The 57,671-nt window shown below is 64.9% G+C and carries 46 protein-coding genes (1 of these 46 running past the window's edge); 24 read left to right on the top strand and 22 right to left on the bottom strand.

From position 1 onward, the window contains the following. Positions 1–1,705 carry the 5' portion of a TonB-dependent receptor domain-containing protein gene (locus VA599_RS17630; protein ID WP_346789880.1) on the bottom strand. 452 nt of this gene lie to the left of the window's left edge, so the window shows 1,705 of its 2,157 coding nt (coding positions 1–1,705); it begins with the start codon at positions 1,703–1,705; the stop codon falls past the left edge of the window. Positions 1,706–2,165: 460 nt separating this feature from the next. On the opposite strand from VA599_RS17630, the gene VA599_RS17625 reads away from it, so the two are divergent. The 4 genes from VA599_RS17625 (at position 2,166) to VA599_RS17610 (ending at position 7,093) form a co-directional block, all read left to right on the top strand. After that, positions 2,166–4,802: a family 20 glycosylhydrolase gene (locus tag VA599_RS17625; protein WP_346789801.1), complete on the top strand. Its 2,637-nt coding sequence runs from the start codon at positions 2,166–2,168 to the stop codon at positions 4,800–4,802. A gap of 330 nt (positions 4,803–5,132) precedes the next feature. Continuing rightward, positions 5,133–5,510: a cytochrome c gene (locus tag VA599_RS17620; protein ID WP_104948081.1), complete on the top strand. Its 378-nt coding sequence runs from the start codon at positions 5,133–5,135 to the stop codon at positions 5,508–5,510. 131 nt (positions 5,511–5,641) lie between these two features. Beyond that, a complete protein-coding gene (locus VA599_RS17615) occupies positions 5,642–6,067 on the top strand; it encodes a lipocalin-like domain-containing protein (RefSeq protein WP_346789800.1) in 426 nt (141 codons plus the stop codon). A 228-nt stretch (positions 6,068–6,295) separates the two neighbouring features. Next, positions 6,296–7,093: a substrate-binding periplasmic protein gene (locus tag VA599_RS17610; RefSeq protein ID WP_346789799.1), complete on the top strand. Its 798-nt coding sequence runs from the start codon at positions 6,296–6,298 to the stop codon at positions 7,091–7,093. A gap of 457 nt (positions 7,094–7,550) precedes the next feature. Here the strand turns inward: VA599_RS17610 and VA599_RS17605 are convergent, their stop codons facing one another. The 6 genes from VA599_RS17605 to VA599_RS17580 are packed head-to-tail and all read right to left on the bottom strand — an operon-like array spanning position 7,551 to position 15,231. After that, positions 7,551–8,657 carry an ABC transporter ATP-binding protein gene (locus VA599_RS17605; RefSeq protein ID WP_346789798.1) on the bottom strand — a complete coding sequence of 369 codons (1,107 nt, stop codon included), beginning with the start codon at positions 8,655–8,657 and terminating at the stop codon, positions 7,551–7,553. After that, positions 8,645–10,264 (bottom strand): ABC transporter permease, encoded by a 1,620-nt coding sequence (locus VA599_RS17600; RefSeq protein ID WP_346789796.1) that lies wholly within the window; start codon positions 10,262–10,264, stop codon positions 8,645–8,647. The genes VA599_RS17605 and VA599_RS17600 overlap by 13 nt, the downstream gene beginning before the upstream one ends. Further along, the gene (locus VA599_RS17595) at positions 10,265–11,269 is read right to left on the bottom strand and encodes an iron ABC transporter substrate-binding protein (RefSeq protein ID WP_346789795.1); all 1,005 of its coding nucleotides are present in this window, start codon (positions 11,267–11,269) and stop codon (positions 10,265–10,267) included. Between the two features lie 24 nt (positions 11,270–11,293). After that, on the bottom strand, positions 11,294–12,592 hold the full coding sequence (gene efeB, locus VA599_RS17590) for an iron uptake transporter deferrochelatase/peroxidase subunit (RefSeq protein WP_346789794.1): 1,299 nt from the start codon (positions 12,590–12,592) through the stop codon (positions 11,294–11,296). Further along, positions 12,589–13,710 (bottom strand): NHL repeat-containing protein, encoded by a 1,122-nt coding sequence (locus VA599_RS17585; protein ID WP_346789793.1) that lies wholly within the window; start codon positions 13,708–13,710, stop codon positions 12,589–12,591. The genes efeB and VA599_RS17585 overlap by 4 nt, the downstream gene beginning before the upstream one ends. 33 nt (positions 13,711–13,743) lie before the next feature. Beyond that, positions 13,744–15,231, bottom strand: coding sequence for a carbohydrate porin (locus VA599_RS17580; RefSeq protein ID WP_346789792.1), 1,488 nt, complete (start codon positions 15,229–15,231; stop codon positions 13,744–13,746). Between the two features lie 408 nt (positions 15,232–15,639). Between VA599_RS17580 and VA599_RS17575 the strand changes: the two genes are divergently transcribed. The 9 genes from VA599_RS17575 to VA599_RS17535 all read left to right on the top strand — a co-directional run bounded on the left by VA599_RS17575 (position 15,640) and on the right by VA599_RS17535 (position 26,065). Then, a complete protein-coding gene (locus tag VA599_RS17575; protein ID WP_021475900.1) occupies positions 15,640–16,854 on the top strand; it encodes an aspartate aminotransferase family protein in 1,215 nt (404 codons plus the stop codon). Between the two features lie 140 nt (positions 16,855–16,994). Further along, entirely contained in the window at positions 16,995–18,014 is a 1,020-nt protein-coding gene (aruF, locus tag VA599_RS17570; protein ID WP_021475901.1) for an arginine/ornithine succinyltransferase subunit alpha, read from the top strand. A 12-nt stretch (positions 18,015–18,026) separates the two neighbouring features. Then, on the top strand, positions 18,027–19,073 hold the full coding sequence (gene astA / locus VA599_RS17565) for an arginine N-succinyltransferase (RefSeq protein WP_104946577.1): 1,047 nt from the start codon (positions 18,027–18,029) through the stop codon (positions 19,071–19,073). Beyond that, positions 19,070–20,530, top strand: a complete 1,461-nt coding sequence (gene astD / locus VA599_RS17560) for a succinylglutamate-semialdehyde dehydrogenase (protein WP_346789791.1) — start codon at positions 19,070–19,072, stop codon at positions 20,528–20,530. The genes astA and astD overlap by 4 nt, the downstream gene beginning before the upstream one ends. Positions 20,531–20,540: 10 nt before the next feature. Then, positions 20,541–21,887 (top strand): N-succinylarginine dihydrolase, encoded by a 1,347-nt coding sequence (gene astB / locus VA599_RS17555; RefSeq protein ID WP_346789790.1) that lies wholly within the window; start codon positions 20,541–20,543, stop codon positions 21,885–21,887. A 660-nt stretch (positions 21,888–22,547) separates the two neighbouring features. Further along, positions 22,548–23,477: a branched-chain amino acid ABC transporter permease gene (locus tag VA599_RS17550; protein WP_021478326.1), complete on the top strand. Its 930-nt coding sequence runs from the start codon at positions 22,548–22,550 to the stop codon at positions 23,475–23,477. Positions 23,478–23,493: 16 nt separating this feature from the next. Beyond that, the gene (locus VA599_RS17545; RefSeq protein WP_021478327.1) at positions 23,494–24,585 is read left to right on the top strand and encodes an ABC transporter permease subunit; all 1,092 of its coding nucleotides are present in this window, start codon (positions 23,494–23,496) and stop codon (positions 24,583–24,585) included. 2 nt (positions 24,586–24,587) lie between these two features. Continuing rightward, the gene (locus VA599_RS17540; RefSeq protein ID WP_021478328.1) at positions 24,588–25,358 is read left to right on the top strand and encodes an ABC transporter ATP-binding protein; all 771 of its coding nucleotides are present in this window, start codon (positions 24,588–24,590) and stop codon (positions 25,356–25,358) included. After that, positions 25,355–26,065 (top strand): ABC transporter ATP-binding protein, encoded by a 711-nt coding sequence (locus tag VA599_RS17535; RefSeq protein ID WP_011135058.1) that lies wholly within the window; start codon positions 25,355–25,357, stop codon positions 26,063–26,065. Before VA599_RS17540 ends, VA599_RS17535 begins: the two co-directional genes overlap by 4 nt. 182 nt (positions 26,066–26,247) lie before the next feature. On the opposite strand, the gene VA599_RS17530 is transcribed toward VA599_RS17535, so the two are convergent. Further along, positions 26,248–26,964 (bottom strand): substrate-binding periplasmic protein, encoded by a 717-nt coding sequence (locus VA599_RS17530; protein ID WP_346789789.1) that lies wholly within the window; start codon positions 26,962–26,964, stop codon positions 26,248–26,250. Positions 26,965–27,409: 445 nt separating this feature from the next. On the opposite strand from VA599_RS17530, the gene VA599_RS17525 reads away from it, so the two are divergent. Beyond that, on the top strand, positions 27,410–28,180 hold the full coding sequence (locus tag VA599_RS17525; RefSeq protein ID WP_346789788.1) for a substrate-binding periplasmic protein: 771 nt from the start codon (positions 27,410–27,412) through the stop codon (positions 28,178–28,180). 53 nt (positions 28,181–28,233) lie between these two features. Further along, positions 28,234–28,992, top strand: a complete 759-nt coding sequence (locus tag VA599_RS17520) for a YdcF family protein (protein ID WP_346789787.1) — start codon at positions 28,234–28,236, stop codon at positions 28,990–28,992. A 122-nt stretch (positions 28,993–29,114) separates the two neighbouring features. On the opposite strand, the gene VA599_RS17515 is transcribed toward VA599_RS17520, so the two are convergent. Together VA599_RS17515 and VA599_RS17510 are read right to left on the bottom strand one after the other, a co-directional pair. Beyond that, a complete protein-coding gene (locus VA599_RS17515) occupies positions 29,115–29,375 on the bottom strand; it encodes a hypothetical protein (protein WP_021478332.1) in 261 nt (86 codons plus the stop codon). 203 nt (positions 29,376–29,578) lie between these two features. Beyond that, positions 29,579–30,703 (bottom strand): multidrug effflux MFS transporter, encoded by a 1,125-nt coding sequence (locus tag VA599_RS17510; protein ID WP_346789786.1) that lies wholly within the window; start codon positions 30,701–30,703, stop codon positions 29,579–29,581. A 95-nt stretch (positions 30,704–30,798) separates the two neighbouring features. Between VA599_RS17510 and VA599_RS17505 the strand changes: the two genes are divergently transcribed. Next, a complete protein-coding gene (locus tag VA599_RS17505) occupies positions 30,799–31,563 on the top strand; it encodes an AraC family transcriptional regulator (protein ID WP_346789785.1) in 765 nt (254 codons plus the stop codon). Here the strand turns inward: VA599_RS17505 and VA599_RS17500 are convergent. From VA599_RS17500 to pdxR, 6 genes are all read right to left on the bottom strand, one after another. Further along, positions 31,560–32,201: a hypothetical protein gene (locus VA599_RS17500; protein WP_346789784.1), complete on the bottom strand. Its 642-nt coding sequence runs from the start codon at positions 32,199–32,201 to the stop codon at positions 31,560–31,562. The genes VA599_RS17505 and VA599_RS17500 overlap by 4 nt on opposite strands. A 51-nt stretch (positions 32,202–32,252) precedes the next feature. Further along, complete coding sequence (locus VA599_RS17495) at positions 32,253–33,611, bottom strand: alkaline phosphatase (protein ID WP_346789783.1); 1,359 nt, start codon at positions 33,609–33,611, stop codon at positions 32,253–32,255. Between the two features lie 14 nt (positions 33,612–33,625). Continuing rightward, complete coding sequence (locus VA599_RS17490; RefSeq protein ID WP_346789782.1) at positions 33,626–35,083, bottom strand: alkaline phosphatase; 1,458 nt, start codon at positions 35,081–35,083, stop codon at positions 33,626–33,628. 97 nt (positions 35,084–35,180) lie between these two features. After that, positions 35,181–36,320: an HD-GYP domain-containing protein gene (locus VA599_RS17485; protein ID WP_104946585.1), complete on the bottom strand. Its 1,140-nt coding sequence runs from the start codon at positions 36,318–36,320 to the stop codon at positions 35,181–35,183. Between the two features lie 74 nt (positions 36,321–36,394). Beyond that, positions 36,395–40,330 (bottom strand): ATP-dependent RNA helicase HrpA, encoded by a 3,936-nt coding sequence (gene hrpA / locus VA599_RS17480; protein WP_346789781.1) that lies wholly within the window; start codon positions 40,328–40,330, stop codon positions 36,395–36,397. Between the two features lie 66 nt (positions 40,331–40,396). Continuing rightward, positions 40,397–41,857, bottom strand: a complete 1,461-nt coding sequence (pdxR, locus tag VA599_RS17475) for a MocR-like pyridoxine biosynthesis transcription factor PdxR (RefSeq protein ID WP_346789780.1) — start codon at positions 41,855–41,857, stop codon at positions 40,397–40,399. Between the two features lie 62 nt (positions 41,858–41,919). On the opposite strand from pdxR, the gene VA599_RS17470 reads away from it, so the two are divergent. Beyond that, complete coding sequence (locus VA599_RS17470; RefSeq protein WP_346789779.1) at positions 41,920–42,768, top strand: isocitrate lyase/PEP mutase family protein; 849 nt, start codon at positions 41,920–41,922, stop codon at positions 42,766–42,768. A gap of 40 nt (positions 42,769–42,808) precedes the next feature. Continuing rightward, positions 42,809–43,273 carry a carboxymuconolactone decarboxylase family protein gene (locus VA599_RS17465; RefSeq protein WP_346789778.1) on the top strand — a complete coding sequence of 155 codons (465 nt, stop codon included), beginning with the start codon at positions 42,809–42,811 and terminating at the stop codon, positions 43,271–43,273. Between the two features lie 59 nt (positions 43,274–43,332). Here VA599_RS17465 and VA599_RS17460 read toward each other — a convergent pair whose 3' ends face one another. The 4 genes from VA599_RS17460 to VA599_RS17445 all read right to left on the bottom strand — a co-directional run bounded on the left by VA599_RS17460 (position 43,333) and on the right by VA599_RS17445 (position 47,044). Next, positions 43,333–43,455, bottom strand: coding sequence for a hypothetical protein (locus VA599_RS17460; RefSeq protein WP_346789777.1), 123 nt, complete (start codon positions 43,453–43,455; stop codon positions 43,333–43,335). A 107-nt stretch (positions 43,456–43,562) separates the two neighbouring features. Beyond that, positions 43,563–44,459: a hypothetical protein gene (locus tag VA599_RS17455; protein ID WP_346789776.1), complete on the bottom strand. Its 897-nt coding sequence runs from the start codon at positions 44,457–44,459 to the stop codon at positions 43,563–43,565. Positions 44,460–44,624: 165 nt separating this feature from the next. Continuing rightward, positions 44,625–46,130, bottom strand: a complete 1,506-nt coding sequence (locus VA599_RS17450; RefSeq protein ID WP_346789775.1) for a methyl-accepting chemotaxis protein — start codon at positions 46,128–46,130, stop codon at positions 44,625–44,627. A 131-nt stretch (positions 46,131–46,261) separates the two neighbouring features. After that, entirely contained in the window at positions 46,262–47,044 is a 783-nt protein-coding gene (locus tag VA599_RS17445) for a DeoR/GlpR family DNA-binding transcription regulator (protein WP_346789774.1), read from the bottom strand. 155 nt (positions 47,045–47,199) lie between these two features. On the opposite strand from VA599_RS17445, the gene VA599_RS17440 reads away from it, so the two are divergent. Beyond that, on the top strand, positions 47,200–47,997 hold the full coding sequence (locus VA599_RS17440) for a Cof-type HAD-IIB family hydrolase (RefSeq protein ID WP_346789773.1): 798 nt from the start codon (positions 47,200–47,202) through the stop codon (positions 47,995–47,997). Between the two features lie 60 nt (positions 47,998–48,057). On the opposite strand, the gene pta is transcribed toward VA599_RS17440, so the two are convergent. Together pta and VA599_RS17430 are read right to left on the bottom strand one after the other, a co-directional pair. After that, positions 48,058–50,139: a phosphate acetyltransferase gene (gene pta, locus VA599_RS17435; RefSeq protein ID WP_021478347.1), complete on the bottom strand. Its 2,082-nt coding sequence runs from the start codon at positions 50,137–50,139 to the stop codon at positions 48,058–48,060. Between the two features lie 15 nt (positions 50,140–50,154). After that, positions 50,155–51,348, bottom strand: a complete 1,194-nt coding sequence (locus VA599_RS17430) for an acetate kinase (RefSeq protein ID WP_346789772.1) — start codon at positions 51,346–51,348, stop codon at positions 50,155–50,157. 623 nt (positions 51,349–51,971) lie between these two features. On the opposite strand from VA599_RS17430, the gene VA599_RS17425 reads away from it, so the two are divergent. The 5 genes from VA599_RS17425 to VA599_RS17405 all read left to right on the top strand — a co-directional run bounded on the left by VA599_RS17425 (position 51,972) and on the right by VA599_RS17405 (position 57,370). Continuing rightward, positions 51,972–53,081 carry an aromatic ring-hydroxylating oxygenase subunit alpha gene (locus VA599_RS17425; protein WP_346789771.1) on the top strand — a complete coding sequence of 370 codons (1,110 nt, stop codon included), beginning with the start codon at positions 51,972–51,974 and terminating at the stop codon, positions 53,079–53,081. Positions 53,082–53,157: 76 nt separating this feature from the next. Further along, complete coding sequence (locus VA599_RS17420; protein ID WP_346789769.1) at positions 53,158–53,682, top strand: hypothetical protein; 525 nt, start codon at positions 53,158–53,160, stop codon at positions 53,680–53,682. A 96-nt stretch (positions 53,683–53,778) separates the two neighbouring features. Then, positions 53,779–54,591 carry a DMT family transporter gene (locus VA599_RS17415; RefSeq protein ID WP_429838878.1) on the top strand — a complete coding sequence of 271 codons (813 nt, stop codon included), beginning with the start codon at positions 53,779–53,781 and terminating at the stop codon, positions 54,589–54,591. Between the two features lie 47 nt (positions 54,592–54,638). Continuing rightward, complete coding sequence (locus VA599_RS17410; protein WP_021478352.1) at positions 54,639–54,995, top strand: SpoIIAA family protein; 357 nt, start codon at positions 54,639–54,641, stop codon at positions 54,993–54,995. A 59-nt stretch (positions 54,996–55,054) separates the two neighbouring features. Further along, positions 55,055–57,370 carry a Tex family protein gene (locus VA599_RS17405; protein ID WP_346789765.1) on the top strand — a complete coding sequence of 772 codons (2,316 nt, stop codon included), beginning with the start codon at positions 55,055–55,057 and terminating at the stop codon, positions 57,368–57,370. Positions 57,371–57,671 lie beyond the last annotated feature (301 nt).

The following is a 57,671-nucleotide window of genomic DNA, read 5'->3' as shown; positions in this document are numbered from 1 at the left end:
CCCAGCTGCCGGAAAACTCCAGCCCGCGGATGTCTACGTTGTCTACGTTGTCGTAAACGTAGATTCTTGCATCCTCATAGACTTTCGTTTTCCTGTTGCGCGACTGCAGGACATTAGTCATTTGATCGGTGCCGAAGCTCACAACCTTGTTCTTGAAGCGGTTGTAGAAAGCGGTGGCATTCGCACTCAACCCCTGGTTGTTATCGAAATGCAAGCTTGCCTCGTAAGAGGTGCTTTCTTCAGGCTTCAGATTCGAGTTGCCGCATAGAAGGCCTGTTTCGGCTCCACTGCCGGTACGCATGCAATAACCGTCGGTGCTCTGGCGGATGGTCGGCGCTTTGAAGCCTTTGCCGACGCCGCCTTTCAAGGTCCATTGCGAGTTCAGTTGCTCGACCAGATACAGACGCGGCGTGAAGTGGCTGCCAAATACGCTGTGATGATCGAGACGACCGCCGCCTGTTAGTTTCAGGCTATCCGTGAGGTCATAAGTATCTTCGGCAAAGAGTGCCCAAGTGTTAACGGTTATGCGATCGGGGTTGGGCTTGCCGGTAAATTTGTAATCAGGTGCCGGGAAGGCTTCTTGGGCTTGCATGTCGGAGCCGACCAATTGGCCGACCTGGGTACCGATTTTCAAGGTATGACGGTCGAACAGGAAGGATAGCTGGCCATCCAACGTAGTGTTGGTGATCTTCAAGCCCTTGCCGTTGTTGACGTTGTTGACGTCGGTACGCGATTTCTCAATTTCCTGATACAGCGCCAGATTGGACCGTACGATGCCGTACTTGCCATTGTGGCTCAGACTCCAATGGTCGCGGGTATCGATTTGGTCTTCTTTTGAATAAACCGGATTGATTGACTTGCCCGGAGTGGTGGTCTTGCGCAGCTCATTGTGTCCCGCTTCGAACGTGATCTCGTGATCTTTGTTCGGGGTAAAGCTCAGCTTGGCGTTGATGTCGGCCAGATGATTGGCGTCTTTACCGCCGTCGCCGCTCTTGGCGTAGAAAATATTGTCTTCGGCCTGATTGCTCAGCGCGCCGTACAGTTGCAGCGACAACAGATCCTTCACCAGCGGGCCGCCGACCCAGAAGCTGCTCTGGCCGGTGTTGCCTTCAGCGGAGTGCTCGGTGATGGTGCCGCCCAGCGTCATCGAGCCGTGCCATTCCTTGGGCGACTTGCGGGTGATGATGTTGACCACGCCGCCCATCGCGTCGGAGCCGTACAGGGACGACATCGGGCCGCGCACCACTTCGATGCGCTCGATCGCCTCCATCGGCGGAATCTGGAATTGCTGGAAGCCGCCGGTGCCGCGGCTGCGGGCTTCGCGAGTGTTCTGGCGTCGGCCATCCACCAGAATCAGCGTGTATTCGCCGGGCATGCCGCGGATCGAAATGTCCTTGTCCCCCGGACCGGAACCATTGATGTTGACGCCTTCCAGATCGCTGATCGCGTCGGCCAGGTTGGTGAACGGCTTCTTTTGCAGGTCTTCGCGGGTGATCACCGAAATGCTGGCCGGGGCTTCCTTGATTTTCTGCTCGTAGCCGGTGGCGGTCACAACCACCGAGGGCAGCACCGCTTCGGCGGCGTGCGCTGCGGGCAGATAGAGGGCGCCGACGGCGGCGGACAGCATGGCCAGGCGGAATGCCGGGCGCGCGAGGTGCGGGGAGCGCTTGTTTTTCATTGTATTGGTCGTACCCAGAGTGTTCATCACGGAACGCATATCCAATTGGCAAGCCGGCTGGCGCATCGCAAGCCGTTCCGATCAAGACGCCGGATTAGATTTGCGCAATGAATGTCAATTGAGCGGACCATTATCACATCGACTTATTTTTAACACAAATAGGAATCGTTTTTATTCTCATAAGGATCACGCATGATCCGGCCGGGAGGCGTGCCGCGCGCGCGCAAGGGTATGAATTTGTTGGGGATTGGCGTGAAATTCCATCGTGTTGCAAGAAGATGACATCGCAACGGTGTTTTTGCCGAATCCGCGCAAGCCCATTGCGCAAAGTTTGCATTGCACCAGTCCTAATTGGCAGTACCGCTTGCGCGCCATTCAGAATACCAATTAAATACCAATGCCGTTTGCATCGCGCATGGCCGGGCAGCGGCGAGAGCTCCGGACGCGCGCGCCCGGAACGCCATGGTGGATAGCGAGGGAGTGGACGATGAGCGTGAAGCGATTACTGGGCGCGGCCGTGCTGGCCGCCTTGTCGGCGTGGGCGTGGGCCGCGCCGGATGCGGCGGCGTTGGGGCAGAGCCTGTCGCTGAAGATTGCGGTGGACACCAATAAGGGCGCCGCGGCCGGCGCGCCGTGTTCTGACCTGGGAGCGGACTGGGCGTCCTGCCTGAAGGGGAGGCTGATCCTGGAAAACAAGGGCGGGCAGGCGGTGGCGCCCGGCGGCGGCTGGAATCTGTATCTGCACAGCATCCGCCGCATCCTGAAGCTGGACACGCCGCAGTTCTCCCTCCGCCACATCACCGGCGACCTGTACCAGATCACGCCCACCGCCGCCTTCCAGGGCCTGGCGCCGGGCCAGAAGCTGGAGCTGCCGCTGATAGACGAATACTGGATCCTGCAGGAAAGCGACGTGCTGCCCCGCCCCTATGTGACGGTGGACGGCCAGCAGCCGGCGCTGCTGCAGCACGACAGCAGCGACGAGGCCAGCTATCTGCTGCCGCTGACCGGCGACAACTGGAAAAATCCGGCCGGCGAGCTGCGGCCGCTGGCCACGCCGGAACAGCGCTATCGCGCCTTCAGCCAGCGCGGTCCGCAGCTGTCTGCCGCGCAGGCGGCCAACCGCGTCATCCCGGCAACATTGCGCCAGCAGCTGGGCGGCGGCGAGCTGTTGGTCCGCGGCCTTAACCTGAACCTGTCCGGCGTCAGCCCGGCGCAGCGGGACGCGCTGGCGCAGCGCGCGGCGCAGCTGGGGCTGCGCAACGAGGGCGTCAATGTCAGCGGCGGCGTGGTCGGCGCCCGCTTGCCGGCCGACATCGCCGTGTCCGGCGGCTATCGGCTGCTGATCGGCCAGCAGGGTGTGAAGGTGGAGGGTTTCGATCCCGCCGGCGTGTTCTACGGCGCACAGACGCTGCTGGGTCTGCTGCCGCAGGGCGGCGGCCAGGTGCGCTGGATGACGGTGGAGGACGCGCCGCGCTACGCCCATCGCGGCTTCATGGCCGACCTGGCGCGCAACTTCAAGCAACCGGCCACGGTGCGCCGCCTGATAGACCAGATGGCTGCCTACAAGCTCAACAAGCTGCACCTGCATCTGTCCGACGACGAAGGCTGGCGCTTGCAGATTCCCGGCCTGCCGGAGCTGACCGACGTCGGCGCGCGTCGCTGTCATGACCTGAGCGAAACCCAGTGCCTGGTGCCGCAGCTGGGCTCCGGCCCGGCCAACCAGTCCGGAGGCGGCTATCTGACCCGCGCCGACTACATCGCGCTGGTGAGCTACGCCCAGGCACGTTTCATCGAAGTGATTCCGGAATTCGACATGCCGGCGCACGCCCGCGCCGCGGTGGTGGCTATGGAGGCGCGCTACCGCAAGCTGATGGCCCAGGGCCAGCCGCAGGCGGCGGCCGAATACCGGCTGCTGGACCCGCAGGACCAGTCCAACACGCTGTCGGTGCAGTTCTACGACCGCCGCACCTATTTCAACCCCTGCGTGCCGGGCAGCGGGCGTTTCGTGTCCAAGCTGGTGGCCGAGGTGGCGCAGATGCACCGCGAGGCCGGCCAGCCGCTGCAGACCTGGCATTTCGGCGGCGACGAGGCCAAGAACATCCTGCTGGGCTCTGGCTTTCAGGACGCCAGCGGCAGCGATCCGTCCAAGGGCAAGGTCAATATGGCGCAGCAGGACAAGCCTTGGGGCCGCTCGCCGGCCTGCCAGGCGCAGATCGCCAGGGGCAAATTGAAGAGCGTGGACGACCTGCCGCTGCGCTTCGCGCGCGAGGCCAGCCGCATTGTTTCCCAGCAGGGCATCCCGACGTTGGCGGCGTGGCAGGACGGCGTGGCCGGCTCCAGCGGCGCGTCCGATTTCGCCACCCGCAATACCATGGTCACCGAATGGGACACGCTGTACTGGGGCGCGGCGCAGGCGGTCAACGGCTACGCCGCCAAGGGCTTCAAGACGGTGCTGGCGTTGCCTGATTACCTGTACTTCGACTTCCCTTACGAGCTGAACCCGCGCGAGCACGGCTACTACTGGGCCTCGCGCGATACCGACAGCTACAAGGTGTTCAGCTTCGCGCCGGACAACCTGCCGCAAAACGCCGAAGTGATGCCGGACCGCCAGGGCCAGCCGTTCGCGGTGACCAGCTCCGCCGCGCCGGCGCAATACGCCGGCATCCAGGGCCAGGCCTGGACCGAGGTGATGCGCACCGATGCCGAGTTTGAAACCATGGTCTACCCGCGCCTGCTGGCGTTGGCTGAACGAGCCTGGCACAAGGCGGCGTGGGAGCGGCCATACAAGGTGGGCGAGACCTACCAGCTGGGCGTCACCCATCTGGTGGACAAGGCGGCGCTGAACGCCGACTGGCAGCAATTCGCCGCGGTGCTGGGCTGGCGCGAGGCCGGCAAGCTGGAGCGCGCCGGCATCGGCTACCGGGTATCGATGCCGGCGGTGCTGCCGGACGCGAATGGCATCTCGGTGACGACCGAATGGCCGGGCGCGCGCCTGCAGTATTCGTCCGATGGCCATAGCTGGCAGAACTATCTGCCCGGCCTGCAAGTGCAGGCGCGCTACTGGCGCGGCATCACTCAGGACGGCCGCCGCGCCGGCCGGGCGGAGGTCCTGTCCGGACAGTGAGCGGCATGGGTGCGGGCATTTGAAGACGGTGGCTTTTCGCGCCGATGCGGTTTGAATGCCTGGGCGGCGTGAAAAGAAACGGCGGGCCTCTGGCTCGCCGTTTTCATTGGCATGGGCGTTCAGCATCGGCTTGGCCAGATTGTCGGGCAGGGGTTTCGGGTCAAACAGGCTGGTTATGCCTTTGTGCTAACATGGCGGCGCTCAGTCGGAGGCGAGATGGGGATAGGGTTCATGAGATGGAAATCGCCTCATGGCGGCGCTCCAAATCGGACTGCCAGCGCGCAGCCTGTGGTTGGAAGCATTTTCACAAACTGCCAGAGAAGGTTAGACGTGAAGGCGAAAATAATCCTTATTGCTTTATCAGGCTTTTTGTTTTTCCAGACATCGTCATCTTTTGCGAACGCCAATAATGGGAAGAACATTTACTTGGCGAGATGCGCGATGTGCCATGGAGAGAGCGCGAAGGGCACAGGGCCATTGGCCAGCAAGAGCAATCCTCGCACGCCCAATCTTGCCACGCCCGCCTTCAGAAAACGGCTCAATGACTATCCTGGCGTTATCGTTTCATCAATCATACTCCGTCCAAACGGCGATCTGATTCCAAGAACTTTGCGGGAGAATGGCGTCAGGCTGCCGCCGCATTCCTGGACGATTAATGATCTGCGCGACTTGAATGAATACATGGTGGCCTTGATTGCAAAGAAATGAGGCGTTCAAGGCGCTTGGGACTAGCCTCAAGTTTGAGCGCCCACATTATTGAATGGCGGCTGGGGAATTGCAGATGTTGAGGGACAGTCGACGGATAGGCACGATCAGGCGAACGGCGAGGGGGAAATAATATGTCTGAGCTCGGCGCCAAGCTACATGGCAACTGGCGGTTGGTTTCTTTCGAGATGGAGCTGCAGGAGTCCAAGGAACGTACCCAGCCATGGGGCGCGGACCCCAATGGCTACCTTATTTTCGGCGCTGACGGACGGATGATGGTGCTGGTGAGCGCAAAGGCGCGGGAGCCGGGGAGCGCCGACGCGCAACAGGCGGCGCTGTTTCGTACCTTGATGGCCTATACCGGACGGTATCGGATGGATGGGGACAGCTTCATCGTCAAGGTGGATACCTGCTGGAACGAGGCTTGGAACGGCACCGAGCAGCAGCGTTTCTACAAGCTCGACGGCGACGCGCTGGAAGTCTTCACCGCCTGGATGCCGAGCCCATTGGCGGCGGGAAATACGATGGGCAGAGGCGTGCTTGGGTTTGTGCGGGAGTAATTGGCCGAGCTGAGTTGGCAGCCCGCTATTTTCTGGGCCAGCGTTTGGCCGTTTGCTCTACAGTGATAAGCAATAAGCAAGCTCTAGGCAGGTGGGGTTGCTTGCGTCGTTTAGACCCGCTAACAAAACCCCTGATCCTGCGTTGCGCCTCCTTGTCGTACGGCTGGTACTGCCTGCGTCGGCGCGCCTTGGCTCAGGTTCTCTGCGAGGTTTTGTTAGCGACTCTTAATGCAAGTGGATGAGATTGCGCGGTGTAAAATGAGATTGACATTAATATCAATGGCATTCTTTTGTATGGCATTCATTGGGCCCGCTGCTGCCAGCTCATTTGTCGTGGGCGTCGAAGAGATTGACTATTATCCGCTGCATAGCTGCGTCAATGGGAAATTTTCCGGATATGGCAGGGATTTGCTTGACGCATTTGCCAAGCAATCCGGCTATTCATTCACTTATACGCCACTTCCGGTTTCAAGGCTATTTCATACATTTCTGAATGACAGTTCGATTGATTTTAAATATCCAGACAACCCGCATTGGCAGGCCGATCTTAAAAAAGGCAAATCCATTTTCTATAGCCAGCCAGTTGTCAATGTCATTGAAGGGTTGCTGGTGAAGCCGGAGAAAGTCGATCAGCTATCCGAGACTTCCCTTAAGGCTATCGTGACCATGCGGGGATTTACGCCTTGGCCGTTTGAGCAGGCCATGCGACAAAAGATCAATAATGGAACCATCCGGGTCTATCAGGAGGATTCATTCAGCAAGGTGATCAGTTTGGGGATGACTGGGCACTACGACGCAGTCTATGCCAGCCCAATAGTCATTAATTATTACCTTGATGAGATTGTCCACAAGCCGGGCGCGCTAGTCTTTGATAGAAAGCTTCCCTTTGAAAACAGTGACTTTTCTCTTTCCAGCATTCGGCAGGGCGATGTAATCAAGCAATTCAATGAATTTCTTGCCAAAAACCAACCTTTGATTATGGAGCTCAAGAAAAAGTACAGGCTGACTGACAAAGCGGCTCAATGAATTAAGGAGAGTAGCTTGGGCTGAGCTTGCGAAGCCCGGCCTTTCCCATGGTACTCACCATAGCATTTTTGATGAGTGTTTTGGTAAATGTTGGGCTTCATTGCATTCAGTTCAACCTACGTTTCACTACCTATAATCTTGAATTGTAAAAGGCTGATATCTATCTATGGACAGTAGCCGTCATGGCTGGAAATGGGAGAAAGTCAGAATGCTAAGCTCTATCAAACCTGGTCCGAAACCGAAGAAGGAAGATGGGACGGATGATCGTCGCCGGCATGTAGACCCGCCAAACGCGCCAAAGCATCCGACACTACCAGTCCACGATCCAAAGAAGAAGTAACTGGGTACTCAGAGCCTGCATAGTAGTAGGACCAATAGTGGTCTGAACAAAAAGCCTTCCCATTTTGGGAAGGCTTTTTTACGAGCGTTGGCTTCGTTTTCTGTTGAAGATAAAGGCTCACCCCCCCTGCCGAAACAACGCCGGGCTATGTTGCAGCCGGGCAGTGGCGATGCCGCCGCCGCTCGAACCGCCGGCCGCCGGGAAGCAGGCCGCCGTGCCTTCTACTTGCAAAGCGACAGCCTCGCCCGGCTGAGGGCAGCGGTGGCCGGGGACACGGGCGGCCAGCAGGCAGCCGTCGTCCAGCGCCAGCCGCACGCTGGCGTCGTGGCCGTAGAAGCTGACATCCAGCACCCTGGCCTGGACGCCGGCGTCGCCGGCCGGCAGCAGGCGGATCTGTTCCGGCCGCAGCAGCACGGTCACGTCTCCCTGCGGCATGCCGTCCAGCAGCGGCAGCCGGCCCAGCGCGCATTGCGCCTCGCCGCCGTGGGCGCGGCCGGGCAGCAGCACGGCGTCGCCGACGAAATCCGCCAGCTCCGGGCTGGCTGGGCGCTGGTACAGCGCCAGCGGCGCGGCCACCTGCAGTAGCCGGCCTTGCCACAGCACTGCCACCCGGCGGCCCATGGTCAGCGCCTCGGCCTGGTCGTGGGTGACCATCAGCGCGGTGGTGCCGCTGGCGGCCAGCGCGTCGGCCACCGCCTGGCGCGTTTCGGCGCGCAGCGCGGCGTCCAGCGCCGAGAACGGCTCGTCCAGCAGCACCAGCGCGGGCCTGGGCGCCAGCGCGCGCGCCAGGGCGACCCGCTGTTGCTGGCCGCCGGACAGCTGCTGCGGCGCGCGGCCGGCGAAGTCGGCCGGCAGGCCCACCATGTCCAGCAGTTCCGCCACCCGCCGCCGCTCGCGGCGTTCGCCGCGCGGCAGGCCGAACACGATATTGTCCGCTACCGATAGATGCGGAAACAGCGCGCCTTCTTGCGGCACGTAGCCGATCTGGCGCTTTTCCGGCGGCAGATGGATTTGCGGGCTGCTGACCAGCTTGCCGCCGATGACGATGCTGCCTTCATCGCAGCGCTCGAAGCCGCACAACAGCCGGAGCAGCGTGGTCTTGCCGCTGCCGGACGGGCCCAGCAGCGCCAGCAGCGAGCCTTGCTCCACGGTGAGGCTGATGTCGTCCAGTACCCGATGCGTGCCGAAGCGCTTGCCCAGATTCTCTATTTTCAGTTCCGACATGGCGGATCTTCCTGTTGATTCCATGGTTGCGCCTGGCCGCCCAGCACCGCGCCGCGTCCCAGGCAGGACATCAGCAGCCAGGTGGCGGACAGCGACAGCGCGATCAGGATGGCCGCGTACGGCGCGGCGGCGGCGAAGGCCAGCGCCGCGGTGTCGGCCCATACCTGGGTGGCCAGCGTCTCGGTGCCTATCGGCGCCAGCAGCAGCGTGGCGGTCAGTTCGGTGATCACCGAGATGAACACCAGGCTGGCGGCGGCGCCCAGGCCGGGGGCGGCCAGCGGCAGCACCACTCGCCACAGCGCCTGCCACCAGTTGAGCCCCAGCGAGCGCGCCAGCTCTTCCAGCCGGCTTTCCGCCTGCAACAGCGCGCTCCTCACGCTGACCAGGGCCAGCGGCAAAAACATGATGGCGTAGGCCAGGGCCAGCATCGCCGCGGTCTGGTACAAGGGTTTCAGCCACTGGATGGCCAGGTTGACCAGGGCCAGCGCGATGACGATGCCGGGCACGCCCTGGGCCAGATACACCACCCGTTCCAGCAGATGGGCCAGCCGGCCCGGATGGCGCGCCAGCAGATAGCCCAGCGGCAGCGCAAGCAGCGTGGTCAGCGCGGCGGCGGACAGGCCCAGGCCCAGCGAAGAGGCGGCGGCGGACAGCAGCAACTGCGGCGACACCTCGGCCGGCGTCACCGCGTCCGCGCCCGGCTGCAGCGTCCAGTACAGGATGGTGGCGATGGGGGCCAGCAGCGTGGCGGCGCTTTGCAGCAGCAGCCAGGCCAGCGCCGGCCAGCGTTTCCAGCCCAGCTCCAGCCGGCCGGCGGCGCGTCGTGCGCCGCGGTCCAGCCGCTGGTAGCGGCCTTGGCCGCGCACGCGCAGCTCGGCCAGCAGGATCAGCACGCCGGCCGCCATCAGCACGCTGGCCAATAGCGAGGCGCCGGCGCTGTCGAAGCTGGCGCGGTATTCGGCGTAAATCTCGGTGGTGAAGGTGTGGAAGTGCAGCAGCATGAAAGCGCCGAACTCGGACAAGGTGGACAAGGCCACCAGCAGCATGCCGCCCAATAACGCCGGTTTCAGTTGCGGCAGCGTCACCCGCAAGAAACAGGACCATGGCGACAGGCCCAGCGCGCGGGCGGTTTCCTCCAGCGCCGGGTCCATATTGCGCAGCACCGCCGACACCGGCAGGTAGACCAGCGGCGTGTAGGCGGTGGTCAGCACCAGCCAGGCGCCCCAGAAGCCCTGCAGCTCAGGACTGATGGACACCCAGGCGAAGCTAGTGATGAAGGGCGGGATGGCCAGCGGGGCGACGCACAGCAGCGCCCACAGTTTGTGGCCCGGCAGCCGGGTGCGCTCCACCAGCCAGGCGGAGGCGGTGCCGGCCACGGCGCAGCTGAAGGTGCTGGCCAGCACGATCAGCGCGGTGTTGCCGGCCAGCCGGGCGACGATGGGGCGCAGCAGCAGCTCGGCGGCGTCGCCGCCGCCGTAGCTGACCGCCTGCCACAGCGTGAAGCCCAGCGGCAGCAGCACCAACGCCGCCACCAGGGCGGCGCAGGCGATGAGGCCGAGCGGCCGCCGGCCGCCGCCGGCGGCCAGGCGCAAGACCGCGCCGTTCATTTACAGCAGTCCCGCCTGGCGCAGCAGCTTGGCCGACTGGCTGTCGTCGCCCAGTTTCTGCATGTCCAGCGGCGGCGGATTCAGCTGGTTGAAGGGCTTCAGCTGCGGGGCCGGGGCCACGCTGGGCAGCAGCGGGTATTCGAAGGTGATGTTGCTCTTGGCGATCAGCTGCTGGGCGCGCGGGCTGACCAGGTAGGCCAGGAACTTGTGCGCCGCGTCGGCGTTGCGCGCGGTTTTCAGGATGCCGGCGCCGGACACGTTGATCAGCGCGCCGACGTCGGCGTTGCCGAAGTGGTAGAGCTGGCTGTGCATGCCTTTGCTGCCCAGCTCCATCTGCAGGCGGGTCCAGTAGTAGTTGTTGATCACGCCGATGGCGACGCCGCCGCGGTTCACCGCCGCCACCACGCCCTCGTTGTCGTCAAAGGTCTGGGCGTTGTCGCGCAGGCCCTTCAGCCAGGCCAGCGTCGCCGGCTCGCCCTTCAGCGCGCGCACGGCGCTGACCAGCGGCAGGAAGTCGCCGTCGGACGGGGCGATGGCCAGCTTGCCTTTCCATTGCGGCTTGGCCAGATCCATCAGCGAGGCCGGCATCTGGGCGCCGGCGGCCAGCTTGTTGTTGAACACCAGCACGTTTTCGCGCGCCATCACACCTACCCATTCGCCCTGCGGCGAGCTGTAGCGCGCCGGGATCGGCGACAGCGTGGCGGCCGGCAGCTTGGCCAGCATCTGCTTGCCCTCCAGCAGCATCAGCTCAGGCGAGTTGGAGGCGAAATAGACGTCGGCCGGCGAAGCCTTGCCTTCGGCCAGCAACTGGGCCGCCAGCTCCGGGCCTTCGCCGGAGCGGATCTTGACGCCGATGCCGCTCATCTTCTCGAAGTCGTCCGCCAAGAGCTTCACCGTCTGCGGGTGCTGGGCGTTGTACAGCACCAGGCTGGCGGCGAGAGAGAGCTGGCTGGCAGCTAGCAGGCCGCCGGCGAGCAGCGCGGCGATCAGTTTTTTCGTGTTCATTTGTCTTTCCTTTGCAAGCGGGGGTTACAGGCCGGCGAACAGTGCCTCGCCGATGTAGCCGCCGGAGCGCGCGCCCGGCGGGCAGGCGAAGATGGCGCTGGCCACGTGAGTGATGTATTGGTTCATCATGTCCATCGCCGCCAGCTTCTTGTTGATGCGGATGAAGCCGCTGCGCGGATCGCGCTGGTAGGCGAGGAAGAACAGGCCGGCATCGTATTCGATGCCCTGGCGCCACGGCGGCCAGCGCTCGGCGGTGAAGTTGGCGCCGTCGTTGTAGGAATACGCCCGGCGCAGGATGCGCGCGCCGTCGTTTTCCTGCGGCGAGGCGACGCGGGAATGGGCGGAGTCCGGAATCACCGGATTGCCGTCCTTGTCCACCGCGTCCAGCTTCATCGGCTCGAATTCCTGTTTCTGGCCCAGCGCCGCGCCGCTGTCCTTGTAGCGGCCCACCACTTCCTGCTGGAAGCCCAGCTCGGTCTTGTCCCAGTGCTCCAGCGCGATGCGGATGCGGCGCGCCACCAGGTAGCTGCCGCCCTTCATCCAGCCGCCTTCGTCGCCGACCCAGACGAACTGGCTCATCAACGCCGGGTCCTTGGGCGACGGATTGTTGGTGCCGTCCTTGAAGCCCATCAAGTTGCGCGGGGTGCCGCCGCCGGGCGCGCCACTGGCGAAGCCGGTCTGCACCCAGCGCACGGCGGCGACGCCGTCGGCCAGCGCGGCCAGCTGCCGCACTGCGTGGAAGGCCACTTGCGGGTCGTCGGCGCAAGCCTGGATCGACAAGTCGCCGCCGCTCTTCTCCGGCACCAACTGGTCGCCGTTGAACTTGGGCAGGTCCACTAGCGCTTCCGGCCGGCGCGCCGCCAGGCCGTAGCGGTCCACGCCGTCCTTGGAGAACAGGCCCGGGCCGAAGCCGAAGGTGAGGGTCAGCCGCGCGGTGGCGAGGCCGACGGCTTCGCCGGAGTCCAGCGGCGCCTTGTCGGCCTGGCCGGTCAGCGCGCGTGCCGGCAGAGCGCGGGCCAGGCGGCCGGCGGCGTCGGTCCAGGCTTTCAGCAGCGCGATCACGTCCGCGCGCTTGGCGGTGTCGGCCAGGTCGAAGGCCGCGAAGTAGCTGTTCTGCTGCTGCGGGGTGAGGATGCCGCCCTGGTGCGGGCCGTAGAACGGTTCCTGGTCCTTCGGGACTGGCGGCTTGACGGCCTTGGCATGGACGGCCGCCGCCCGGGCGACGCCGGACGCGCCGCCCAGCCAGCCGGCCAGCGCCAGCGCGCCGCCGCCGGCTAGGAATCCCCGCCGGGACGGCTGCTTGGGGGCTTGGCCGTCGCTCATTTCGCCAACACCAGATTGTTGTTGTCGTCGGTGACGTAATAGAAGCCGTCGCCTTCCGGGGTGAGGGCGATGCCGAACAGGTCGCCGTTGCCCGGCGGGGTCTGCGCCTTGTTGGCGTCTATCCAGCGTGCGCCCAGCTGGTCGCCGTTGGCCGGGTCGATCTCCACCACCTTGCCGTTGGAGCCGTTGGTGGCCAGCAGGTGGCCCTGCGGCGTGGCGGTCAGCGCCAGCGGACGCAGCAGCAGGCCGTCGTGGGTCAGCGTGCGGCCGACGCCGGCGCTGGTGGTGCGGCTGGCGGCGTCCCAGATCTCGCTGATGCGGTTGCCCAGCGCGTCGGAGACGTAGAGCTTGTCGTCCTTGCCGTAGACCAGGCCGGTGGGGCCGACCAGGAACACGCCCTTGTCGGCCTGCTCGCCGAAGCCGCTGGCCACCACGGTGCGGTTGACCACTTTCGGCGGCTTGCCGGCGGGGATTTCCAGATCCAGCCGGAGCACGGTGGCCTGGTTGATCACCGGCGGGGTGCCCTTGGCGCTGCCGACGCCGAAACCGGCGTTGCTGACGAACAGCGTGGCTTTGTCGCCGTTGTCTATCACCGCCATATTGCCCCAGGGATCGTTGATGTCCGGGCCGGACCACACGTCCACCAGCTTGCCCTCGGTGTCCAGCACCATCAGGCAGCCGGCGCCCTTGGTGTCGGTGGTGCCGTCGTTGCTGGGGGTGCTGCCGACGATCACCCAGCCGCTCTTCAGCACCGCCATCGCGGTGGACAGGCCGACGCCGCCCGGGCATTGCGCCAGCGTGCGCGGAATCTGCGCGAACAGCGTCAGGTTTTTGCTGTCCGGGTGGTAGTTGACGATGGTGCTGCCCATGCCTTGCAGATTGGCGGCGTTGTTGAAGTTGTCCACCAGCACGTCGCCGGCCTTGATCTTGCCGGAGGTGATGGGCGAGACGACGATGGCGTACGGGTTCTGGTCGCCGTTGTCCGGCACGGTGTTGGTCAATACGGTGTGGCGCTTGATGCCGGCCAGGAAGACGTCGCCGGCGTGGGCGCCGCCCGCCAGCGCCAACAGGGCGGCTGCGGCGGCGAGCAGCTTGCGCTGCGGGAATTCCAGTTTCATTGTTGCGTTCTCCAGTGGTGCGGCGGCTCGCGATCAGAAGGTGATGTTGGTTTTCAGGCCCACCACCCAGTTGTTGGGGATGCGTTGGGTCTGAGTCGGGTCGTTCGGCGACACCACGCCGGCGCCGACGTTGCGCACGTACTGCACATCGGCCTGCCACTGCCACCACGGGGTCAATTGATAGATATAGGTGGCCTCGACCTGGGTTTCATCGCCGCGCACCGGATAGGCCAGGTTGCCGTTGGCGATGCCGGTGTCGGCGTCGTTGCCGGCGGCGTGGTTGCCCACCTTGACGTAGCCGAAGGCCAGGCCGACGGTGTCGTTGTCGCGGCCGGCGAACGGCGCGGTCAGCGTCACGCCGGCGTTGGCGGAGAAGCTGACCAGGTTGCGGTCGCCGGGCGCGCCCATCACGCGGGTGAACACGTTCAGCGTTCGCGTGCTGTCCTCGGCCGGCCGCCACACGGTCTGGTCGGCCACCGCGTAAACGCTGTAGTTGCCGTTGTGCAGCTGCGGGTTGGCCAGGTTGAGCGCCAGCGGCTGGCCGTTGACGTCCCAGCGGGTGTCGGCGGTTTTATGGTTCAGATACCAGAAGCCGATCTTGTAGGTGCCGGGCAGGCCGCCGATGCCGTTCAGCGGGCGCGGGGTTTCCAGCGCGCCGTTGGATGGCAGGTTGCGGCCGTATTGCAGCTCGCCGATGAACAGCGTGCCGCCGTGAGTGCTGAAGGTGGTGCCGTATTTGTTCAGCTGCTGCGCGTCCGCGCCGGGAGGCGTGTAGCGCGCGGGGTCGCCGGCGAAGGCGCCGCCGAGCAGAGTGACGTTGTCGCCTATCTTGCCGCGCAGCCGCACGCCCAGGCCGGACAGCGGATAGGCCGGGCCGCCGGCCGGCAGGTCGGCGGACGGCACCGCCGGCCAGCCGAACATGGTGCCGATGAAGGCGCCGCCGTACTGTGTGACCATGAATTCCTGGTCCAGGCTCTGCTGGCCGATCTTCACATCCAGCCGCTCGCCGTTCAGCTGCTGCTGGAACCAGGCCTCCCACAGCCGGGTGGCGCGGTCGGCCTCGATGCCGCTGGCGCTCTGGATGCTGCCGACGTGGTCGGCGCTGAACGGCTTGCCGTGGATGTCCAGCACGCTGACGTTGAAGCTGCCGCCGTTCCACCAGCCTGCGCGTTGGGTGTCCAGGCCCAGCGTCAGCGTGGTGAGGCCCTGGTAAGCGCCGCCGTATTGCGCGCCGCCGCTGACGTTGCGCAGGTATTCGCTGCTTTCCGCCAGGCCTAGCGTGACGCCGTTGCGGCCCAGCGCCGAGCGCAGGCCGCCCATGTCGCCCAGCAGGGTGGAGCGGTTCCACCAGCCGGTCCACTGGCTGTCGGGCTTGGCCTTGATCGCCTGGTCGGCTTCCGGCAGGTCGGCGGGATTGACGTCGGCGTCGGCGCTGTCGGCGGCGCGGGCCAGGCCGGCCAGCAGCAGGCTGGAGGCGACGGCGCAGGCCAGCAGCCGGCGGGGTGGTGCGTATCGTTTCACAGTGTCACTTCTCCCTATGAGGGGTTCCATTGCATCCCGAAGTAATGCGTATCGTTCTCGTTATTCGGCCGGAACGTGCCGGCCGCGAAGCCATGACCGCCGCCGTTGTACGGCAGTGGACTGTTTCAGCATAGAAAAACGAAAATCATTCTCAATGGTTGACTGTAGCTGTGGATTTTTTTGTCAGACAGCTTGCCGGGCGACAGATGGGGCGCAAGAGCGAGGTAAAGAATGGATATTGCTGATTGTCAAACATGAAACCATGTTTTAACGAATGCTTTTTGTACGGCGGTGTCGCAAACAGGATAGTGACTTCTCGTCCGCTTCCTTTAGAATCGATCGAGCATGTAAAAACAGCCGCGCGGAAAAAGCGTTGGCGCACGACAGAACAAGGAAGGAAAACCATCAATGAGCAATTCGGTAACCCGCGCTGATTTCGACCAGGTCATGGTGCCCAACTACGGCCCGGCCGGTTTCATCCCGGTTCGCGGCGAAGGATCCCGCGTCTGGGACCAGGACGGCCGCGAATTCGTCGATCTGGCCGGCGGCATCGCCGTCAACTCGCTGGGCCACTGCCACCCCGAGTTGGTGGCCGCGCTGACCGAGCAGGCGAACAAGCTGTGGCACGTGTCCAATGTGTTCACCAACGAGCCGGCGCTGAAGCTGGCCAGCCTGCTGGTGGAGAAGACCTTCGCCGAGCGCGTGTTCTTCTGCAACTCCGGCGCCGAGGCCAACGAGGCAGCGTTCAAGCTGGCGCGCAAGTACGCTCATGACAACTTCGGCGCGGACAAGAACCAGATCCTGTCTTGCGTCAATTCCTTCCACGGCCGCACGCTGTTCACCGTCAGCGTCGGCGGCCAGCCCAAGTACACCGAAGGCTTCGGCCCGGTGCCGGGCGGCATCGGCCATTTCGAATTCAACGACATCGAATCGCTGAAGGCGGCCATTTCCGACAAGACCTGCGCGGTGGTGATCGAACCCATCCAGGGCGAGAGCGGCGTGCTGCCGGCCGATCCGGAATTCCTGAAAGCCGCGCGCGAGCTGTGCGACCAGCACAACGCGCTGCTGATCTTTGACGAAGTGCAAAGCGGCATGGGCCGCACCGGCGCACTGTACGCCTACCAGCAGTACGGCGTGACGCCGGACATCCTGTCCTCCGCCAAGGGCATCGGCGGCGGCTTCCCGATCGGCGCGATGCTGACCACCGAGAAAGTGGCCAAGAGCTTCGGCATCGGCAGCCACGGCTCCACCTACGGCGGCAATCCGTTGGCCTGTGCGGTGGCCCACAAGGTGGTGTCCATCGTCAGCTCTCCCGAGGTGCTGGCCGGCGTCGAGGCGCGCCATAACCGCCTGGCGGCCGGTCTGGAAGCGATCAACGCCAAGTACAAGGTGTTCAAGCTGGTGCGCGGCAAGGGGCTGTTGATCGGCTGCGTGCTGACCGACGAATACAACGGCCGCGCGCGCGAATTCCTGAAGGCTGCCGAGAAGCAGCAGCTGATGATTCTGGTGGCGGGCCTGAGCGTGCTGCGCCTGGCGCCGTCGCTGGTGATCAGCGATGCCGACATCGACGAGGGCCTGAAGCGCCTCGACGCCGCCATCGCCGATCTGCAGTCCGCCAAGTAAGCCAGGCAAGGCCCGCCGGGCGGCAGCGCCGTCCGGCCCTCTAGACCCAGACTCAACCGCCACGACCCCGCTTCGGCCGGGTCGCGGCTGCGGCTGCGCCCGCGATACGCGCGGCCGCCCCAACCCAGGGAGGTAGTCCCATGTTTACCGTGCGTCCCGTCCGCACTTCGGACTTGCCGGCGATCGAGCGGCTGGCCCAGGCCAGCGGCATCGGCGTCACCAGTTTGCCTAGCAACCGCGAGAAGCTGTTCGAACGCATCCAGCAATCGGTCAGCGCCTTCGAGCACGAAGCCAGCGGCGAGTCCAGCCGCGACTACTACATGTTCGCGCTGGAGCAGGGCGGCGCGGTGGTGGGCACCGCGTCGATCTGCGCGTCGGCCGGCTTCGACGAGCCGTTCTACAGCTACCGCAGCGAAACCGCCGTCCATGCCTCCCGCGCGCTGAAGGTCAACAACCGCGTCCACGTGCTCAACATCTGCCACGACCTGACCGGCACCGTGCAGTTGTGCGGTTTCTTTGTCGACAGCGGGCTGGAGGCCATCGCCGCCGAGCTGATGTCGCGCGCCCGGCTGCTGTTCATCGCCGGCGAGCGCGAGCGTTTCGGCCGCCGCATCATCGCCGAGATGCAGGGCGTGCATGACGACGCCGGCCAGTCGCCGTTCTGGAACGCCATCGGCCGCCGCTTCTTCAACCTGGATTTCCTGCAGGTGGAGCAGGCCTTCGTCAGCCACAGCAAGACCTTCATCGCCGAGCTGATGCCCAGCTACCCGATCTACGTGCCGCTGCTGCCCGACGAGGCGCAGCAGGCGATCGGCCAGATCCACCCGCACTTCGAGCGCGTTTGCCAATTGCTGTGCAAGGAAGGCTTCGAGGCCGACAACTATCTGGACATTTTCGACGGCGGCGCGGTGCTGACCGCCGAGCTGGACCGCCTGAAGACGGTGGAGCACAGCCGGGCTTACCCGGTGGAAATCCAGGCCAGCCTGCCGGCGCAGGCCAGCCTGCAGCTGGTCAGCAACCAGCGCCTGGCCGGTTTCGCCGCTACCGCCGCCCGCGTGGCGGTGGTGGACGGCGTGGCCTTCATCAATCCCGACGCGGCCAAGGCGCTGGGCGTATCCAGCGGCGACATGGTGCGCGTCGCCGGTTTGCAGCAAGACTAAGGAGGCCTGGCCATGATGTTTATCCGTCCCGTTGAACACAAGGACCTGCCGGGCTTGATGGAGCTGGCCAGGAGCGCCGCCAGCGGCGGCGTGGGCCTGACCTCGCTGCCGATCAACGAAGACCGGCTGCAAAAGCGCATCGCCCGCTCGGTGCTGTCTTTCTCCGGCGAGCTGGACCGCGCCGACCACGGCTACGTTTTCGTGCTGGAGGATTCGGAAAACGGCAAGGTGGCCGGCATCTGCGCGGTGGAAGCCGCCGTCGGCCTGAAGGAGCCCTGGTACAACTACCGCATCGGCACCATCGTCCACGCGTCGGAAGAGCTGGGCGTCTACAGCCGCCATGAGACCTTGTTCCTGTCCAACGACCATACCGGCTATTCCGAGCTGTGCACGCTGTATCTGCACCCGGACTACCGCGTCAAGCGCAACGGCGGCCTGCTGTCCAAGAGCCGCTTCCTGTTCCTGGCGCAGTTCCCGCAGCTGTTCGGCAAGATGGTGGTGGCCGAGATGCGCGGCGTGTCCGACGAAACCGGCCGCTCGCCGTTCTGGGAGGCGCTGGGCCGCCACTTCTTCTCCATCGATTTCGCCGAGGCCGACTACCTGACCGGCATCGGCCAGAAGGCTTTCGTCGCCGAGCTGATGCCCAAGCATCCGGTCTACGTCGACTTCCTGGAGCCGGAAGCGCAGGCGGTGATCGGCCTCACCCACGAGGCCACCCGTCCGGCGGTGGCGATGCTGGAGTCGGAAGGCTTCCGTTACGAGGGCTATGTCGACATCTTCGACGCCGGTCCGACCGTCCAGGCCTACACCGGCGACATCCGCGCGGTGAAGGAAAGCCAGCGCCTGCCGGCGCGCGTCGTCGATCCGCTGCCGGACGGCGACAAAGAATGCTATCTGGTCTGCAACGACGCCTTGCAGGACTACCGCGCGGTGCTGGTGGAGTCGGCTCGGCCGCAGGGCGAATTCTGCCTGACGCCGGAACTGGCGCAGGCGCTCAAGATTAAAGACGGCGATCACGTCCGCTGCGTGACGCTGACGCCGAAGGAGGCAGCGCAATGAGCAGTCTGTTCATCGATGGCAAGTGGCTGGCCGGCGACGGCGAGTCCATGGCCAAGACCAACCCCGCCGACAACGCGCCTCTGTGGCAGGGCCGCGCCGCGGACAGCGTCCAGGTGGATGCCGCCGTGCGCGCCGCCCGCGCCGCCTTCCCGGCCTGGGCCCGCGCCGGTCTCGACGCGCGCGCCGCGGTGGTGCGCCGCTTCGGCGAACTGCTGACCGAGCGCAAGGCCGAGCTGGCCCGCGCGATCGCCCAGGAAACCGGCAAGCCGCTGTGGGAAGCGACCACCGAGGTCACCACCATGGTCGGCAAGATCGACATCTCGCTGAAGGCGCTGGCCGAACGCACCGGCGAGCGCGCCGCGGCGATGGGCGACGCCCAGGCGGTGCTGCGCCACAAGCCGCACGGCGTGGTGGCGGTGTTCGGCCCGTACAACTTCCCCGGCCACCTGCCGAACGGCCACATCGTGCCGGCGCTGCTGGCCGGCAACGCGGTGATCTTCAAACCGTCCGAGCTGACGCCGTGGACCGCCGAGGAAACCGTCAAGCTGTGGGCCGAGGCCGGCCTGCCGGCCGGCGTGATCGGCCTGGTCCAGGGCGCCAAGGACACCGGCGTGGCGCTGGCCGGGCATGACGGCCTGGACGGCCTGTTCTTCACCGGCAGCTCCGCCACCGGCGCGCTGCTGCACAAGCAGTTCTCCGGCCGCCCGGACAAGATCCTGGCGCTGGAAATGGGCGGCAACAATCCGCTGATCGTAGGCCCGGTGGCCGACGTGGACGGCGCGGTGCACCACGTGATCCAGTCCGCCTTCGTCTCCGCCGGCCAGCGCTGCACTTGCGCGCGCCGCCTGCTGGTGCCGCAAGGCGAGTGGGGAGACGCTTTCGTCGCCCGCCTGGTCGAGGTGGCCGGCAAGCTGCGCGTCGGCAAGTTCGACGCCGAGCCGGCGCCGTTCCTGGGCGCGGTGATCTCCAACGCCGCCGCCGACGCGCTGCTCAAGGCGCAGGACGCGCTGCTCGCCGGCGGCGGCAAGCTGCTGCTGACGATGCGCCGCGTGGAAGAGGGCGCGGCGATGCTGACGCCGGGCATCGTCGACACCACGGCCGTCGTCCGCCCGGACGAAGAATTCTTCGGCCCGTTGCTGCAAGTGATCCGCTACGCCGATTTCGACCAGGCCATCGCCATCGCCAACGACACCCGCTTCGGTCTGGCCGGAGGCGTGTTGTCCGACAGCCGCGAGCTGTACGACCGTTACTGGCTGGAATCGCGCGCCGGGGTGGTCAACTGGAACAAGCCCTTGACCGGCGCCTCCAGCGCCGCGCCGTTCGGCGGCATCGGCGCGTCCGGCAACCATCGCCCCAGCGCCTACTACGCGGCCGACTACTGCGCCTATCCGGTGGCCTCGCTGGAGTGCGACAGCCTGGCGCTGCCGGCCCAGCTGTCGCCCGGCATCGTGCTGTGAGGGGAAGACGATGAACGCCTATGAAGTGAATTTCGACGGCCTGGTCGGCCCGACGCACAACTACAGCGGCCTGTCCTTCGGCAACGTCGCCTCCACCAGCAACGTCAGCGCGGCGTCCAATCCCAAATTGGCCGCAAAGCAGGGCCTGCAGAAGATGAAGGCGCTGCACGACCTGGGCTTCAAGCAGGGCGTGCTGGCGCCGCAGGAGCGGCCCGACGTGGCGTCCTTGCGCCGGCTGGGCTTCGCCGGCAGCGACGCCGAGGTGATCGCCCGCGCGGCCAAGGAAGCGCCCGCCATCCTGGCGGCGGCGACGTCCGCGTCCAGCATGTGGACCGCCAACGCGGCCACGGTCAGCCCGTCTGCCGACACCGCCGACGGCCGCGTGCACTTCACGCCGGCCAATTTGAACAACAAGTTCCACCGCTCGATCGAGCATCCGACCACCGGCCGCGTGCTGCGGGCGATGTTCGCCGACGAGGCGCGTTTCGCAGTGCATGAGGCGCTGCCGGCGCAGATGCACTTCGGCGACGAGGGCGCGGCCAACCATACCCGCTTCTGCGCCGGCTACGGCCAGCCGGGCGTCGAGTTCTTCGTGTTCGGCGCGGCGGCTTTCGACATGCGCTACGCGAAGCCGGCCAAGTTTCCGGCGCGGCAGACGCTGGAGGCCAGCCAGGCGGTGGCCAGGCTGCACGGCTTGGCCGAGGCCGGCGTGGTGTACGCGCAGCAGGACCCGGACACCATCGATGCCGGCGTGTTCCACAACGACGTGATCTCGGTCGGCAACGGCGAGGTGTTGTTCCACCATCAGCAGGCCTTCCTCAACCAGGCCGACGTGCTGGACGAGATCGCCCGCAAGCTGGCGGCCCGCGGCGGCCGCTTCACCGCCATCGAGGTGCCGCGCGCCGAGGTGACGGTGGAAGAGGCGGTGAAGAGCTACCTGTTCAACAGCCAGCTGCTCTCCAAGCCTGGCGGCAAGATGCTGATCGTGGTGCCGGAAGAGTGCCGCAACAGCGAGCGGGTGTGGAGCTATCTGCAAAAGCTCATCGCCAGCGGCGGTCCGATCGACGAGGTCAGGGCGTTCGACCTGAAGCAAAGCATGCAGAACGGCGGCGGCCCGGCCTGCCTGCGCTTGCGCGTGGCGTTGACCGAGGCCGAGCTGGCGGCGGTGAATCCCCGTGTGCTGATGAGCGACGCGTTGTTCGCGACGCTCAACGATTGGGTGGAGCGCCATTACCGCGACCGGCTGGCGCCCGAGGATCTGGCCGATCCCCAGCTGTTGGCCGAATGCCGCGGCGCGCTGGACGAACTGACCCGCATCCTGGGCCTGGGCAACGTCTATCCCTTCCAACTGGCCTGAGCCGCGTTTTCCGCATCGCAACCCGCCCCGGCAGCGCCGGCGCGGGTTTTTTCTCGTCCGCGGATTTAGCGGCCGTTAACAAATTGCTTGCCAGCTATTCCAAATGCGGGACTATGGTGAGAATTGGCATGGATGTTGCATATTTTAATCAGCGTCGGCATGAAGTCACAGAGGGAAGGGCGATTCCGCAAGAAATTTTCTACAGGGCGGCGGTTGCGGAAAAATGGATAGCAAGTGGTACTGTAGATTGTATGCAAATGAATGATGCTCATGCGTGTATGTTCACAATGGGTGCACGGAACGCGAGGGGCCTGTTCGAATGTGAATAAAAAGAATGGCAAATATGACCGAAATGTAAAATGGACTGTAAAAGGGAAAGAGTTTTGCCAAGTCGGGTCTATAGTAAATTTCCACATGAAGAAAATAATAAAAATCCTTTTGAAATCAAATGGATAAATTGATTTTAAAAGATGGTTTCACAGGCTGTTTTTGAGACGACTATTCGCAATTGACAGTCGATTGGATACATGGTGATAATCGGTTCGCCTGTCGGACAGAAGCCAAAAAACGGCGCGTCCCAGGCGGTAAAACAGGCAGCAGTCAATAAGAGGAGACATCCCGCAAAGCTGCCGGGTAGACAATCAGAGGAGATCTCCAAACGTGGACATTTTTCTGCAGCAAATCCTGAACGGACTCGTTCTGGGCAGCATCTATGCGCTGATCGCGCTGGGCTATACCATGGTGTACGGCATCATGGGCCTGATCAACTTCGCCCACGGCGAAGTGGTGATGTTCGGCGCCATGGTCACCATCACCGTCATCACCACCCTGATGGGCATGGGCATCAACCTTCCGGGGCCGGCTCTGGTGCTGATCGGCCTGCTGGTGGCCATTCCGGCCTGCATGCTGCTCGGCTTCACCATCGAGCGCATCGCCTACCGCCCGTTGCGGGGCAAGCAGCGCCTGGCGCCGCTGATCACCGCCATCGGCGTATCCATCGTGTTGCAACAGGTCGCCATCCTGATCTGGGGCCGCAATTACATCCCCTTCCCGCAGATTCTGGACCATGACGTGGTGACCATCTTCGGCGCCAGCATCACCAAGCTGCAGATCGTGATCGTCGTGCTGTGCCTGGCCATCATGGCCGGCCTGCTGTTGATGGTGGAGAGGACCAAGCTTGGCCGCGCCATGCGCGCCACCAGCCAGAACCCGGCCGTGGCCGGCCTGATGGGGGTCAACGTCAACACCATCATTTCCACCACCTTCGTCATCGGCTCCGGCCTGGGCGCCATCGCAGGCGTGATGGTGGCCACCAACTACGAGCAGGCCCACTACTACATGGGCTTCATGATCGGCCTGAAGGCGTTCACCGCCGCGGTGCTGGGCGGCATCGGCAACCTGGGCGGCGCGGTGGCCGGCGGCATCCTGCTGGGCATCATCGAAAGCCTGGGCGCCGGCTACATCGGCACGCTGACCGGCGGCTTCCTGGGGTCCAACTACCAGGACATCATCGCCTTCATGGTGCTGATCCTGGTGCTGATCTTCCGTCCGTCCGGCCTGCTGGGCGAAAAAATGGCCGACCGCGCCTGATCCGGAGGAGAGAGACATGGATCTGAACCATCTGAGCACCGGCAAGAAAATGGCGGTATTCGCCGCCTGCGCCGTCCTCCTCGCCGTGCTGCCCTTCCTGGTCGGCGGCACGCTGGGCAATTCCTGGGTGCGCATCATCGACTTCGCGTTGCTGTACGTGATGCTGGCGCTGGGCCTGAACATCGTGGTCGGTTTCGCCGGCCTGCTGGACCTGGGCTTCATCGCTTTCTACGCGATCGGCGCTTATGCCTACGCGCTGCTGAGTTCGCCGCACTTCGACATCCACTGGCTGTTCTTCTTCACCATTCCGCTGGGCGCGGCTTTCGCTTCGCTGGGCGGGGTGCTGCTGGGCACGCCGGTGCTGAAGCTGAAGGGCGACTACCTGGCCATCGTGACCCTGGGTTTCGGCGAGATCGTGCGCATCTTCATGAACAACCTGAACTCGCCGGTCAACATCACCAACGGTCCGCAGGGCATCAACCTGATCGACCCGATCCATATCGGCGGCGCGTCGCTGGGCCAGACCATCGAGTTGTTCGGGCTTAGCTTCCACAACGTCTACCTGTACTACTACCTGTTCCTGGCGCTGACCGTGCTGGTGGTGATCATGGCCTGGCGCCTGCAGCACTCCCGCATCGGCCGGGCCTGGGTGGCGCTGCGCGAGGACGACATCGCCGCCGCGGCGATGGGCATCAACATCCGCAACATCAAGCTGCTGGCCTTCGGCCTGGGCGCCTTGTCCGGCGGCGTGGCCGGCGGCCTGTTCGCGTCGTTCCAGGGCTTCGTGTCGCCGGAGTCGTTCAGTCTGCTTGAATCCATCATGATCCTGGCCATGATCGTGCTGGGCGGCATGGGTCATATCCCGGGCGTGATCCTGGGCGCGGTGGTGCTGACCATCGCCCCGGAAATCCTGCGCGACGTGATCGGCCCGCTGCAGATGAAAACCTTCGGCCGGATGCTGATCGATCCGGAGAATGCCCGCATGCTGCTGTTTGGTCTGGCGATGGTGGTGATGATGCTGGTCCGTCCGGAAGGGATGTGGCCTTCCAAGCGCCGCAAGGCTGAATTCCAGCACGCCAAAGAAGAAGCGGCTGCGCAGAAAGGTTAATCATGGCTGAAGTTTTGTTGAAAATCGAAGGTATTCATAAACGCTTCGGCGGCCTGCACGCGCTGAGCGACGTCGGGCTGACCATCAACAAGGGCGAGATCTACGGCCTGATCGGACCGAACGGCGCCGGCAAGACCACCTTGTTCAACGTATTGACCGGCCTTTACGTGCCGGACGAAGGCAAGTTCGCGTTTGACGGCCACGATCTGTTCCAGCAGAAGCCGCACGTGGTGGTGGCCGCCGGCATCGCCCGCACCTTCCAGAACATTCGCCTGTTCGCCGAGATGACGGCGCTGGAGAACGTGATGGTGGGCCGCCACATCCGCTCCAAGGCGGGCGCGCTGGGCGCGGTGCTGCGCGACAAGGGCACGATGGACGAGGAGCGCTCGATCGAGGCCAAGGCCTGGGAGCTGCTGGAATACGTGGGCATCGCCGACGTGGCCGAGGAGCGCGCCCGCAACCTGTCCTACGGCCACCAGCGCCGTCTGGAGATCGCCCGCGCGCTGGCCACCGAGCCCAAGCTGCTGGCGCTGGACGAGCCGGCCGCCGGCATGAACCCGCGCGAAACCGAAGAGTTGAAGGCCTTGATGAGCAAGATCCGCGACGGCGGCGTCACCGTGCTGCTGATCGAGCACGATGTCAAGCTGATGATGGGTCTGTGCGACCGCATCGCGGTGCTGGATTACGGCAAGAAGATCGCCGAGGGCGTGCCGGAAGAAGTGCGCCGCAATCCGAAAGTGATCGAAGCCTACCTGGGAGCGGCCCACGCATGAGCATTCTGGAAGTCAAAAACCTGCAAGTGGCCTATGGCGGCATTCAGGCGGTCAAGGGGATCGATTTTCACATCGACCAGGGCGAGCTGGTCACGCTGATCGGCGCCAACGGCGCCGGCAAGACCACCACGCTGAAGACGCTGGTGGGCATGGTGAAGAAGTCCGGCGGCAGCATCGTCTACGACGGCAAGGACGTCGCGTCGATTCCATCGCATGATTTCGTCCGCCATGGCCTGGCCATGGTGCCGGAAGGCCGCGGCGTGTTCGCCAAGTTGACGGTGGAGGAAAACCTGCAGATGGGCGCCTACTACCGCAACGACAAGGCGGCCATCCAGAGCGAGATCGAACACGTTTACGAACTGTTCCCGCGCTTGAAGGAGCGCCGCCTGCAGCTGGCCGGCACCCTTTCCGGCGGCGAGCAGCAGATGGTGGCGATGGGCCGGGCGATGCTGTCCAAGCCCAAGCTGCTGCTGCTGGACGAGCCGTCGATGGGCCTTGCGCCCATCATCGTCGAGAAGATCTTCGAGATCATCCAGATGGTGTCCAAGCAGGGCGTGACCATGCTGCTGGTGGAGCAGAACGCCAAGCTGGCGCTGGAAGTGTCTCAGCGCGGCTACGTGATGGAAAGCGGCCGCATCACGATGAGCGGCGACGCCAAGGAACTGCTCAACGACGAACGCGTGCGCAACGCCTACCTGGGCGAGTGAGTCTCGTCTAAGTCACCAAATCCCCCGCCGGCTCTGCCTGCGGGGGATTTTCGTTTTCAGCGGCCAGTCCGGCTTCATGATCTTGTATGCGGCTGCCAGGGCCGGTCTGGCGAGACGCAAATGCATATCCGATGCATCCCGCCCTTCACGCCTGCCTGACCGCGAAGATCATGGGCTGGCTTTCAGATTCTGGCCTGCTTCAGCATCTTGTCCAGCGTGCCGTCCTGCCGCATCGCATCCAGTCCGCGGTTGAAGTCCTGGATGCGTTTAGCCGCCTGGGGCTGCCGCTTGGCGATGCCCAGATGCATCGGATAGACGACGACGGCGGGAGGAAGCCACTCCAGCTTGGGCGCGAGAGCGGCCAGACTGCCGTCCAGCAGGTAGTTGGCGACGCCGCGGTCTATCAGCGCCAGGTCGATGTGATGCGCGGCCAGCTTGGCCAGATTGCTGGCGTCGCTCAGCGTTTCGTCGGTTTTCAGCCGGGCGGCGTCGAAGGTCTCGGAGTTGGCGTAGCCGCGCACGATGCCTATGGTGTAAGGCTTGAGGTCGGCCAGCGCGCGGTAGCGGATGGCGTCGTCGCGGCGCTTGAAGAAGCCGATGTGGTTGTCGAGGAAGGCTTGGGAGAACAGGAAGGCGCGTTGCCGCTCCGGCGTGGTCCACAGCCCGACGATGCCGTCCAGATGGCCGCCGCGCGCCTCGCTGACCGCGCGGGCCCAAGGCAGGTAAATGGTTTTGGCGGAATAGCCGGCGCGGCGGAAGGCTTCGCGGACGATGGCCACCGCCACGCCGCCGTTCGACATTTGCGACGACATATAGGGCGGATATTCGGAGGCAGCCAGCGTCAGGGTGTCGGCGCTTCGCGCCGCGCCGGCGAGGAAGGATAGGGAAACCACAAGCATGAGCGTGTATTTCCAGCTGGCCATCGCCTCCCTCCATGGTCGCCGCCGCGCAAGCGGCTTGGTCTGCGTGATTCGAGTATAACGACAAACCATGGAAGCGCGCGTCGGGCCGGACCGCCTCGTCTGGGACGCGCGCGCGGTATCCGCCCGGCATCTGGATGGCTCGCGGCGGCGCGTGGGCATGCCGTCCGGTTTGCCGTAAGCAACCAGGCGGAGGCGAGGCCAAGTGCATGATTTGTTGCGGATGGCCAGGCGCGGCGCGCCGGCGTTTGCATAGACCTTCCCCGGTAACTGCGTCGGAGTGGGCCGCATTCGGGTGTGGCGGCCGCGCACATGATGAAATGCTGATGTTCGATGGCGGCCGGAGCCGCGCATCCGTTGCGGATTGAGTAAAGAGCCTTCCTTCGCTAAATTCAAGACATACCCTCCTATCGCGCAGATCGCCATGAGCCGCTTCCGCCTGCTGTTCGCCGCGCTGTCCACCGTACTGGCGCTATCGGCGAAGGCTGGCGGATTGCCTGCGCTGGATATCCTGACCGAGGATGATCCGCCGCTCACTTTCAGCCAGAACGGCAAGCCCGCCGGACTGGTGGTCGAGGTGGTGCAGGAGATCCAGCGCCGTGTCGGCAGCCATGATCACATTACCGTCATGCCCTGGGCGCGGGGCTACCGGCTGGCGCAAACCCAGGAAAACACGGCGCTGTTCAACACCAACCGGATCGCCGAGCGCGAGCGTCTGTTCAAATGGGTGGGGCCGGTCACCACCACGCTCGGCAGCTTCTTCGTCCGGCGCGACAGCAAGCTCAAGCTGGTTTCGCTGGACGATGCCAGAAAGCTCGGCCAGATCCTGGTAGTGCGCGACTGGTATCTGCAGCTGATGTTGTCGGCGCAGGGATTTTCCAATCTGAACGCCATCGTCACGCCCAACCAGATGGTGTCGATGCTGATGCATGGCCGGGCAGACGTCATCGCCAGCGAGAACACCACCATGCCCACGCAATTGAAGCAGCTGGGTTATCAACCCGCCGACGTGCGCAAGGCCTACACCTTCATTCATACTTCGGGCTATATCGCGTTTTCGCCCAAGACTTCCGATGCGGTGGTCAGGGCCTGGCAGCAGGCGCTGGACGATATGAAGCGCGACGGCAGCTTCGCCGCCATCTATCGCCGCTGGCTGCCTGGCGAGCCTGTGCCGGGGCTGACCGGCGAAAAATAATGCAAGGCGCGCCCGCGGCGCGGGACGCCATTCGATTTCGACAAGGGAAAACCATGTTCAGCCAAACCGTTTTTTGGCACAGCCTGCTGGGGGCCTTGCTGCTGCCGCCGGTGCTCAATCTGCTGCCCATCGTCGCCGGCGCCATGCTGATCCGGCGCTGGCAGCATGTCGGCCGGCTGCTGCTGGCTTTTGGCGTGGCGCTGACTTATCTGCTGTCGATTCCGCAGACGGCGGTGTGGCTGGCGCAGGGCGTGGAGCGCTATCCGCCCATCCATCCGGCCGATTTGTCGGCGGTGGACGCCATCGTGGTGCTGGGCGGCGGCAAGCGGGCCGCGCCGGAATTCGGCGGCAACGCGCCCAGCGGCGACACGCTGGCGCGGCTGCGCTACGCCGCCTATCTTGCGCGGCACAGCGGCAAGCCGGTGCTGGCGACCGGCGGCGCGCCCTTGGGCGGCGAACCCGAGGGCGCGGTGATGGCGCGCGCGCTGCGCGACGATTACGGCATCCGCGCGCGCTGGGTGGAGGAACGTTCCGACACTACGCTGGACAACGCGCGCTTGTCGGCGGCGATGTTGAAGGCGGATGGCGCGACGCGAGTCGCGCTGGTCAGCCAGGGTTGGCATCTGGCGCGCGCGGTGCCGTTCTTCCAGCGACAGGGCCTGCAAGTGCTGCCGGCCCCGACTGGCTTCATCCGTTATGAAGGCCCGGCGTTCCAGCGCTACCTTCCCAGCGGCAAGGCGATGGAAGAGTGCCATGCCTTGCTGCGCGAATATATCGGTTTGCTTTACTACCGCATGAGGCCGGGAGCTTGAGCTTTCCCGGCAATGGCGGGCCGTCGGCGTAAATGTAAAAGCCTTGCCTGGCGTGGCAAGGCTTTTCCCATTTCAACTCAACAACGGCGCAGGACTGCGGAGGATAGCGTGTTCGGTCATTCCTATGATTTGTCTGGCAGCGCCTGCGCAGGGCGGCGCGGGCCGGCAAAGATCTTTACGAAGATGGAAACCAGGATCATCAATGTCGCCAGGCCCGGCAGCAACAGCGTGCCGCACAGGATGAGGGCGAGCAGGGATAACAGCGCCAGCCGCCCCCAGCCGACTTCCATCAGCCAATCCACATATAGCCGCCAATAGATGGCTATCTTGTGGCAGGCGGCGTTGAGGTCGGCCAACGCTTCCGAGTGATTGTGCCGGTTCATGCGATTCTCCCGTGTCTGTGTGTAGCCTGACTCTAGGTCGCCGCTTGGCGCCGCGATACGGGATTGCGACGGAATGCGCCGCGTTGGGGATGGAGTGGCGATAGGCGCGATGAACGGGCGGAGAGCATATGGGCTTTCCGCCCGGAATCCTGGACGCGACAGCGTTCAGGCCTGATTTGCGTTTCAGCCGGGGCGCGCTCGAACTACTTCGGCGACCGGCACAACAGCGAGGCGGCGGCGCAGGCGCTCAGCGCCAGGCCGAGGTTTTGCGCCAGGCCGGCCAGGCCCAGCATCAGGCTCAGCAACAGATAATAGCTGAGGCCGAACAGGGCGCCGGCGGCGCCGGCCTGTTCGCGGTAATGGCGCAGCGCCTGGCTCAGCACATTGGGAATGGCGATGCCGAAGGCGATCACCACGCCGGTGACCGGCAGCAGTATCCATGCCGAATCTCCAAGCAGCCAGGCGGCTAGGCCGGACAGCAGCGCCAGCCGGCAGGCGACCCGCACCAGCTGCGCCGGCTGCCGTCCGCTTCCCAGCAACCTGCGGTTCAGCAGGCTGCCCAGCAGCGAGGCGGCGGCCAGCGCCGCGCCGGACCAGCCGAATTGGCTGGGACTCCAGCCCTGGCGCTCGAACAGAAACGGCGCCAGGCTGTAGTAGCTGAACAGCATCGCGTTGAACAGCGCCACCAGCATCGCGTTGCGCCACAGCTCGGCGTCGCGCAGCATCCGGCCGGCCAGCCGCGCCATGTCGGGGCGGACCGTTTCAAGCGGGCGGGTTTCCGGCAGCCGCAGCGCCGCCAGCGCCAACAGCGCGAAGGCGAGCAGCAGCAGGGCGGCGAACACGCCTTGATGGCCGAAGTGGCCGGCCAGCCAGCCGCCGCTGACCAGACCCAGCACCGGGCTCAAGGCCAGCGCCGCGCCCAGCAGCGAGAACACGCGCGCCAGCCGGATCGAATCGTAGCTGTCGCGCAGCATGGTCTGCACCACCACCGAGCCGGCCGCCGCGCCGAGCGCGGAAATCATCCGCGCCAGCAGCAGGGTGTCGAAATCGGGGGCGGCCAGCGCCAGCGCGCAGCCGGCGCCGTAGCAGGCCAGCCCCAACAGCATCGCCGGACGGCGGCCCAGCGCGTCGCTGAGCCAGCCCCACAGCGCGACGCCGGCGGCGAAGGCCAGGAAGTAGACCGACAGCGTTTGCGAAGCGCGCGTCTGGCTGACGCCGAAGGCGGAGGCGATGTCGGTCAGCGCCGGGCTGTAAATGGTTTCCACCAGTTGCGGGAACGTGATCAGCGCCGTCAGCAGCCACAGCGCCGGACGGGTCGTCGTTTTCATTGCTTTTTCCTTTCTTTCTTGACGGCCGCCAGTCTAGAGAAAGGAAAATTGTCTGATTACAATGATAAGGACTTTATCTATTTGAAATCGGACATATGGCTCTGATTTTGGCCGAACAGGAATTCGACGCCGACGGTTTCGACGCGCCGGTGATAGGCATCGCCGCCGACATGGGCCTGCACGACTCCGGCCGCCACTGCCACCGCCGCCACCAGCTGCTGTTCGCCGCCGCAGGCTGCATCACCATCGAGCTGGCGGACACGCTGTGCCTGCTGCCGCCCAGCCGCGCGGCCTGGATTCCGGCAGGCACCACGCACCGGGTGCTGATGCGCGGCGTGGTCGCCTATCGTTCGCTGTATTTCGCCGCCGAGCTGCCGTTTCCCGCGCCGCCCTTGCAGGTGGTGGAGGTCAATCCATTATTGCGCGAGGTGATAGAGCGGATGGCGTTCTGGCCGTGGGATTGGCCCGTCGAAAAGCAGGCTGGCCTGCTGGCGGTGTTCGGCGAGGAGCTGCAGGCGGCGCGGGGGGAGAACTGGCGGCTGCCGTTTCCCACCGACGCCAGGCTGGCGGCCTGGCTGGACAGCGTGCATCGCGGCGAGCTGCCGCCGCGGCTGAACCAGCTGGTGGAGCAGGTGGGGGCCAGCGAGCGCACCATCAGCCGCATCTTCATCCGCGACACCGGCATGAGCTACCAGGCCTGGCGCCAGCAGTGGCGCCTGTTGCGGGCGATGGAGCTGCTGGCCGACGGGACAAGCGCCGGCGAGACGGCGCAGCGGCTGGAATTCGCCAGCGACAGCGCCTTCATCGCCTTTTTCCGCCAACACACCGGCGAGACGCCGGCGCGTTACGCCCAAGCCTAATCCAGCGTATCCAGGTAGTCGCGCGTCGGCCAGCCGGCGCTGCGCCGCCAGGGCGGGACGAAACCGTCCGGCAGCGCTTGCGGCTCCACGGTGATGGTTTCGCGCTGGCGGCCGTCGGCCGAGCGCAGCGACACCTGCAGCGGCATCTGCCAGCGCTCGCTCCAGCGCAAGGTCTTGCCGGCCTTGCTGTAGACCACGGCGTCCGCGCCGCCGGCTTTCCTGGCGAAACCGCGCATCTTCGTCATGTCCACTAGCTGGCTGGCTCGCTCCCACGAACCGTCGAAGCCGGCATCGCGCCATTCGCGCGGCTCGACGACGATTCTTTCCTTCTTGGCCGCGTGGACGAATTCCACTTTCAGCTCGCCCTTGGCGTCACGCCAGACGTGGCGCGGGGCGGCGGCGAAGTCCAGGTGCTGGTGGCCGTCGTCGTCGTGGCGGTGCGGCGCGCCGGCGTTCAGACGTTCGCGCCAGGCATGTCCGTTCTGGCGCACCCACCGTTCGCTGTAGCGGATGGTTTTCTCGACGCCGTCGGCGCCCTGGCTGATGGTTTCGTAGCGGACGACGGCCTGCAGATCGGGCGGGGCGGCGAGCGCCTGCTGGGCGGCGAGCGCCAGCGCGGCGAGAGACAAGACTTTCATCGATATCTTTCAAAGCGAAGCGCGCGGCCGGGCGGCCGCGCGCGGGAGGGATTACAGGCCGAGCGCGGACTTCACCAGGCCGAACACCTTGGTGTTGTCCATCACGCCCTTGAAGCCCTTGCTGCCGGCGCCGCCGGACATCAGCATCACGTCGCCGCCGCCGTGGGTTTCGCTGGACAGGCGGATGCCGGTTTCCTGCTGGTAGTCGTCGGCGGTGGCGGCGGCCGAATCCACCGATACGCGGGTCGGCTTGCGGTTGGGGCCGTTGCCGAACACCAGCGTGGTGTAGACCGCGCCATCGGCGTCCTTGGACGGCTGGCCGTCGACATAGCCGCGCGAGATGTCGTGGATGGGGTTGCCGCGCTTGGAATAGCCGTTGATGGTCATGGTGTGGTCGTGGTCGGCGGTGACGACCACCAGGGTGTTGTTCAGATCCACCTTGGCCAATGCGGTCTTGATCGCGTCGTCGAAGGCGACGGCGTCCACCAGCGCGCGCTTGGCGTTGGTGCCGTGCAGCGCGTGGTCGATGCGGCCGCCTTCCACCATCAGCACGTAGCCGTTGCCGTTCTTGGCCAGCACGTCTATCGCCGCCGCGGTCATCTGCGCCAGGCTGGGCTGGTCCACCTTGTTCTTGACGCGGTCCAGCTCGTATTCCAGGTGGTCCTTGCCGAAGATTCCCACCACGCGGCTGGCGGATTTGGCGTCGAAGGCGGCCAGATCGGTGCCGGTCTGCAGCACCGGATAGCCCTTGGCGGCGAATTCCTGCAGCAGGTTGCGGCCGTCGCCGCGCTTGCCGCCGCTGGTCTTGGGCAGCAGGAATTTGCTGCCGCCGCCCATCAGCACGTCCAGGCCGCCGCCCAGCTTTGCGTTGTAGCCGGCGCCGCCGGGCACCGCCTGGGCGATGATGTCGGACTCCGCGTCGCGGTGGCAAACGTGGGCGTAGGTGGCGGCCGGCGTGGCGTGGGTGACGCGGGTGGTGGTGACCGCGCCGATGGCCTTGCCTTTGGCCTTGGCCAGCTCCAGCAGCGTGGCGGCGGGCGCGCCGTTATTGCTGCCGCAGTTGCCGGTGCCGTCGCTGTTGGGCTCGATGGCGCGGGTGTCGGACGACATCGAGATCACCTCGTTGTTCATCTTCACGCCGGTCATATAAGCTGACATCGACGGCGCGCTGTCGGTGGTCTGCGCGTCGTTGGAGAAGGTCTTGATGCGCGCGGTGCGACCAAGCTTCTCCATATTGAGCTTGCCGCTCTCGCCGTACTGGTAGATGCGGGCAGCGGTGACAGTGGCCGGCCCCATGCCGTCGCCGAGAAAGAAGATCACGTTCTTGGCCTCGCCGGCGGCGTGGGCGGGGATGGCGGACAGCGAGGCCAGCACGGCGGCGGCCAGCAGGGTTTTCATCGCGGTTTTCATTTTCTTGTGCTCCATCACAGGCCGGCGGCCTTCTTGACCAGGCCGAATACTTCTATGTTTTCCAGGAAGCCGTGGATGCTGTCCGCGCCCTGGCCGATGGCGCCGATGTAGACATCGGTGCCACCATGGGTTTCGCCACCGGCCGGCATCCGTATCGCCGCTTCCTGGTGGTAGTCGTTGGCCGAGACGGCGTCGTCGGTCAGCGCGGCCGCCGCGCTGCGGGCGCCGGCGACGCGGTTTTCGCCATTGCCGAAGCCGATGATGGAGTAGGGCATGCCGTCGGCGTCGGTCAGGTTCTTGCCGCTGACATAGTCCTTGGCCAGGCCCAGCACGCCCGGATTGCCCGGCGCGGTCTTGCCGGTGCGCTTGGCGTAGCCGTTCAGCACCAGGGTGTGGTCGTGGTCGGCGGTGACGACGATCAGCGTGTTCTTCAGGCCGGGGTCTTTCTGCTGCATCGTGCTGATCGCGGCCTGGATGGCCTGGTCGAAGGCCACGGTGTCCTGCAGCGCCTTCTTGGCGGTGGTTTCGTGCAGGGCGTGGTCGATGCGGCCGCCTTCCACCATCAGGAACATGCCTTGCTTATCGCTGCGGTTCGCCAGCAGATCGATGGCCTTGGTGGTCATCTCGGCCAGGCTGGGTTCCTTGTTCGGGTCGCGGTCCAGGTCGTAGCTCATGTGGCTGCTGGTGAACAGGCCGACGGCGCGCTGGGTCTTGGCCGGATCGATGGCGCTGAACGCGGCCTTGTCGGCAACGTAGCCGTAGCCCTTGGCCTTCAGCTCCGCCACCAGGTCGCGGCCGTCGGCGCGCTTGCCGCCGGCAGCCTTGGGCAGGAAGAACTGGCGGCCGCCGCCGAACACCACGTCCACGCCGTCTTGCAGCGCGGCGTTGTATTGCGCGCCGCCCGGCACCAACTGGGCGGCGATGTCGGATTCGGCGTCGCGGTGGCAGACGTGGGAATAGGTGGCGGCCGGGGTGGCGTGGGTGACGCGGGTGGTGGTGACCACGCCGGTGGCGCGCTTGCCGGCTTTGGCCAGCTCCAGCAGCGTGGACACCGGCTTGCCGTTGCCGGCGCCGCAGTTGGACGTCAGGTCGGCGGTGGGCGATTTTGCCACGGTGTCGGTGGACATCGAGATGACTTCGTTGTTCATCTTGACGCCGGTCATGTAGGCCGACATCGACGGCGCGCTGTCGGTGACCTGGGCGTCGTTGGAGAAGGTTTTGACGAAGCCGGACTCCGGCAGCGTGTCCATCGTCAGCTGGCCGTCCTCGCCGGCGGCGTAGATTCGGGCGGCGGTGGTGGTGGCGATGCCCATGCCGTCGCCGAGGAAGAAGATGACATTTTTGGCGGCCGCAGCCGGGGGCTGGGCTTCTGCGTTGTCCTGGGAGCGGGCGGCGTTGCCGCCGCCTCCGCTGCTGCAGGCGGCAAGGGCCAGCGCGGCCAGCAGGCCGGCGCCGAGAGTGAAAGTGCGCATCACGGAATACCTTATTTTAGTAAAAATGCGCACAGATGATATTTTTAAGGTATTTCTGCCAAAATACCAAAATATTAAGATTGGATGACGAAGGGGGTCAGCTCTTCCACAGATGGGCGAGGAAGGACACCCGCACCTTGGCCTCGCCGGCATGGCAGGGCGCCGTGACTTTATGCGCCGGCTTGCTGGTGTCCCGCAGCAGCGGCTCTCCGAAGGGCGGGCCGTCGGCGCGGCGTATCGCCGCCACCAGCGGCTCGCTGGGCTTGGCGCCGGCCGAGATCACCACGCAGATTTCCTCGCTGGCGATGCGCACGAAGCTGCCGGGCGGGTAGATGCCCAGTTCCTTGACCAGCATGGTGATGAAGGCCTGATCGAATTCGTTGTCCTTGCGCTGGAAGATCTGCCCCAGCGCGGTCGCCGGCAGCAGCGCCGATCGGTAGCGACGCGGCAGCAGCTTGGCGCAGGTGATGTCGGCCAGACGCAGCATGTGCGCCGGGGGCAGGATCTGTTCCCTGGGCAGGCCGAAGGGGTAGCCGTTGCCCTGCCAGGACTCGTGGTGGGTCTGCACCAGCGTGTGCCACAGCTGGTCTTCAACCCCGGCTTCTCGCAGGATGGCCGAACTCATGATCGGGTGGTCGAGTATCGCCCGGCGCTGGTCGTCGTCGAGGCGGGAGGCCTGGCCGAACAGCTCGTTTTGCAGTTCCACCTGAGAGATGTTCATCGTCAGCGCCGCGCAGATCAGCGTCTCGCGATGTTTGGGCGGCAGCGTGATGTGGCGGGTGAAGATGGACAGCAGCGCCGCCGCGTGCAGCGAGTGGGCGACGCTGTATTCGGAAAACGGCACCAGGAAGATGGAAGCGATCAGCGCGTCCGGGTATTTCTCCGCCAGCTGGATCAGCGACTGGGCGATCTCCATCACCTTGGCTTCGAAGTTGCGGGTGACCAGCGCGTGGTGCAGCACGCTGCGCACCCGCTGTTGCAGGAAGGCGATGTCCTCGAACAGCGATGGCTTGTGGTTGTCGTTGAGATTGGGCTTTTCTGCCGGCTTGGCCTCGGCCTTGGCCTCGGCGAAGCCCAGGCTGACCAGTTTCTGCTTCTGCTCCGGCGTCAGCACGTAATGGCCGCGCTTGAGCAGCAGGAAGCCGCTTTTGGAATAGACGTCCACCGGCAATTCCTTGCCGATGGACAGCATCGATGAAGAAACCTTGGTCGGTTTCTTGCCAGAGTCAACGGTCATGTCGATAGTCGCTTGCGACGTGAAAATTCACAGCATGATAATTCAATGTCATTGCAAGCTGTACTCAATCTCGACTATCGCGGCAACTCGTTCCAGACTTTTTGCAGCCGCTTGACCGAAACCGGGTACGGGGTTTTCAACTCCTGGGCGAACAGGCTGACGCGCAACTCTTCCAACATCCAGCGGAAGTCCAGCACCGCCGGCGCCGCCTCGCCCTGTTCCTGTTGCTCCGCCACGCGTTGTTCCCATTGTTGCCACAGCTCGCGGATTTCCGCGCCGCGCTGGCCGTCCCGCTGCGGATTGGCCGGCTGCTTGTCCATGCGCATGCTCATCGCCTTCATGTAGCGCGGGAGCTGGGGCAGCTGGCTCCACGGCGTGGCCGCCAGGAAGCCCTTGTAGACCAGCTTATCCATTTGTTGTTTTAGCTCATGGCCCAGCTTGTGCTTCTGCATTTTGTTGCATAGCGGAACATATTCGGCGGCGATCTGCTGCAGGTACTGCGCCACCGCCTGGATCACCGCCGGCAAACGGGTGCGGGCGCGGTTCTTCTGGTCGTTGAAGGCCTTTTCATTGCGCGGCAGCGCGTCCTCGCCGATGAAGGCGCGGTCGCAGATGGCGGCGATGGCGTCGGCGAGCAGGTCGTCGGCGTTGGCCACCGCGCGCAGCTGCAGGCCGATCTGGGTCATGCCCGGCAGGCCTTTGCCCAACTGCTTCATCTGCTCTTTCAATTGCAGTTGCAGCAGCTTCACCACGCCCTGGCGGTGATGTCTTTCCGCCACGGCCTGGGTGTCGAACAGGCGGATGGCGACGCGGTCTTCCTCCAGCGTCAGCGCCGGGTAGCCGGTCAGCTGCTGGCGGCCGCGGGCGAACTGTATGCTTTCCGGCAGCTCGCCGAAGTCCCAGGTCTTGACGTCGTCGCGCTCGAATTCGGCGCTGGTGTCGCGGAAGGTCAGTTGCGCCGCCTGGCCGAACTGCTTTTGCAGCGCGGCCAGATCCCGGCCCATGCCGATTTCCTGCTTGCCGTCGTCGATCACGCGGAAGTTGAACAACATGTGTTCAGGCAATTCCTGCTTGTTGAACTCGTCGATGTCCACCTTGACGCCGCCGGTCTCGCGCAGGATGAAGCGCGCCAGCTGCGCCGCGATCGGCTGCTGCAGGTCAGGGTTGGTCAGCAGGAAGCGGGTGATGAAGTCCGGCACCGGCACGCAGCAGCGGCGGATCTGCTTGGGCAGGCCCTTGATCAGCTGCTGCAGCTTGTCGCGGATCATGCCCGGCACCAGCCATTCGAACGGCCCCGGCGTCAGGCGGTTCAGGATGGCCAGCGGCACATCGATGGTGACGCCGTCCAGCGGGTGTTTCGGCTCGAAGCGATAGCGCAGCTTCAGCTTGCCGTCCTCCAGCTCCAGCCATTCCGGAAACTGGTTTTCAGTCACGTGCTGGGCGGCGTGGCGCATCAGCTCTTCGCGGGTCAGGTGCAGGAGCTTGGGCTCGGTTTTTTCCGCTTCCTTGCGCCAGGCTTCGAAGCTGGCGGCGTCCACCACCTCGGCCGGGATGCGCTCGCTGTAGAAGGCGTACAGCGCTTCCTCGTCCACCAGCACGTCCTGGCGGCGCGCCTTGTGCTCCAGTTGCTCCACCTCGCGGATCAACTGCTGGTTGCGTTGGAAGAAGGGCGCGTTGCTGACGTATTCCATATTCACCAGCGCGCCGCGGATGAACAGCTCGCGGGCTTCTTCCGGGGCGATGCGGCCATAGCTGACGGCGCGGCGTGGGATCAGGGTCAGGCTGTACAGCGTGACGCGCTCGCTGGCCACCACTTCGCCGCGGCTCTTTTCCCAATGAGGTTCGAAGTAATGGTATTTGATCAGGTGCGGCGCCAGCTTTTCCACCCATTCAGGCTCGATCTTGGCCACACAGCGGGCGTAGAGGCGGGTGGTCTCCACCAGTTCGGCCGCCACCAGCCACTTGGGCTTGGCCTTCTTCAGGCCGGAGCCGGGGAAGACGTGGAAGGCGACGCCGCGCGCGCCCTGGTAGTCGTCGCCTTCCTGGTTTTTCATGCCGATATTGCCGATCAGGCCGGTCACCAGCGCCTTGTGCAGGTTTTCGTAGGCGACGGCGTCCACTTGCTGGCGTTTCTTGACCGACATCTGCGCGTCCGGCTGTTCGGCGTCGGCATGGGCTTCGTCGCGGGTGATCAGGCCCAGCTCGCTGGCGATCTCGGCCAACTGCGCGTGCAGCTCGCGCCACTCGCGCATGCGCATATACGACAGGAAGTGGTCGTGGCAGGCGTTGACCAGCTGGCGGTTGGTCTTCTTGTTCTTCAGCGCATCGGCGAAGAAGTCCCACAGGTGCAGGAAGGACAGGAAGTCCGACTTTTCGTCATTGAAGCGCGCCTGGGCTTTTTCGGCGGCGTCGCGGGCTTCGAACGGCCGCTCGCGCGGGTCCTGTATCGACAGCGCGGCGGCGATGATCAGCACTTCGCGCGCGCAGTGGAAGTCGCGGCCGGCGAGCAGCAGGCGGCCCACTTTCGGGTCCACCGGGATGCGTGCCAGCTCCTTGCCCACCGGAGTGAGCTCTCCCAGCTCATTGACTGCGCCCAGTTCGGTCAATACCTGGTAGCCGTCGGCCACCAGGCGGCTGGACGGCGCTTCCAGGAAGGGAAATTCGTCCACCTTGCCCAGCCGCAGCGCGGCCATGCGCAGGATCACCGCCGCCAGGTTGGAGCGGACGATTTCCGGGTCGGTGAAGGCCGGACGGGCGTTGAAATCGTCCTCGGCGTACAGGCGCACGCAAATGCCGGACTCGACGCGGCCGCAGCGGCCGGCGCGCTGGCGGGCGGCCGCCTGCGATACCTTCTCCACCTGCAATTGCTCCACTTTGGCGCGCGGGCTGTAGCGGTTGATGCGCGCCAGGCCGGTGTCGATCACGTACTTGATGCCGGGCACCGTCAGCGAGGTTTCCGCCACGTTGGTGGCCAGCACGATGCGGCGTCCGCCGGACGGTTTGAAAATCTTTTGCTGGTCCTCGTTGGACAGCCGGGCGAACAGCGGCAGGATCTCGTAGCCGCGGATGCCGGACTTGCGCAGCTTTTCCGCGGTTTCGCGGATTTCGCGCTCGCCGGGCAGGAAGACCAGCATGTCGCCCGGCCCCTGGCGCGACAGCTCGTCGGCGGCGTCGACGATGGCGTCTTCCATCTCCATCTCGCGCTCGTCCTCATCGCGCTGCTTCAGCGGGCGGTAGCGCACTTCCACCGGGTAGGTGCGGCCGGACACCTCGATCACCGGCGCGCCGTCGAAGTGCCTGGAGAAGCGGTCGGCGTCGATGGTGGCGGAGGTGATGATGATCTTCAGGTCCGGGCGGCGCGGCAGCAGCTGCTTCAGGTAGCCCAGCAGGAAGTCGATGTTCAGGCTGCGTTCGTGCGCCTCGTCGATGATGATGGTGTCGTACGCTTCCAGGTAGCGGTCGGTTTGCGTCTCCGCCAGCATGATGCCGTCGGTCATCAGCTTGATCACCGATTTTTCCGACAGCTTGTCGGTGAAGCGTACTTTGAAGCCGACGTGCTCGCCCAGCTGCGAGCCCAGCTCCTGCGCGATCCGCGTCGCCACCGAGCGCGCGGCCAGCCGGCGCGGCTGGGTGTGGCCGATCAGGCCGAACACGCCGCGGCCCAGCTCCAGGCAGATCTTGGGCAACTGGGTGGTTTTGCCGGAGCCGGTCTCGCCGCAGATGATCACCACCTGGTTCTTGTCGATCGCGCTCTTGATGTCGGGCAGCTTCTGGTTGACCGGCAGCGCGTCGTCGAACTGGGGCTTGGGCAGATGCGCGCGGCGCGCGTCGGCGCGGCTGCGCGAACGCTCCACCTGGCCGGCGATGTCAGCCAGCAGCTTGTCGGCGGGCTGGTTTCTCTTCTGCCGTTCAGCGGCGTCGGTCAGCTTGCGGCGCAGGATGTGGCGGTCGCGGATCAGGCAGGAGGACAGGGCGGCCTTGAGTTCGGCCAGAAGCGGGGCGGTGGTCATGCGGCGTATAAAGAGCGGTGTTGATGAGGAGGCGGCAATTATATCAGAAGCCGGATAGTCCCATGCCTAGCGCGCGTCCAGCGCCTCCCTGAGCCGCCGCGCCAGCGCGGGCGCCTGCTCGGCCGGCACGTTGGCGAAGCCCAGCAGCAGCGCCGGAGGATGGCCGCCCTCCAGGCTGAAGGCGGACAGCGGCTGGCCGGCCAGGCCTCTGGCGTTCAGGCGAGCCGCCGCGGCGCGGTCGTCTTCGCCGTCGGGCAGCCAGGCGGTCAGTTGCAGGCCGACTGCCTGGCCGTCCAGCCGCAGCCGCGCGCCGCATTCGGCTTGCAAGGCGGCGGCCAGCGCGGCGCGGCGCTGGGCGTAGAGCGCGCGCATCCGCTTGATGTGGCGGGCGAAGTGCCCCTGGCTGAGAAAATCGGCCGCCGTCGCCTGATCAAGGATGGACGGCGCTGGGGAGAGCAGATTGCAGGCCTCGGCGAAGCGCGCCGCCTCGCTGGCGGGCGCCACCAGATAACCCAGGCGCAGCCCGGGAAACAGGGTCTTGCTGAAGCTGCCGATGTAGAGCACCCGGCCGGAACGGTCCAGGCTTCTCAAGGCGGGCAGCGGCGGGCCGTCGTAGCGGAATTCGCCGTCGTAGTCGTCCTCGACGATCCAGGCTTGCCGCCGCGCGGCCCAGTCCAGCAGCTCGAGCCGGCGCGGTAGCGACAGGGCCACGCCCAGCGGCGAATGATGGGAGGGCGTGCAGTAGGCCATTCGCGCGTCGGGAGCGCGGCGGATCGCCTCATCCACGCGCAATCCATCCCGATCCACCGGCGCCGGGGCAAGCCTGGCGCCGGCCAGCCGCAGCGCGCCGCTGGCGCGAAAGTAGCCGGGATCTTCCATCCAGACCGGATCGCCGGGGCGCAGCAGGGCATGCACCGCCAGCCCCAGCGCGGACTGGAAGCCGCTGGTGATGAATATCTGATCTGCGGAGCACTGGATGCCGCGAAACAGGGCCAGGTGGCGGACGATGGCCTCGCGCAGCGGCGGATAGCCCGCAGGGTCCGGGTAGTTCAGCCCCGTCAGCGACAAGGCCCGGGCGCGGCGGCCGGCAAGCCGCGCCCACAGCTTGCGCGGGAAGGCGTCCAGCGCGGGCAGCCCGAGCTGGAAGGGCCGTGGCGGGGCGGGCTCGGACGAGTCGGCCAGGACTGGCGTCGGACCGGCCGCCGAGGGGGGCGATGGATCGAGGCGTCGGGCCTCCAGTTGGGGATGGACCACGGTGCCGGCGGCGGCGCGGCTGAGCAGGAAGCCTTCCGCCAGCAATTGGCCGTAGGCCTGATCGACGGTGCCGCGCGAGATGCCGAGGTCGGCGGCCAGCACCCGCGTGGCCGGCAGGCGGGCGCCCGGCGGCAACTGGCCGACCAGGATGGCATCGCGGATGCGCAGATAGAGCTGGCGATGCAGCGGCGACGCGTGGCCGCGCAGCAATTCGAACTGGAGGGCATCGGGAATCATGGCCTGCTCGTTTTGACGATTTTTGGCTCTCATCATTGTACCATCCCGCCGGTATCTTGCCGGGTAGCCAAATGACCGCCAACCGACAAGGAATGCCGATGAACCATGCCGATACCGTATGCCGCGCCCAGACCTTCCGCCGCCTGCATCAGGGCTCAAGGCCGCTGCTGTTGCCCACTGTCTGGGACGCCTTGAGCGCCCGGGTGTTCGAGCAGGCCGGCTTCCCCGCACTGGCCACCAGCAGCGCCGCGGTAGCGTGGTCGCTGGGCTATCGCGACGGCGGCGAGTTGCCGCGCGAAGAGTTGCTGGCCGCCGTCGCCCGCATCGTCAGGGTGTTGCAGGCGCCGCTGAGCGTGGATCTGGAAGACGGTTTCGGTGATACGCCGGCCCAGGTGGCGGACACCGTCGCCGCGGTGGTCCGCGCCGGCGCGGCTGGCGTCAATCTGGAGGATGGCCGTTACGACGCCGCGGGCCGCTTCTCTCTGCGCGACGCGGACGAGATGCGCGAGCGCTTGCAAGCCGCCCGCGCCGCCGCGGACGCGCTGGAGGTGCCCATCTTCATCAATGCCCGCACCGATCTGTTCCTGCATGGCGCAGGCCCGGCCGAAGTCCGTTTCGACGAGACGCTGGCGCGGGCGCGGCTGTACCTGGACAGCGGCGCCGACGGCGTATTCCCCATGGGCCTGTCCGATCCTGCGCTGCTGGCAAAGCTGTGCGCGGCGCTGCCGGCGCCGGTCAACGCCGCCGCGATGCCCGGCTTGCCGGGCCTGGCCGAACTGTCCGCGCTCGGCGTGGCGCGCGTCAGCACCGCCATCGGTCCGGCGCTGGTGGCGATGCAGGCGCTGAGCCAGACGGCGGCGGTGTTGTGGGATGACGGCGACCTGTCGGCATTGGCCACCTCTCTGTCTTATCCCGACGCCCAAGCGCTGTTCGCGCCGCGCGGATGACGCCCATCCCCATTCAAGATTTTTCACAGGAGCACCGACTATGTCCCGATTTATCGATTACCCAACGCTGGCATCGCAAGGCTACCAGGCGCAGATGGCGCTGGAGCGCTACATCCGCGGCTGCGGCATCGACCACGCCTTGCTCGAGCTGGTGAAGACCCGCGTATCGCAGCTGAACGGCTGCGCCTTCTGCATCGACATGCATACCAAGGACGCGCGCGCCGCCGGCGAGACCGAGCAGCGCTTGTATCTGCTGTCGGCCTGGCGCGAGGCGTCGTGCTACACCGAGCGCGAGCGCGCCGCGCTGGCCTGGGCCGAGGCGTTGACGCGGGTGGCGTCGGGGCATCCGGAAGAGGCGCTGCGGGCTGAGCTGGCGCGCCATTTCGACGATAAGGAAATTGTCGATCTGACCTGGGCCATCGTCGCGATCAATGGCTGGAACCGCGTTTCCATCGGCTGCAACACGCCGGCCGGCGGCTACCAGCCGGGGCAGCACGCGCTCTGAAGCCTGTCTGTCCGGAGTTAAAGAGGCTTGCGCCATCGGCGGCGCAGGCCTTTTCCGCGTCAGAACGCGTAGCTCAGGCCGATGTCCGCGCTGAGACGGAAGCGGGTGCCGCCCAGGTCGCGGTCCAGCTTCTGCTGCGCCGCGGCGATGCCGCCGGCAGCGTGAAATTTCAGCCCGCGCACAGATACGAGCCCAACTGCCGGTACGCCACCTTGTCGTTCAGCCGGCCTATGGCCGATGCGGTGTAGGCGTTCTGTTGAAGGACATGTCGTTGGAGCGGTTGGCGGAGTCAGTCGCCGGCTTCGACGGGCTGAAATCGGATCGGATGGCGCCATTCCGGAAACAAGAAGTGCCAGAGCAGCGCGCAGACTGCCCCGCAGCACAGCATTGTAGCCAAGAGGGGCAACAAGCTGGATGCGCCAGCGCTGACGTCCAGATGACACAAGGTGGCGAAGAGGACCGCCATTGATGCCAACACGCCCAGTCCTTGCGCGAGCATGGGCTTGTTCATGGGGCGCCAGCTGGCTGGATCGATTCTCATGCTGACGAATACCGATGGAGCAAACCGCAGATCGGACCGCGAGGCCAGGCGCAACAGCAGGGAGAGTTTGAGCTCGTCGCCGTTGAGAAAGGTTCCGCGGGAAAATCTTCGCAGCGGGATGCGCTGCATCCGGACCGAGCCTTCGGCATCGCGATGCCAGAAGACCAGATCCCGGGTGATCGCTTTGCTGGTGGTGAATTCGGTTCGCACGTCAGGCTGGCCGTCTGTGGCTGGGACGATATCGCGCCAGGCGATGGTGCTTTCTTGCGATGGTCCATCCAGCAGCCAGGAGGACGGGGTTTTGTAATGGAGGGCCTTGTCGCTCAAGCTGAGTTGATGATGAGGGGGATGCCGCCAGCGCCGGAGAGCGGCGTATGCCGCGACCAGCGCAAGGGTGCCTAGGAAGAGGCTGAGCAGGATGCCGGCGGCTGGCTTGTTTTGAACATCCGGGAACAAGGGCATGGACAACATCGGCAGGCCGAATAGCGCGGTAACCGCGCCGATGATCAGGTGAATGGCGCGCAGCCGTTTCAGATTGGCCTGGCCGATCAGATCGCAGGATGCCGTTTGCAAAAGCCGGTTTGACAGCGGCAATAGGCGGTCTTGCGAGGCGATGGATGGTTTGCGATGGGATGGCGAAGGCATGCAGGCGTTTGGCTGTGGGTTTGGCTAAAGAAGCGTTGCAGGCTAGGGGTGGCGCGGCGCGGTGTCAATTCGGGCGTGCCGCCGGATTGCTGTTTGGCTTGGAGCAGGCGGCGTTGAATAGAGACGTCCCGCCGCCAAGGAGGGGCGGAACGTACTGCTAAAACGTCAATTCAGACTGGGTTCGCGCCTGGCGTCGGCCGAAGGCGTCTCCTGCCGGCTTATCGCTTGGTGCAGCTTGTCCATTTGTTCGTCCAGTCGGCGCACCGCTTCGGCGATGTTGTGGGTTTCGCCGGACAGGCTGCGGCTGGATTCGCCGACGGCGACGATGTCGCCTGCGAACTGCGAGAAGCCCTGGTTCTGGCTGGCCTCGGCCTGGGACACCTGCTGCAACAGGCCGGCCAGCTCGCCGGCGCCCTCTATGATGCCGGACAGCTTGCGCTGCGCGTCTTGGGCGTGGTCGCGGCCGGCTTGCATCTGCTGGTTGCCGTCGCGCATCGCCACCAGCGCCTCATTGGTGCCGTTGACGATCACCCGGATCTTGCTTTCGATGTCCTTGGTGGCGTTCTGGGTGCGCTCGGCCAGCTTCCTCACCTCGTCCGCCACCACCGCGAAGCCGCGGCCGGTTTCGCCGGCGCGCGCCGCTTCGATCGCGGCGTTCAGCGCCAAGAGATTGGTCTGGTCAGCGATGTCGCGGATCAGCTGCACGATGCCGCTGACCTCGGCGCTGCGCTGGCCTAGTTCTTCCAGCCGGTTCGAGGCGTGGCCTATCACTTCGCCGGCGCGGCCCAGCTGGTCCACCGCCTGGTTCATCGCCTTGCCGCCCTCGCGCGCGGCTTCGCCGGAGTTTTGCGCCAGCAGCGTGGCGGTGGTTGACTGTTCGGCGTTCTGGCTGGTGATCACCGCCATCTGTTGAGCGACGACGACCATGTCTTCGGAACGCTCGCGCTGTTCGGCCATGGTGCGCGCCATGCTGCCGGTGCTGTCGGCGATCTGGCGGCTGGCGCCGGAGGCGTCGCGGATCGAATGGCCGATCTGCTCCATCATCCGCGCCAGCGCCTCGCCGGCCCGTTCGGCTTCGGCGCGGGCGGTTTCCAGTTTCTCGAAGCTCTTGCTCTTGGCCTTGTCGAAGGCCAGCGCCAACACCAGCACCACCAGCGACAAGCCGGCCAGCGACTTGGCCTGCAGCTTGGGCAGCTCCTCATGCGGCAATGGGCTCTTGGGCAGGGCGTCGATGCCGGACAGCCACATGATGATGCCCACTGCGGCCAGCGACATCGCCAGCCAGAACATGCCGGAGCGGCGGGTGGCGATGAAGACGGCGGTGAACGGAATGGCGGCGAACCACATCAGGCTGGTGGACAGGATGCCGCCGTTGACGAACACCATCCAGCACACCATCGCGTACATGCAGCTGGTGATGAACTCGGCGGTGGCGCGCACCGCGCCGCTGAGCCGGAGCAGCAGCGGGCCGCACAGCAGCCCCAGTCCGCCCAGCGCGATGCCTTCGGCCATCGGGTAATGGCCCAGCATCAGGTATTCGATGGCGAACAGCGGCGCCATCAGGCCGGCCAGCAAGCCGACGCCGACTACGGTGCGCGCGCGTATCGCCTGTTCCGGAATCTGCCGGACATGGTCCGGGATGAACCATTCGGTGATGGCTTGTATCGACATGGATTCCCCTCCAAAGGATGTTCCGTTTGCAAAGCGCGCTGATTTGTAATGGTTTTATCGAGGACGCGCGCCGTGCAGAACTTTAAAACAAATGTTTGATTGGAGGCAATATGCCGATGGGCTGGCCGGCGTCAGCCGGCGATCAGCAAAGGCGCGCCGCCGGCTTCTAGATGGGCGCGGCGGATGGGGTCGGCGTCGGCTTCGATGATCAGGGTGCCGATGTCGGCCAGCGGGGCGACGATGAAGGGCGAGGCGGTGTCCAGTTTTTCATTGGTGACGGCCAGCACGGTATGGCCGCATTGCTCGACCAGATGGCGCTTGAACGCGGCCTCGTCGGCCATCACCGTGCCCACGCCCAGTTCGCCGTCTACCGAGCACGTGCCGAGAAAGCAGATGTCCGGCCGCATCGTGTCCAGCATCCGGGTGGCGGTGGTGCCCAGCGCGTCGCCGCTTTGATGGTTGAGGCTGCCGCCCAGCACCAGCACCGACAGCTGCTTCTGGCCGAACAGCGCGGCGGCGATCGGGATGGAGTTGGTGGCCACCATCAGCGGCAGCTGTTCCGGCAAGGCGCGGGCGATTTCCAGATTGGTGGTGCCGCCGTCCAGGAACACGAACTGGCCGGGCTTGAGCAGCCGCACCGCGGCGGCGGCCAGCCGGGCCTTGCGCTCGGTGTTTTCGTGGCGGCGTTGCAGGAAACCGTGGCGATTCGGCGTCAGCGCGATGGCGCCGCCATACACGCGCTGGCAGGCGCCGTCCGCCGCCAGCTCGCGCAGATCGCGGCGTATCGAATCCTCGGACACGCCGAGCGACGCAGCCAGCTCGCCGGCGTAAACCCGGCCGTGCAGCCGCAATTGCTCGCGGATGTATTGATGGCGGCCGGAAGGCGGGTTGGCGCTTGCGCGTTCTTTGGACATGGCGGAATCGAAGTCAAACGGAATGGCGGAAGTGTTGCACGATCGTGCAGACGCAGTCAAAGAAATGGCAGGTTTTTCGCGGGAGTGTGCATGTTTGTTTGCCTGATTTTGCGTGATCGTGCACAATTCGGTGATGCGAACACGGAGATTCTGATATGCGACTGATTGTTTCCGATCTGGATGGCACCCTGCTGGACAAGGACTCGCGGGTGGCGGACGAGACGCGCGACGCTTTGCAGGTGGCGGTCGAGCGAGGCATCGCCCTGGCCGTCGCCACCGGCCGGCACGAAAGCCAAGTACGGAAGCTGTGGCCGCGGGATCTGCCGCCGGTGCCGGTGATCAGCGCCAACGGCGCGCGCATCCACTTGGCGGACGGGACGTTGCTGCATCAGAGCCGGCTGGCGCCGTCGCTGCTGGCCAGGCTGCTGCGGCCGGAGCTGATCCGGGAGACCGAGCTGGGCGTCTACCGCGACGATTGCATCATGGCTTACCACAGCCGGCGCGAATTCAGCCATTACACCGGGGAAGTGGCGGAAATCGAGGATCTGGCAGGCTTCCAGGCCGATGACGTGTCCAAGGTGATCTTTTGCGGCACGCCGGAGCAGTTGAAGGAAGTGGAGGCCGACATCGCCCGCGAGCTGGGCGATGAAGTGTCCATGACTTATTCCCACATCTGTTATCTGGAGGTGATGGCGCCGGGCGTGCACAAGGGCAGCGCGCTGCGCCGTCTGCTCGACCATCTGGGCATTGGCGCGGAAGACTGCGCCGCCTTCGGCGACAACCTCAACGACGCGGAAATGCTGGCGCTGGCCGGCTTGCCGCACGTGATGGCCAACGCGCATCCGGAGTTGAAGCGCCGCCTGCCGGACGCGCCGGTGATAGGCGACCACGACCAGGCGGGCGTGGCGCGGCAGCTGCGCAGCCTGTTGGAGCGAGAGCAACGCCCTGCCTGATGTCCGACCAAACAAAAAAACGGCCCATGCGGGCCGTTTTCGTTTTGATCGCGGGGGCGATCAGCTTGCCGGGGTCTGCTCCGCCTGCAGCGCAGTCAGGGCGATGGTGTAGACGATGTCGTCCACCAGCGCGCCGCGCGACAGGTCGTTGACCGGCTTGCGCAGGCCTTGCAGCATCGGGCCCACCGACACCACGTTGGCGGAGCGCTGCACCGCCTTGTAGGTGGTGTTGCCGGTGTTCAGGTCCGGGAACACGAACACGGTGGCGCGGCCGGCGACCTGGCTGTCCGGGGCCTTCTGGCGGCCGACGGACTCCACCGAGGCGGCGTCGTACTGCATCGGGCCGTCGATCAGCAGGTCAGGGCGTTTTTCCTGGGCGATGCGGGTGGCTTCGCGCACTTTTTCCACGTCGGTGCCGCTGCCGGACGAGCCGGTGGAGTAGGAGATCATCGCCACGCGCGGGGTGATGCCGAAGGCCACGGCCGAGTCGGCGGACTGGATGGCGATGTCGGCCAGCTGTTCCGCGGTCGGGTCCGGGTTCACCGCGCAGTCGCCGTACACGTACACCTGTTCCGGCATCAGCATGAAGAAGACGGACGATACAATGCTGGAGCCCGGAGCGGTCTTGATCAGCTGCAGCGCCGGACGGATGGTGTTGGCGGTGGTGTGCACGGCGCCGGAAACCAGGCCGTCCACTTCGTTCATCGCCAGCATCATGGTGCCCAGCACCACGGTGTCTTCCAGCTGGGCCAGCGCCATCGGTTCGTTCAGGCCCTTGCCCTTGCGCAGCTCGACCATCGGTCCCACGTACTGGCCGCGGATTTCGTTCGGATCCAGGATCTCGACCGATTCCGGCAGCGTTACGCCCTGGGTTTCGGCCACTTGCAGGATCTCGGCGCGGTTGCCCAAGAGCACGCAGCGGGCGATGCCTTTTTCCTGGCAGATGGCGGCGGCCTGGATGGTGCGCGGCTCGTTGCCTTCCGGCAGCACGATGCGCTTGTTGGCCTTGCGGGCCTTTTCCATCAGCTGGAAGCGGAAGGCCGGCGGCGGCAGGCGGATTTCGCGCGGCTCGCCGACGCTCTGCTTCAGCGTGGACACGTCGAGGAATTCGGCGACGTGCTCGATCACCTTTTCCATCCGCTCCAGGTCGTCGGACGGCACCTGGTGGCTCATCGCGTTCAGCGCGCTGGCGGTTTCCATCGAGTTCAGCGAGGTGGCCAGCACAGGCAAGCCGCCGGTGAAGGCTTGCTGGCACAGCTGCTGGATGCGCGGATCCGGTTCGGAGTCGCAGGTCAGCAGCAGGCCGGCCAGCGGCACGCCGTTCATCGCGGCCATCGAGGTGGCCATCACCACGTCTTCGCGCTCGCCCGGGGTGATGATCAGCGCGCCCGGCTTCAGCAGGTTGACGATGTTGGGCGCGGTGCGGGCGGCCACCACCATGTTGCGCACGCGGCGATTGGCTTGCTGGCCGGCGTGCACCACATTGGCGTTCAGATAGCGGGCCACATCCTGGGTGCGCGGCGCCAGCAGTTCCTGCTGGTACGGGATCACGCCCAGCAGCGGCAGGCCGGCTTTCTTCAGATTGCCGGATTCCTGCACCTCGCGCGCCAGCTCGGCGCGGTCGGCGCCAGGCAGCACGTGGTTGAGGATGTAGCCGGACACGGTTTGCGCGCCGAAGGCCTGGATGTTCATTTCCAGCTGTTCGGCGATTTCCGTCGCGTTCAGCGCCTTGACCGAGCTCACCAGGATGGTCTGGGCCTGCAGGTTGCGGGCGATCTTGGTGTTGAGGAAGGTGGAGAACACCTGCTTCTGGTCGGGCACCAGGCCCTCCACGATCACCACGTCCACGTTTTGCGAGGCTTGCTGGAACAGGCTCACCACCTCTTCCATCAACTGGTCAACCTGGCCTTGCGACAGCAGGTGCTCGACGCGGTCCATGCTGATCGGCTGCGGCGGGTTCAGGCGGCAGATGGCCTGGGCGAAGTGGGTGGAGCGCTCGGCTTCGCCGTCCTTGGTGTCCTGGGCGATGGGCTTGACGAAGCCCACGCGCAGGCCGGCCTGTTCCAGCGAGCGGATCGCGCCCAGCGTGACCGAAGTCAGGCCGGCGTTGAAGCCGGTGGGGGCAAGAAAGAATGTCTGCATGATCGCTTGCCTTCCTTACTTGGCCAGACCGGCCAGTTCGGCGGTGTCCATGGCGATCATCAGTTCTTCATTGGTGTTGATCACCAGCGCCGGCACGGAATCGGCGGCGGTGATGCGGCCGGCCTTGCCGCGGATGCACGCTTCGTTGGCGGCGGCGTCCAGCTTCAGGCCCAGGAAGCCCAGCTGGTTGATCACTTCAGCGCGCAGGAAGGAGGAGTTCTCGCCGATGCCGCCGGTGAACACCACGGCGTCCAGGCGGCCGGCGCCCACGCTCATCGAGGCCACGTACTTGGCCAGGCGGTAGGCGAACACTTCCAGCGCGCGCTTGGCGCCTTCGTGGCCCTTGGCGGCGGCTTCTTCCAGTTCGCGGCAGTCGTTGGACAGCTCGGACAGGCCCAACAGGCCGGATTCCTTGTTCAGCATATTGGTGATGGACGTGATGTCCATGCCGCGCTCGGTGGCCAGGTAGCCGAACACGCTGGGGTCGATGTCGCCGGAGCGGGTGCCCATCACCAGGCCTTCCAGCGGGGTCAGGCCCATCGAGGTGTCGGCGCACTTGCCGTTGCGGATGGCGGAGATGGACGCGCCGTTGCCGAGGTGGGCGATCACCAGGCTGGTTTCATCGGCCGGCTTGCCCAGCATCTTGGCGGCTTCTTCGGCCACGAAGCGGTAGCTGGTGCCGTGCATGCCGTAGCGGCGCAGGCTGTTCTCGCGGTACAGCTTCATCGGCACCGCGTACAGGTAGGCCTTCTCCGGCATGGTCTGGTGGAAGGAGGTGTCGAACACGGCCACTTGCGGCAGGCTCGGGAATTCCTTGATCGCGGTGCGGATGCCCAGGATGTGCGCCGGATTGTGCAGCGGCGCCAGCTTGATGCAGCGCTCGATCTCGTCGATGGCGGTTTCGTCCAGCAGCGCGGATTGCTTGAAGTGCTCGCCGCCGTGCACCACGCGGTGGCCGATGGCCTTCACGCTGTCCAGCAGCGACACTTGCTGCAGCTTTTCGATGATGGCGTGCATGGCCGCGGCGTGGTCAGGAGCCGACAGCAGGGCGGTCTGCTTGCCGCCGTCGTGCTTGAAGGTGATGCAGGCGTCGGCCAGGCCCAGTTTCTCGGCCAGGCCGGTCATGACCGCTTCATGGCTGGCGCTGTCGATCAGCGCGAATTTCAGGGAGGAGCTGCCGCAATTGATGACGAGGATGCTGGAATTCATAGCTTTGAACATGTAATTTGAAAAAAAAGGATGAAATCGGTGAAATAATCCACTGCGATGCGCTTGCAGCCAATTTGCTGCCGGAGCGGAGGCGGCGGCCGGTGGGCCGCGCGGCCGGTTTCCTTACCGTGTGGTAGCGCATGGCGGGCGGTTTAGCCAGCCTGTTGTTGCGCCCGGGCATCCCGGGGCGTATCGATCCATCCGCTTCGCCATATCAAGGCCTTAGCCGGGCCATGGGGCGGGCGGATGAGCAGTCCGGCCTGGTCAAGGCGAAAATCAGACAGTCGATGTGGCAACAAAGTCGAGCCTAGTATATCACTATAAATTAACGGCTTCTAATGTTGCGGCGCACTAAACTTGGCAAGTCTTTGATTTTAATTAACCGCCATGCAGATTGTTTGCCATTGACAGGGGGTAGGGGCATATCACTCGACAAGTTCGTGTCTGAACAGAATTGTCACAAAGAATTAACGCTTGCCCCGGGGGAGGGGGGAGGGCATAATTCCGCCCTCGTAAGACAGGGTTCCCCCTTGTTTTGATTGATTGTTTTTGATAGTCCCGCAAACTCGTCCCGAGCGAGATTCGGCTGGTCTTATATCTTCTTCCACGGAGGTGTGGGAATAATGTCTGATCTGGCTTCTGCTCAACTGCTTCAAGCATCCGCAGCCCAGCTACCCGTTTATACCTATTTTGATCCCGCGTTCTACGCCAAGGAGCAGGAGCTGCTGTTCGCAGACGCTCCGCAGTACTATGGCCATGAGCTGATGGCGCCCAATCCCGGCGACTATCACACGCTGGAGTGGCTGGGCCACGGCAAGATGCTCAAGAACGTGGACGGCGAGATCAAGCTGATCTCCAACGTCTGCCGCCATCGCCAGGCCGTCATCTACAAAGGCCGCGGCAACGGCAATCACATCGTCTGCAATCTGCACGGCTGGACCTACGACGCCGGCGGCAAACTGGTGGGCGCGCCGCATTTCCCGGAAACGCCATGCCTGAATCTGGGCCAGACCAAGCTGGCACGCTGGAACGGCCTGCTGTTCGACGCCCGCCGCAATGTGGCGGCCGATCTGGAGATGCTGGGCGTCGCCAAGCATATGACCTTCGACGGCTATGCCTTCCACTCGACCCAGTCCGCCGAGTACGACTTCAACTGGAAAACCTTCATTGAAGTGTACTCCGAGGACTACCACGTCGATCCCTTCCACCCCGGCCTTGGCAACTTCGTCGATTGCGGCGACCTGAAATGGGAGTGGGGCGACAGCTACCACGTGCAGACCGTGGGCGTGAAAAACCGCCTGGCGCGCGCCGGCTCCAAGGTATACGGCAAGTGGCACGAGGAAGTGCGCCGCCGCTACGAGGAGCGGCAACCCGAGTTCGGCGCCATCTGGCTGACCTACTACCCCAATATCATGGTGGAGTGGTATCCGCACGTGCTGGTGGTCAGCGTGGTGATTCCGCGCGGTCCGGAGAAGTGCACGGTGATCACCGAGTTCTACTACCCGGAGGATGTGGTGTGGTTCGAGCCGGAGTTCATCGAGGCCGAGCAGGCCGCCTACTTCGAAACCGCCAAGGAAGACGACGAGATCTGCATCCGCATGCACGAAGGCCGCAAGGCGCTGTGGATGGCCGGCGTCAACGAGGTGGGCCCGTACCAGTCCCCGACCGAGGAAGGCATGCAGCACTTCCATGAGTATTATCGACGCCTGATGGGCGCGGCATTGGCTGGCTGAATAGGCAAGTTAAATGCCATAATGCAGGGGCGCGGGAGATTCCGCGCCTTTTTTTATCCTCCCATCGGCCAAGATCATGTCCGCAATTTTCCGCATGTTGGTGCTGGGCGCGCTGCTGGCCAGTCCGCTCGCGCTGGCGGCCACTTACGCCGATCCGGTCAGCAAGGCGCGCTTCACGCTGCCGCCTGGCTGGAAGGTGCGCGCCAGCGTCGCCAATCGGGTTCGGGTGCTGAAGGTGATTCCGCCCAAGGCCGACCAGCGCGAGCGCGCCGCCATCGAGGTGCAGATCGGCGTGCGCAAGCCGGGACGCAGCGATACGCTGCCGCGATTGTCGGCGATGTTCCGCCAGGAGGACGGCGACCGCGAGGCGGCCAACTTCGTCCGCGTCAACCAGAAGGCGGGCCGCCTGATCACCGAGTATCGCGACGGCCGCTTCGTGTCCAACCGGCTGTGGATCGTGCGCCATAATCTGCATGTGATCCAGTTGGTGGACAAGAACCGGCTGCTGGAGGCGCGCTGCACCGCCAACGCGTCGGAGTTCAAGACCTATCGCCGCCAGATGGAGTCCATTTGTCTGAGCGTGGCTTTGGCCAAGAAATAAGAGTATGCAATCGCGGCCCGCGGGCCGCGCAGCAGGGAAGGCAAGAAAGTGCTTGTGCGTTGCAGGTTGGCGGGTTTTCGCCTGGGTTCCGGCTGGATGGTGGTGGCCGCGGTGTTTTTCGCCCTGATGGGCTTGTTCGTCAAGCTGGGCGCGGAGCATTTCTCGTCGACGGAGCTGGTGTTCTGGCGCACCTTGATCGGCGTGCTGACGTTGGGTGGGGCTGCGCTGTGGCGGCGGGAGCGCTTCGCCACCCCGCTGCTGCGCTATCATCTGCAGCGCGGCGTGATCGGCTACACCTCGCTGCTGATGTCGTTTTACGCCATTGCCCACCTGCCGTTGGCGACGGCGTCGACGTTGACCTACACCTCGCCAATGTTTCTGGCCTTGCTGTCCGTCGCGCTGTTGCGCGAGCGGCTGCCGGCGCAGGCGCTGGGCGGGCTGGCGCTGGGCTTCGTCGGCGTGGTATTGCTGCTGAAGCCGACCTTGTCCGGCGACGTCTGGTTCGCGGGCCTGCTGGGGCTGGCTTCCGGTTTTCTGGCCGGCTGGTCTTACCTGCATGTGCGAGAGCTGGGGCGGCAGGGCGAGGCCGAATGGCGGGTGGTGTTCTATTTCGCGTTGATTTCCACCGTCGGCGGCCTGCTGCTGATGTGTTTCGAGCGTTGGCACCCGGTGACGCTGGGCAATGTGGGCTTGCTGCTGGGCGTCGGCGCGACCGCCACGCTGGCGCAACTGGCGATGACCCGCGCCTACAAGGTGGGGCGCAAATTGACTGCGGCCAATCTGTCCTATCTGACCGTGGTGTTTTCCTGCCTGCTGGGCGCGCTGGTGTGGGGTGATGCGTTGACGGCGGATTCGCTGCTGGCGATGGGCTTGATCGTGGTCAGCGGCATGTTGGCTGGACGGCGCTAGAATACAGTCAAAGCGCTTGCGACAATCAAACAGGAGTGGAGAAGCAAATGATCTCGATCCGTGAGCAGGATTATGGCCTGGATGTGGCTTTGTTCAACGAGTTCACGCTGGCCGATTTCCAGCTGCTGGAGCAGGCCTTGCTCAAGCGGCTGGAAGAGCGCGACAAACCGGACATGTTGCTGGACCTGACCGAACTGAAAGACTTCACGCTGGACATGGCGATGGAGGAGGTGCGCTTCATGCGCGCGCATGAGGAAAAGCTGGGCCGCGTCGCCATCGTTGTCGGCGACGTGTGGATACGCCTGGCCACCCACATCGCCGGCCTGCTGTCCCACACCCATGTGCAGTATTTCGATCTGATAGAAGAAGCGCAGGCCTGGCTGGCGCGTCCCGTCGCGGCTTGATTTTGCGGCGGATGGCGGTACAGTAGCGGTTTTTGTTCGACGCGAAAGAATAAAAGCCGATGCTGAAAAGCCTTTCCAGCCGCCTGGCGGCTGAGCTTGCCGTCCGCGAATCCCAGGTGGCGGCCACCGTCGAGTTGATCGACGGCGGCGCCACCGTTCCCTTCATCGCCCGTTACCGCAAGGAAGTCACCGGCGGTCTGGACGATACCCAGCTGCGCACGCTGGCCGAACGCCTGGTCTACCTGCGCGAGATGGACGACCGCCGCGACAGCATCCTCAAGAGCATCGCCGAGCAGGGCAAGCTCACCCCGGAACTGGAAGCGGCCCTCTACGCCAGCGACAACAAGACCACGCTGGAAGACCTGTACCTCCCCTACAAGCCCAAGCGCCGAACCAAGGCGCAGATCGCCCGCGAAGCCGGCTTGGAGCCGTTGGCCGACAGCCTGCTGGCCGATCCGTCTCAGGATCCGAACGCGCTGGCAGAAACCTACCTCAACGCCGAAGCCGGTGGTGTCGCCGATGTCAAAGCGGCATTGGACGGCGCGCGCGCCATCCTGATTGAGCGCTTCGCCGAGGATGCCGAGCTCTTGGGCCAGCTGCGCGAAAAGCTGTGGAACGAGGGCGAACTGGCCGCCGCCGTGGTGGCGGGCAAGGAAAACGAAGGCGCCAAGTTCTCCGACTACTTCGATCATCGCGAACACATCAAGGCGATGCCGTCGCATCGCGCGCTGGCGCTCTTGCGCGGCCGCAACGAGGGCGTGCTGAGCGTCGCGCTGAAATACCAGCCGGACGAAACGCCGATCACCGAGCGCTCGTCTTATGAAATGCTGATCGCCGCCCGTTTCGGCGTCAAGGATGCCGGCCGCGCGGCCGACAAGTGGCTGTTGGACGGCGTGCGCCTGTGCTGGCGCGCCAAGATCTTCCTGTCGCTGGAGCTGGAGCTGGTGTCGCGGTTGAAAGACGCCGCCGACGGCGAGGCGATCAAGGTGTTCGCCGCCAACCTGCACGATCTGCTGCTGGCCGCGCCGGCCGGCCGCCGCGCGACGCTGGGCCTGGACCCGGGCCTGCGCACCGGCTGCAAGGTGGCTGTGGTCGACGATACCGGCAAGGTGCTGGACACCACCGCCATCTACCCGCACGAGCCGCGCCGCGAATGGGACAAATCCATCGCCATCCTCGGCGCGCTGTGCGTGCGCCACAAGGTGGATTTGATTTCCATCGGCAACGGCACCGCCAGCCGCGAAACCGACAAGCTGGCCCAGGACCTGATCAAGGCCTTCCCGCAATTGGGTATGACCAAGATCGTGGTGTCGGAGGCCGGCGCCTCGGTGTATTCGGCGTCTGAGCTGGCGGCCAAGGAATTTCCGGATATGGATGTCAGCCTGCGCGGCGCGGTGTCCATCGCCCGCCGCCTGCAGGACCCGTTGGCCGAGTTGGTGAAGATCGACCCCAAATCCATCGGCGTCGGCCAGTACCAACATGACGTCAATCAGAGCCAACTGGCCCGCGCGCTGGATGGCGTGGTGGAGGATTGTGTGAACGCGGTGGGCGTTGACGTCAACACCGCCTCGGTGCCGCTGCTGACCCGCATCTCCGGCCTTAATGCCACGCTGGCATCCAATATCGTCTCCTATCGAGACCAGAATGGCGCCTTCCGCACTCGCAAGGAATTGCTGAAAGTGCCGCGCCTGGGCGACAAGACCTTCGAGCAGGCTGCCGGCTTCCTGCGCATCGCCGGCGGCGACAACCCGTTGGATGCATCGTCGGTGCACCCGGAGGCCTACCCGGTGGTGGAGAAAATCGTGGCCAAGGCTGGCCGAGACGTGAAGACCCTGATCGGCGACTCCGCTTTCCTGAAGTCGGTGCGCGCCACCGATTACACCGATGAGCGCTTCGGCTTGCCGACGGTGATGGATATCCTCAAGGAGCTGGACAAGCCGGGCCGAGATCCGCGTCCGGAATTCAAGACCGCCACCTTCCAGGATGGCGTCGAGGACATCAAGCATCTGCAGCCGGGCATGGTGCTGGAGGGGGTGGTTACCAACGTCGCCAACTTCGGCGCCTTCGTCGACATCGGCGTGCACCAGGACGGCCTGGTCCACATCTCGGCGCTGTCCAACAAGTTCATCGATGATCCGCGCAAGGTGGTCAAGGCCGGCGACGTGGTCAAGGTGAAAGTGCTGGAGGTGGACGTGGCGCGCAAGCGCATTGCGTTGACGATGCGGCTGGATGACGAGATTGGCTCCGGCAATAGCCGAGGCGGCCGAAGCGAATCCCGCTCCGACAACCGTCCGCGCTTGCCGCGCGGCCAGTCTTCCGCGCCGCAGGGCGATACCGCGATGGCCGCAGCCTTCGCCAAGCTGCGCAAGAACTGAGTTTGACTATATAGATGTGTTTGAACAGGCCGGCGGGAACGCCGGCCTGTTTGTTTTTGCTTGTGGCGATGGGAGTGAAGCAAGTTGCCATCAGCTTTGTTGAGGGCTTTTGCAAATACCCCCTGTTCATATCTTCAGCCAGATCATGGGCTTGTTTGCGATTGGGTGGTTTGGAGATGAATTTTCCTGCTTTTTCTCGCAAAAGGTGTTGACGGGTCAGGGGTCCGGGCGTATAGTTCGCCTCCTCAGCTGACGCAGCGAACGAAACAGCGGAAACGAAACGGTTCCGGTGATGACGACG

The organism is Chromobacterium indicum, assembly GCF_039708975.1.
GTDB classification, from domain to species: Bacteria; Pseudomonadota; Gammaproteobacteria; order Burkholderiales; family Chromobacteriaceae; genus Chromobacterium; species Chromobacterium piscinae.
This window is presented reverse-complemented; position numbering and strand designations above follow the sequence as displayed.

Coding starts and splice junctions, on each gene's coding strand:
- VA599_RS17625 (WP_346789801.1), top strand. CDS start 2,166: ATGAGCGTGAAGCGATTACTGGGCGCGGCCGTGCTGGCCGCCTTGTCG.
- VA599_RS17615 (WP_346789800.1), top strand. CDS start 5,642: ATGTCTGAGCTCGGCGCCAAGCTACATGGCAACTGGCGGTTGGTTTCT.
- VA599_RS17610 (WP_346789799.1), top strand. CDS start 6,296: ATGCAAGTGGATGAGATTGCGCGGTGTAAAATGAGATTGACATTAATA.
- VA599_RS17605 (WP_346789798.1), bottom strand. CDS start 8,657: ATGTCGGAACTGAAAATAGAGAATCTGGGCAAGCGCTTCGGCACGCAT.
- VA599_RS17600 (WP_346789796.1), bottom strand. CDS start 10,264: ATGAACGGCGCGGTCTTGCGCCTGGCCGCCGGCGGCGGCCGGCGGCCG.
- VA599_RS17595 (WP_346789795.1), bottom strand. CDS start 11,269: ATGAACACGAAAAAACTGATCGCCGCGCTGCTCGCCGGCGGCCTGCTA.
- efeB (WP_346789794.1), bottom strand. CDS start 12,592: ATGAGCGACGGCCAAGCCCCCAAGCAGCCGTCCCGGCGGGGATTCCTA.
- VA599_RS17585 (WP_346789793.1), bottom strand. CDS start 13,710: ATGAAACTGGAATTCCCGCAGCGCAAGCTGCTCGCCGCCGCAGCCGCC.
- VA599_RS17575 (WP_021475900.1), top strand. CDS start 15,640: ATGAGCAATTCGGTAACCCGCGCTGATTTCGACCAGGTCATGGTGCCC.
- aruF (WP_021475901.1), top strand. CDS start 16,995: ATGTTTACCGTGCGTCCCGTCCGCACTTCGGACTTGCCGGCGATCGAG.
- astA (WP_104946577.1), top strand. CDS start 18,027: ATGATGTTTATCCGTCCCGTTGAACACAAGGACCTGCCGGGCTTGATG.
- astD (WP_346789791.1), top strand. CDS start 19,070: ATGAGCAGTCTGTTCATCGATGGCAAGTGGCTGGCCGGCGACGGCGAG.
- astB (WP_346789790.1), top strand. CDS start 20,541: ATGAACGCCTATGAAGTGAATTTCGACGGCCTGGTCGGCCCGACGCAC.
- VA599_RS17545 (WP_021478327.1), top strand. CDS start 23,494: ATGGATCTGAACCATCTGAGCACCGGCAAGAAAATGGCGGTATTCGCC.
- VA599_RS17540 (WP_021478328.1), top strand. CDS start 24,588: ATGGCTGAAGTTTTGTTGAAAATCGAAGGTATTCATAAACGCTTCGGC.
- VA599_RS17535 (WP_011135058.1), top strand. CDS start 25,355: ATGAGCATTCTGGAAGTCAAAAACCTGCAAGTGGCCTATGGCGGCATT.
- VA599_RS17530 (WP_346789789.1), bottom strand. CDS start 26,964: ATGCTTGTGGTTTCCCTATCCTTCCTCGCCGGCGCGGCGCGAAGCGCC.
- VA599_RS17525 (WP_346789788.1), top strand. CDS start 27,410: ATGAGCCGCTTCCGCCTGCTGTTCGCCGCGCTGTCCACCGTACTGGCG.
- VA599_RS17520 (WP_346789787.1), top strand. CDS start 28,234: ATGTTCAGCCAAACCGTTTTTTGGCACAGCCTGCTGGGGGCCTTGCTG.
- VA599_RS17515 (WP_021478332.1), bottom strand. CDS start 29,375: ATGAACCGGCACAATCACTCGGAAGCGTTGGCCGACCTCAACGCCGCC.
- VA599_RS17510 (WP_346789786.1), bottom strand. CDS start 30,703: ATGAAAACGACGACCCGTCCGGCGCTGTGGCTGCTGACGGCGCTGATC.
- VA599_RS17505 (WP_346789785.1), top strand. CDS start 30,799: ATGGCTCTGATTTTGGCCGAACAGGAATTCGACGCCGACGGTTTCGAC.
- VA599_RS17500 (WP_346789784.1), bottom strand. CDS start 32,201: ATGAAAGTCTTGTCTCTCGCCGCGCTGGCGCTCGCCGCCCAGCAGGCG.
- VA599_RS17495 (WP_346789783.1), bottom strand. CDS start 33,611: ATGAAAACCGCGATGAAAACCCTGCTGGCCGCCGCCGTGCTGGCCTCG.
- VA599_RS17490 (WP_346789782.1), bottom strand. CDS start 35,083: ATGCGCACTTTCACTCTCGGCGCCGGCCTGCTGGCCGCGCTGGCCCTT.
- VA599_RS17485 (WP_104946585.1), bottom strand. CDS start 36,320: ATGACCGTTGACTCTGGCAAGAAACCGACCAAGGTTTCTTCATCGATG.
- hrpA (WP_346789781.1), bottom strand. CDS start 40,330: ATGACCACCGCCCCGCTTCTGGCCGAACTCAAGGCCGCCCTGTCCTCC.
- pdxR (WP_346789780.1), bottom strand. CDS start 41,857: ATGATGAGAGCCAAAAATCGTCAAAACGAGCAGGCCATGATTCCCGAT.
- VA599_RS17470 (WP_346789779.1), top strand. CDS start 41,920: ATGAACCATGCCGATACCGTATGCCGCGCCCAGACCTTCCGCCGCCTG.
- VA599_RS17465 (WP_346789778.1), top strand. CDS start 42,809: ATGTCCCGATTTATCGATTACCCAACGCTGGCATCGCAAGGCTACCAG.
- VA599_RS17455 (WP_346789776.1), bottom strand. CDS start 44,459: ATGCCTTCGCCATCCCATCGCAAACCATCCATCGCCTCGCAAGACCGC.
- VA599_RS17450 (WP_346789775.1), bottom strand. CDS start 46,130: ATGTCGATACAAGCCATCACCGAATGGTTCATCCCGGACCATGTCCGG.
- VA599_RS17445 (WP_346789774.1), bottom strand. CDS start 47,044: ATGTCCAAAGAACGCGCAAGCGCCAACCCGCCTTCCGGCCGCCATCAA.
- VA599_RS17440 (WP_346789773.1), top strand. CDS start 47,200: ATGCGACTGATTGTTTCCGATCTGGATGGCACCCTGCTGGACAAGGAC.
- pta (WP_021478347.1), bottom strand. CDS start 50,139: ATGCAGACATTCTTTCTTGCCCCCACCGGCTTCAACGCCGGCCTGACT.
- VA599_RS17430 (WP_346789772.1), bottom strand. CDS start 51,348: ATGAATTCCAGCATCCTCGTCATCAATTGCGGCAGCTCCTCCCTGAAA.
- VA599_RS17425 (WP_346789771.1), top strand. CDS start 51,972: ATGTCTGATCTGGCTTCTGCTCAACTGCTTCAAGCATCCGCAGCCCAG.
- VA599_RS17420 (WP_346789769.1), top strand. CDS start 53,158: ATGTCCGCAATTTTCCGCATGTTGGTGCTGGGCGCGCTGCTGGCCAGT.
- VA599_RS17415 (WP_429838878.1), top strand. CDS start 53,779: ATGGTGGTGGCCGCGGTGTTTTTCGCCCTGATGGGCTTGTTCGTCAAG.
- VA599_RS17410 (WP_021478352.1), top strand. CDS start 54,639: ATGATCTCGATCCGTGAGCAGGATTATGGCCTGGATGTGGCTTTGTTC.
- VA599_RS17405 (WP_346789765.1), top strand. CDS start 55,055: ATGCTGAAAAGCCTTTCCAGCCGCCTGGCGGCTGAGCTTGCCGTCCGC.